Origin of the sequence: Dyella sp. LX-66 (assembly GCF_018599165.1) — a bacterium.
Taxonomy (GTDB): Bacteria; Pseudomonadota; Gammaproteobacteria; order Xanthomonadales; family Rhodanobacteraceae; genus Dyella_D; species Dyella_D marensis.
This window is the reverse complement of sequence record NZ_JAHFVJ010000002.1, coordinates 344,556-401,104: the sequence shown is the minus strand read 5'-3', so window position 1 is coordinate 401,104 and position 56,549 is coordinate 344,556. Positions and strand designations below refer to the sequence as shown.

Sequence of the window (56,549 nt, the reverse complement as noted above, 5' to 3'; positions counted from 1 at the left end):
ATCATGTCGCATTCGACGTCGCTGTAGAGAAAGTCGCCCGCACGCGGGCGCACCAGCACATACAGCGGAATATGCAGGCGCTCGCGCACCATCGCGATCAGGCCGGCGGACGGCGTGAGGCCGCCCAGTTCCAGGCCGGTGCACAGCTCCACGCGCCCCGCGCCGCCCTCCTGCGCGGCCTGCGCGGAGGCGACCGAATTGGCCGCCACTTCGAGCAGGCAGCGGCCGGCCATCAGTACACGCTCTTGGACGGGAACAGCGCGTCCTGCTTGCCGCCGTCGCATACGGCGTAGCTGAAACCGGACTGGATCGCGAACGCGCCGACTTCGCCCTCGCGGTTGATGGCGAGGAAGCCCACCTGCAGATCCTTCGAAGCCTGCGGGCGCTTCTTGACGATGCGCATCACCGCTTCCTCGCAGGCCTGCTGCGGCGAGCGGCCCTGGCGCATCAGTTCCACCACCAGGAAGCTGCCGGCGTTGCGGATCACTTCCTCGCCCACGCCGGTGGAGGTGGCGCCGCCGACGTCGCCGTCGACATACAGGCCGGCGCCGATGATCGGGCTGTCGCCGACGCGGCCGCGCAGTTTCCAGGCCATGCCGCTGGTGGTGCAGGCGCCGGCCAGGCGGCCCTGCGCGTCGATGGCGAGCATGCCGATGGTGTCGTGGTTGTCCTTGCCGCCGGCGCCCTTGCCGTAGTCGTGCACTTCGCTGTTGGCGCTGGGCTGGTAGTGGGCGGTCTTCAGCCACTCGTGCCAGGCTTTTTCCGATTCCGGCGTGAGCAGCTTTTCCTTCTTGAAGCCCTGCTCGATCGCAAACTGTTGCGCGCCCTCGCCCACCAGCAGCACGTGCGGGGTGCGCTCCATCACGCGGCGCGCGACCTGGATCGGGTGGGCGATGCCTTCCAGCGCGGCGACCGCGCCGCAGCTGCCGTTGCCGTCCATGATGCTGGCGTCGAGGCTGACGTGGCCGTCGCGGTCCGGATAGCCGGCGCGGCCCACGCTGTGATTCTTGAGATCCGCCTCCGGGATCATCACGCCGGCTTCCACCGCATCCAGCGCACGGCCGCCCTTGGCCAGCACGGCCCAGGCGGCGAGGTTGGCGGGCACGCCGAAGTCCCAGGTGGAGATCACCCGCGGCTTGCGGCCGCCGCTGACGCCGCCGGTCTTGCTCTTGGTCTTGGCCTCGGCCGAGGCCGGCGCGATGCGGGAAGCCAGCGCCGCGGCGGTGACGCCCAGTGCTGCGGTCTTGAGAAAGCGGCGGCGGTCGGCCATCGGGCGTCTCCAGGCAGAGGAAAAAAGGTCGCCCGAGAGTACAGGCGAACGCCTGCAGCCGGCATCAGCCGGCCGCAGGACTTTACCGATCAGAAGTCGTAGCTGACGCCGAAACGCACGTAGCGCGGCGACTCCATCACCTTGACCGTGTCGTACAGGTCGTTGAGCTTGTCCGGCGTATTGCTGCTGTTGTAGCGCGTGTACAGCACCACCGGACGCTGCTGGTTGAGCACATTGAAGACGCTCACGTTGAACGCCAGCTTGTGGTCCGCGAAGGCCGGGCGGTAGGTAACGTTGAGGTCGACGCGGTAAGTCCACGGCAGGTCGCCCATCGAACCGGGCACCGAGGGCTTGCCGTTGCACCAGTGGTAGTACGAGCCGTAGCCGTCGGGCTGGGACTGGTCGGTGCCGTAGAAGCCCAGGCAGTTGTGCGGGCCGCCAGAGGACAGGTTGGCTACGCCGGAGACCATCCATTCCGGCGAGATGCGGTACACGCCGTAGGCTTTGATCTGGTGCGTGCGGTTGTTGCCGAGCACGCCGTTGGCGCGGTCCATCACGTACGAGTTATCCCAATCCTGGGTCACGCCCACCGAGTCGTTGCCGCGCGACACCTGCAGCAGGCCTTCGGAGTTGCCGTAGCTGCGCGAGAACACGTAGCTGATGCGGCCGCCCCAGTTGTCCTTGCCCAGCGGATGCTCCAGGAAGGCCTCCAGCGCGTAGTACTTGCGCTTCGGCCCCTGCGCGAAGCCCCAGTCGCCATTGCTCATCGGCACGCGCACGTAGCCCTGCGTGGTGAGCACGTCGAAGTCATTGGTCTTGCCGGGATTGAAGATGTAGCAGGCGCCTCGGTTGGCGGTGATCTGGTCGTCGGTGAGGTTGTACATCGCCTTGGTCTTGGCGATGAGCTGGTTGGAGCTGTCGCAGACGTCGTCGGAGATCTGCCGCAGCACGCGGAAGGTGCCCTTCACGCCGGTGATCCACTCCGGCGTGATCGCCTTGGTGGCGCCCAGGATGAACTCGTCCTGGTATTCGGCGCCCAGGTTGGTGGAAGCCACCGTGCGCGGATCGGGCGCCTGGCCGGTGTGGCCGTTGACGTCGTAGTAGCCGAACGGCGTCAGGCCGGTGGGCATGCCGTTGGAGTCGATGCCGGTATAGGTGTAATAGCTGCGGTTCCACGCATAGCCGGTGGCGCCGTCGTACGCGGTGTTATTGTTGATCGCCAGGTAGTAGCGGCCGGCGTTGCCGTAGACCTTCAGGCTGGCGTCGCCGTACACGTCCCAGCTGAAGCCCAGGCGCGGCGACCAGTTGCGGTTCTGCGAGGTGAATTTCTGCCCGCTGTTGTTGTAGTTGGCGAAGGCGTCGTTGCGCAGGCCGACGTTGAGCAGGAAGCGGTCGGTCACCTGCCAGGTGTCTTCGATGTACTGCGCGTGCTCCACCGTTTTCACGCCGGCCGCGCCGGTGACCACTTCCTTCATCACGTAGTAGCCGTTGCCGCCCGGCGCGCCGATGCCGTTGGCCGGGTCGACCGGGGCGGTGGCGTCGTTGTTGTGCGCATAGGTCCAGGTCAGGCTGTTGCTGCCCTGGTCGATGGTGCGCGGGGTCTGGTCGTCGATGCCGACATTGAGCTTGTGGTCGCCCAGGCGCCATTCCAGGTCGATGCGCAGGTTGGTGTTCTGCGAACCCTGGGTGGGCGCCGGCACCGAGAACGTCGACTGCGTATTGCCGATCGGGCGGCCGCCGGTGAGCGCGAGGTTCTGGTCCTGGATGTTCTGCAGGTACGGCAGGTTCGGGTCGTAGCTGACCGGCGCCGAATAATCGTGCAGGCGCATCTTGCCGTACATCGCGCTCAGCGTGATGGTGTCGGTGAGATAGCCGGTGTACTTGATGATGTAGGCATCGCCGCCGGTCTTGGTGCGGTCGGAGTACGACTGGAAAGCGCCGGCGCGGTGGGTGCCGTAATCGAACGCGTAGTTGCTGCCGGAGCCGTGCTGCTCGCTCTGGATGCCGGTGAGTTCGAGCAGGTGGTTGTCGGTGATGTTCCAGTTGAGCTTGGCGTACCACTTCGGCGTGCGGTAGGTGTAGTTGCTGCGCGAGGGGCTGCTGGCGTCGCTGGTGGAGGTGTTGCTGCCCTGCTCCTTGTCGGCCTCGGCGGCGACGAAGAAGTACAGGCGGTCCTTGATCAGCGGGCCGCCGACGTAGGCGCTGTAGGTGGTGCGCCAGGATTTGTCGTCCTGGCGGTACTGGTACAGCTTGCCGGCGTAGCGGTTGCGCGCGTAGACGATGTCGTCCGGCGAGGACATCAGCGAGCGCGGCGTCCACTGCGCCTGCGCGCCGAAATGCCATTCGTTGGTGCCGCTCTTGCCCACCTGGCTCAGCACGCCGCCGTCGGAGCGGCCATACATCGAGCTGTAGCCGCCGGTCAGCACTTCCTGCTGGTCGATCGCACCGTAGGGCAGCTGCAGCGCACCCTGGCCCTTGTACGGGTCGGTCGTGTTGAAGCCGTTGATGTAGTACGCGTTCTCCGCGCCGGACGCGCCGCCGAAGGAGACCAGGTCGCCGCCGCCGCCGATGCGGCTGGTGAAGTTGGAGCCGGAAGTGACCGTGCCCGGCGCCAGCAGGGCGATGTCCTCGGCGGTGCGCGACAGCGGCAGCGCGTCCAGCTGCTGCGCGGTGATCACGGTGCGCGAATCCACGCTGCTCACGTCGATCGGCGGCAACGCGCTGGCGGTGACCTGCACGCCTTGCAGATTGGTGGCGCCCGCCGCGGCGCCGGCGAAATCGACCTGGGTGCCGCTGCTGACGCGCAGCGAGACCTGGTCGCGCGTGGCCACCACGGCGCCCTGCCGTTCCAGCATCACCTTGTAGTTGCCCACCGGCAGCGCGCCGGCCTGGTAGCGGCCGTCCGCGCCGACCGGGATGCGGCGCGACACGCCGTTGTCGCCCTGCACGATCACCGTGCTGCCGGCGGCATCGCCGCCGACGTTGCCGAAGATCGAACCGGTGGTCGCCTGCGCGAAAACCGTGCCGCTCAGGGCCAGGCCCAGCACGCACGCCAGGATATTGCGGGACAGCTCATGTCCCCGATGCTTGCTTGCCAACATGCCTTCACCTCCCAATGAATGTTGTTGTCAGGTCCCGTCCGCGCGATCGGCGGCGGGCTTGCTTCCCTGCGCGGGCGCCGGGCCCGCGCCTTTCAAACCTCGTCGCGCGCGGCCAGGCCGGCCGCGCCCAGCACGCCCAGGCGGCCGTGTTCGATCAGCCGCACGGGTACGCCGGCGAGGAACTCGCGCATCACACCCTTGTTGAAGAAGCGTTCGCGGAACGCGCTGCGCGGCAGGAACTCGCGCAGTTGCGGCAGGATGCCGCCGGCCAGGTAGACGCCGCCGGAGGCCTTGAACAGCACGGCCAGGTCGCCGACGAAACCGCCGAGCATGGCGCAGAAGATGTGCAGGGTGTCCAGCGCGAGCGCATCGCCGCCTTCGAGTGCGGCGGCGCTGATCTGTTCGGGCTGTGTGTGGATGGCGGGCAGCCCGTCCAGTTCGGCGACGGCGCGGTAGAGATTGACCAGGCCCGGGCCGGACAGCGCGTGGCCGGTGTGCACGTAGTCGCGGCCGCGGCCGAGCAGTTGCAGCAGCGCCATCTCGCGTTCGTTGCCCGGCGCCAGCGCCACGTGGCCGCCTTCGCTGGGCAGCACGGTGGCGCCGTTCCCATCCGGCAGCAGCAGTGCGCAGCCCAGGCCTGTGCCGGGGCCGACCACCGCGACGGGGCCGGCGGCGGCAGGCGCGTCGATCACCGCCAGGCTTTCGTCGGCGCCGAGGTATTGCGTGGCGTAGGCCAGCGCCTCGAAATCGTTGACCACGCGCAGGCTGCGCAGGCGCAGGCGTTCGCGCAGCTCGGCCAGGCGCACGGGCCAGCGCAGGTTCTCGGCCACCAGTTCGCCATCGCGCACGTAGCCGGCGACGGCGATGGCGGCTTCGTCCACGGCATGGCCGGGATGGCGGGCGAGGAAGTCGGCGAGGATCTCGGCCAGGCCCGGCCAGTCGGCGCCCGCGTAGCGTTCATAGGCCAGCACGCCGCCGGCGCCGGCCGGCGCCGCGGCATCGACCAGGCCGATGCGCGCATGCGTGCCACCCACGTCCGCCGCCAGCATGACCCGCGGCTCAGTCGCCACGGCTCCCCACGCACGATCCTGCATCGATGCTCCCCGTCATTGCCCCGACACGGCGGTGCCGTGTCGCTGTCATCGGATCGATGCTAAGGCGGAATGGTAACGTTATCAATGGTTGCTGGAGATACGGTCGGGGTTCGGCCGTGCGCTGGGTCACAAGCATCTGCGCTCGTCGCTTACTCCTTATATATATGGAGTAATGCGCCATCGCGGGCTGGCGATGGCGGCTTGGGGCGCAATCCTTGCCGCCCCGCCGCATGGCGCGAACATCGATTCGATTTGCTTCATTCGTGGTAACGCTACCTGCGATCCCTGCATAGAACGGAAGTCGCGTCGCCCGCACCCCGTTGCTTGGGCTAGGATGGAACGTCGCCGCCAGGGGGAGCGTTGCGTTGCGTAGGCCTACGATCAAAGACGTCGCCAGCCTTGCCGGCGTGTCGCCCATGACGGTGTCGCGCGTGATCAATCTCGAGCCGACCGTGCATGCCGACACCGTGCAGAAGGTGCGCCGCGCGATCGAGACCCTGCACTACCGCCCCGACGCCACCGCGCGCAGCCTGCGCGGCACCCGCTCGTTCACCATCGCCCTGGTCTACGACGACAACCCCAACGCCAACTACATCCTCAGCCTGCAGAACGGCGTGCTCGGCGCCTGCCGCGAGCGCGGCTACGAGCTGCTGATCTATCCCTGCGACCCGCGCTCGCCGCGATGGGTGGACGAGCTGTCGCTGCTGGCCAAGAACGCGCGGCTGGCCGGGCTGGTGCTGACCCCGCCGATGTCGGAGAACGCCCGCCTGCTGGCCAAGCTCAAGGCCAACGACGTGGCCTATGCGCGGATCATCGCCGCGCGCGGCGACCCGAAGGACGGCGCGCCCTGCGTCTACGTCGACGACCACAAGGCGGCGTACGCGATCACCGCCTACCTGATCCAGCTCGGCCACACCGCCATCGCCTTCCTGTGGGGCGACCCGCACTACCGTTCCAGCCCGGAGCGCTACGAGGGCTATGCGGACGCGATGAAGGAGCACGGCATTCCCGTGCGCAAGAAATACGTGCTCGAAGGCACCTACACCTTCGAGGACGGCTTCCGCCGCGCGCGCAAGCTGCTGGCCGGCAAGGACGCGCCCAGCGCGATCTTCGGCAGCAACGACGAGATCGCCGCCGGCGCGCTCGCCGCCGCGCGCTCGGCGGGACTGGACGTGCCGTGGGACCTCTCCATCGCCGGCTTCGAGGACAACCCGTTCTCGCGCCAGGCCTGGCCCGCGCTCACCACCGCCAGCCAGTCGACCAGCGAGATCGGCCGGCATGCGGCCTCGCGCCTGCTGGAGCAGCTGCAGAAGGGCTCCCTGCCCGGCAGCGAGCGCTTCGTGCCGGAGCTGGTGATCCGCGGCTCCACCGCGCCGCCGCGGGCGGAACGCCGCGCGCCAGCCGCGGCCGGCGCATAAAAAAATCCCGCATCTTGCGATGCGGGATTCTTTCTATCTAACCGGTGGCCGACGCAACGCCGGCGCGGCGGATCAGCCTGCGATCTCGACGCCCGAAGCCTGGGCACCCTTCGGGCCCTGAGTCACTTCGAACTTCACGCGCTGGCCTTCCTGCAGGCTGCGAAAGCCCTTGGAGTTGATCGCCGAAAAGTGGACGAACACGTCCTCCCCACCGTCCTCAGGCGCGATAAAACCAAAGCCCTTGGCGTCGTTGAACCACTTGACCGTACCGAAACGCATTGCGTGAACCTCTGAATCATGGATTGGATGCACCATGGCTTCCTGCAGAACCACCACAACCCCTTGGTTCGCCGCCCCTGGCACGGGCGGAAGTATCAACATGTTTCAGGTCAAAGCGCAATATGCGGGTGCGTATAGCGCGGACGGGGTAGGCCGGGTTGCTCAAGCTTTGAGCAAGGCTTCCAGAATTCGGGGCACTTCCGCGGTCGCTGCCTTAAGGTGCGCGAAAATTTCGTCAATGCTGATCTCGGCCTCGTCGCCGCAGCCGGCGGCGAAATTCGCCACCAGGGCCAGGCAGGCGTAAGCCAGTTCCAGCTCGCGCGCCAGGGCGGCTTCGGGCATGCCGGTCATGCCGACCAGGTCGCAGCCGTCGCGCTTCATGCGTGCGATCTCGGCCCGCGTTTCCAGGCGCGGACCCTGGGTGGCGCCGTAGCAGCCGCCGTCGATCACCGCGATGCCGGCCTGCCCCGCCGCGTCCACCAGCCGGCGGCGCAGCGCCCCGGTGTACGGCTCGCTGAAGTCGATGTGCTTTACCTCGGCGCCTTCGACGTCGCAGAAGCTGGTGTAGCGGCCGTGCGTGTAGTCGATGACCTGGTCCGGCACCACGATGGCGCGCGGGCCCATATCGTCGCGGATGCCGCCGACGGCATTGACGCCGATCACAGTTCGCGCACCGAGCGAATGCAGCGCCCACAAATTGGCACGGTAATTGACACGATGCGGCGGCACGCCGTGGCCCTCGCCGTGGCGCGCCAGGAAGGCCACGCGCTTGCCGGCGAAGTCGCCGATCACCACGTCGGCCGAGGTCTTGCCGTAGGGCGTGTCGACGCCGTGGCGCGTGGTGTTCTCCAGGCCCGGGAAGCTGTAGAGGCCGCTGCCGCCGATGACGGCCAGATCGATAGTCACGGTAGGTCTTCCTGTTCCGGAACGAAGTATCAGCCGCGCAGCGCGGCCAGCTGGTGGGCGAAAGCCTGCAGGTGGCGCGCCAGCGCCTCGCGCGTGCGCGCGTCGGCAAGCTGCCCGTCGATGATCTTGGTATGCGCCTGGAACACCAGCACGTCGCCCTGCGGCTCGGTGCGCGCGCCGGCGCGGCGCAGCACCAGGCGCAGCGAGTCCTGCGCGCGCACGGTGCCGGTGGCGCCCGGGCTGGCGCCGACGATGCAGACGATCTTGCCGGCCAGCACCGCGGCCTTGCGCTCGTGGCCGGGCCGCGAGATCCAGTCGATCGCGTTCTTCAGCACGCCGCTGATGCCGCCGTTGTATTCCGGGCAGGCCAGCAGCAGGCCGTCGGCCGCCTCGACCGCGTCCTTCAAGGCCTTGACCGGCGCGGGGTCACCCTGCTCTTCCACGTCCTGGTCGAACAGCGGGATGTCGTGCAGGCGGTGCACGCCGATGGCCATGCCGTCCGGCGCGAGATCCTGCGCGGCGTGCAGCAGCGCGGTGTTGAACGAAGCGGCGCGCAGGCTGCCGGAGATACCGAGAATGTTCACGCGTTTCCTTTGTGCGCCGCTCAACGCAGCGCGTAGATGCCCGGCAGGTTGCGGCCCTGCTCGTAGTAGTCCATGCCGAAGCCGAACACGTAGCGGTCCGGCAGCTCCACGCCGTTGAAGTCGGCGGCGATGCCTTCGACCAGGCGGTCGTGCTGTTTGCTGCACAGCGAGACCACCAGCACGCGGCGCGCGCCGCGGCGCAAGCAGTCGTCGCGCACGGCCTTGAGGGTGTGGCCTTCGTCGAGGATGTCGTCGACCAGCAGCACGGTGCGGTCCACCAGCGACACCAGCGGCTCGCGCAGCCAGTGCAGCTCGTTGCCGGTGGTGGCGCCGCGGTAGCGGGTGGCGTGCACGTAGTCGAACTCGACGTCGGTGCGGATCGCCAGCGCCAGGTGCCCGCCGAACACCAGCGCGCCGTTCATCACGGTGAGGAACACCGCGCGCTCGCCGTCGAGCGCGGCGTCAATGCGCCGGCCCATGTCGGCGATCACGCCTTCCAGCGTGGCGCGGTCGAACAGCAGGTCGGCGTTGGCCAGGGCGTCGGCCAACGGGGGAATGGTGCGGGTCGCGTCGGTGCTCATGCCTTGCCTTCCTCGGCGTCCAGCGCCGTGATGCGCGCGATGAAACGCTCGCGCTGCGGGTTGTCGGTCAGTCCTTCCCAGGTGGCGCCCAGCGCGCCGCGCAGCGCGGCCAGGCGCTCCGGCGCGGCGGCGGCGCGGCCCTGCACGGCGGCAATGGCCTCGTCCACCACGTCGGGGAAACAGGCCAGCACCAGGTCGCAGCCGGCGTCCAGGTGCGCGGCCACGCGCGCGGCGGCGCCACCAGCCGCGCCGGCGGCGGCCATGCTGATGTCGTCGCTGATCACCGCGCCGCGGAAGCCCAGCTCGCCGCGCAGCACCTGCTGGATCCACACCGTGGAGAAACCGGCCGGCTGCGCGTCAACGGCGGGATAGACCACGTGGGCCATCATCACCGCCTCGACCCGCGCCTCGATGCCTTCGGCGAACGGGTGCAGGTCTTCGCGGCGGATCTGCTCCAGCGGCCGCGGATCCACCGCCGCCGCCTTGTGCGTGTCCACCGCCACCGAGCCATGCCCGGGAAAGTGCTTGAGCACCGCCGCCATGCCGCCCAGGTGCATGCCGCGCACATAGGCCTGGCCCAGTTCGGCGGCCACCGCGGGGTTGGCGTGGAAGGCGCGCGTGCCGATGGCGGCATTGCCGCGGGCCAGGTCCACCACCGGCGCGAAGCTGAAATCCACGCCGATCGCGCGCATCTCGCTGGCCATCACCCAGGCGTGTTCCTCGGCCAGGCGGACCGCCTCGTCGGGGTTGCGCTCATACACCGCGCCGATGCGCGCCAGCGCCGGCAGGCGGGTGAAGCCGTCGCGGAAGCGCTGCACCGGGCCGCCTTCCTGGTCGACCGCGACGAGGAAGTCTTCGCCGGCCACCTCGCGGATCGCTTCGATCAGCGCGCTCACCTGCTCGCGCGAGGCGAAGTTGCGCGCGAACAGCAGCACGCCGGACACGCCCGGCGCCACCAGCTGGCGGCGCTCGCCTTCGCTCAGTTCCAGTCCGGCCAGGCCGATCATCAGCATCAGGCTTGCTCCTCCGCGTCGTCGGCAGCGCGTTCGGCCGCGGTCCACCGCGCGTACGGATGCTCGATCAGGTTGACGTTGTAGTAGCGCGCCAGCGCGCTCACCTCGCGTCCCAGCCAGGCGGGACGGGGGAACGGCGCATCCGGCGCGTCGAGTTCCACTTCGGCGACCACCAGGCCGGCGTTGTCGCCCAGGAATTCGTCGATCTCGAACGTTACGCCGTCCACGGTGACAAGGTGACGAAACTTCTCCAGCACGCCGCCGCACAGGCGCGCCAGCAGGGCTTCGGCGTCGGCCACCGGAATGGGGTATTCGAATTCGGCGCGCTGGATGCCCAGCTCCGCCGACTTGATGTTGAGCCAGGCCTGCTCGCCGGCGATGCGCGCGCGCACCGAGGCGCGCGCCAGCCCCGCGCGCAGCGCTTCGGCGCCGACCAGATAACCCTGGGCGATGCGTTCGCTGCTGCCCACCTGAGCGCGCCAGCCGTCGCCGCGCAGAAGAAACTTGCGTTCGATCTCCACGCCCATGGCGTCAGCCGCGCTCGAACAGGGCGATGGATTCCACGTGCGCGGTGTGCGGGAACATGTCCATCACGCCGGCGGCGCTGAGCTTGAAGCCGTGCTTCTGCACCAGGATGCCGGCGTCGCGCGCCAGCGAGCCGGGGTGGCAGGACACGTAGACGATGCGCTGGGTTTCGCGGTGCGGCAGGTACTCCAGCACCTTGTCCGCGCCGGCGCGCGGCGGATCGAGCAGCAGCTTGTCCCAGGCCTGGCGCGCCCACGGCGCATCGCGCTGGTCGTCGAACAGGTTGGCGACTTCGAAGCGCGCGTTGCCGAGGCCGTTGCGCATGGCGTTCTGCGCCGCGCGCTCGACCAGGCCGTGCTCGCCTTCCACGCCGACCACCTCGGCCACGCGGCGGGCGATCGGCAGGGTGAAGTTGCCCAGGCCGCAGAACAGGTCGAGCACGCGGTCGGTGGGCTGCGGGTCGAGCAGCTCCAGCGCGCGCGCCATCATGCGGCGGTTCATGCCGGCGTTGACCTGCACGAAGTCCAGCGGACGGAACTCCAGCTCCACGTCCGGCACGCCCTCGCCCGCCTCGATGCGGAAGGCCAGGCGCGGCTGCTCCGGCCACAGCGGATGCACGCTGCTGATGCCGCCGGGCTGCAGGTAGATGGCGAAATCGTGGGTCTGGGCGAAGGCCGTCAGCTTGGCCAGGTCGGACTCGCTCAGCGGCTTGAGATGGCGGAACACCAGGGCGACGGTGTCGTCGCCCGCGGCGAATTCGATCTGCGCGATGTCGCCGGCGGCTTCCAGCGAACCGACCAGTTCGCCGAGCAGGCCGATCTTCGGCCCCAGCGCCGGATGCACCACTTCGCACTGCTCGATGTCGGCGACGAAGCGCGGGTTGTCTTCTTCGCGGAAGCCGACCAGCACGCGGCCCTTCTTCACCACGTTGCGCACCGACAGGCGGCCCTTGCGGCGATACGCCCAGGGCTGGTCGGTGAGCGGCGGCAGCCACGCGGCCGGCGCCACCTTGCCGATGCGCTCGAAGTTCTCGGCCAGCACGCGTTGCTTGGCGGCGATCTGCGATTCGGCGTCCAGGTGCTGCAGCGCGCAGCCGCTGCACTGGCCATAGTGGCGGCAGCGCGGTTCGACGCGGTGCGGCGAGCGCGTGCGCAGCTCCACCACTTCGGCTTCGTCGAAGCTGCGGTGGCGGCGGCGGATGCGCAGCAGCACCTCTTCGCCCGGCAAGGCCCCGGAGACGAACACGGCCTTGCCGTCGATGCGGGCGACGCCGCGGCCGTCGTGGCTCAGATCGGTGATGGTGGCTTCGAACTCTTTCATCGTGACCCTAAAGCAGGCGCGCCCGGATCATGCAATCCGGGCGGCGCGGAAAAACCCAGGTTGAAGCGCGCGGGGAGTTACTTCTGCTTCCAGGCGCCGGAGGGGTCCTGATAATACCAGCCGGACCGGGCCCGCTCGATCCAGCCCTTGGCGAAGGTGGCGCGGATCTGCGCTTCCCACTCCGGATGGCCGTTGGCATTGGCCACTTCGCGATACAGCGCGCTGCGGTCGCGGTTCTCGTCGGCCACGCTGGCGTTGACTTCGGCGCGCTGGTTCAGCGGCACCTTGGAGGCGTCGCGCACGGCGACCAGGCCGTCCTTGGTGAAGCCCACCGCGCCGCTGTCGAACAGCGTGCCCAGGCTGCCCTGGAAGCGCTGCTGCATGCGGCCGCGGATCGCCTCGGTGGTGGCGGTCTGCACGCGCACGTCGGGAGTGTCAGCCGCATAGGCGGCCGGAATCAGCAGGTCCAGCAGCATCGCCGAGGGCTGCTTGCCGGGCTTCTCGGTGGGCTTGGGCTGATCCTTGTCGTCGTTGTTCTGGCTGGCCGGCTTGGCGTTGTCGAGCACGGTGCCGATGAACTGGTCGGCGGCCTTCTGCGCGGCGGCCTCGGGGAAGTAGACATTGATGGTGACGCAGCCGACCAGCGCGACGAACAGCGAGGTCAGCAGGACGTAGGCGAGCTTGCGCATGATCGACGCTCCATGGAGGGGATGGGAGAACTTCATGTTCGGGGCAAGTGGTTCGAGGCCAGGCTTCAGTGGACTTCGGGGCCGCCGCTCTCGGCGGCGGACTTGAGCCGGCGCACCAGGGTCGGCCAGTCCACCTGGGTCTGGTGGCCCACTACCTGCAGGCGCGGCAGCCCGCTGCCTTCGACGATAGTGTAGCCATCGCCGTCGCTGTCCAGCCCGCTCATGCGGCACACCGTGCCCTGCAGCGCGCAATTGAGGCCGATGCGCTTGTAGCTGAAATTCTTGAACAGCCGCAGCATCGCGCCCTGCAGACCGGCGGCGATGCCACCGCCGCCCACCGAGACCAGGCTGTTGACCGCGCGCTGGCTGATCCGGCCGCCGCCGCCGGCGAGCAGGCGCGCATCGAACGAGACCGGATTCCAGTTCACCAGGCGCAGGTTCTGCACGCTGCCGTCCATGCGGCCGGTGATGCTGCCGATGTCGAACACGCTGGTGATCGCGCCCAGATCCAGCTGGCGCAGGGCCAGGTCGCCGGCCAGCACCGGGCTGTTGCCGAACGGGTCCTGCAGCGACATGCGGGTGACGTCGACGAAGCCGTCGAACACGTTCATCGACAGGCCGCCTTCGAGCTCGATGCGGTCGTCCACCCAGCGCAGCGCGGGAATCGCGCCGCCCAGGGTGCCGGGGAATTCCGGCCAGCCCATGGCGCGGCTGAAGGCGGCCATGTCCACGCCGGTGAGCGCCAGCGAGGTGGACAGGCGCCGGCCCTTGGCCGCGGCCGGGCGCCAGTCGAGGTCGGCCACGTGCAGGCGCCCGCCGAGCAGCGGCACGTCCACCGCCTTCTGCAGGCCGAGGCTGCCGTCGCGGCTCTGCCAGCCCATCTGCACCGCGCCATGCGCCAGGCGGTAGACCTGCGCGCTGCGCCAGCTCAGCGTGGTGGCCGGGCGCGTGCCACGCAGCGCCCAGTCCATGCCGCCGCGCACGCCGCTGAGGGCGAGGCGGCCGTCGCCGTCGGCGATGTCGAGGCCGTCGGTATCGAAGGAGAATGCGCGCAATCCGTCGGCGGCCATGTCCAGGGTGGCGGCGAGCTGGCCGCTGATACGCGCGTTGCGCAGGCCCATGGTGGCGAGCCAGGCCTGGCCGTAGCGCTGGTAGGCGGCGGGGAAACTGGCCTGGAAGCGGTCGAGCTTGAGCTTCTGCAGTTCGCCCTTGGCGTCGAAGGCGAGCGAGCCGTCCAGTTGCAGCGCGTCGGCGTCGCCCACGCGCAGGCGGCTGAAGTCGAGCACGCCGTTGCGCGCGCTGGCGTCCAGGCCCAGCTGCACCGGGTGGTCCGGCAGGCGGGCGTAGATCGGGCCGAGCAGCAGTTCGCCGCCGCGCAGGCTGGCATCCAGGCCGATGCGCGCGGGGCCGCCGCTGGTGTCCACGTTGAGCCGGCCGCTTCCGTTGAGGCGCTGGCCGGCGAGCGTGCCGGACGGCGTGTCGAAACCCAGATCCGCCAGGCCGAACTGGCCGGAGGCCTGCACGCCGCCGTTCTGCACGTCCAGCGCCAGCTCCGCATCCAACCGTCCCGCGGTGGCGCGGCCGGACCACATGGTGGCGAGCAGCCCCTGCAGCCAGCCGGCCGGCAGGCCCTTGAGGCTGATCTGCGCATGGGTGGGCTGGTCCAGCGGCAGCGCGGCGCTGGCCAGCGACTTGCCCTGGTTCACGTCCACCTGCAGCGTGTTGGCCGCATCATCCAGCACCACATTGACCTTGGCGTCGTTCCAGGCCCCGCCCGGCGCGCCGGCCAGGCGCAGGTCGCCGTCGAACAGCCAGCGCAGGTGCGGGTCGCGCGACAGCGCGCCCTGCATGTCCAGCCCGACGCGGCGCCAGCCCAGCACCGGGAGTTCCGCCTTGGCCGCGCGCAGGGTGAGCTGCAGGCCGCCGTTGCCGTCCTCGGCGATGCGCATCTGCACGTCCTGCAGGCGCAGGCCCGGCACCGCCACCTGCCTGGCCTCGAGCACGATGTCCGCACGGGCCGGCAGCGCCACGGCGAAACCGAACACGATGCACAAATAGAACAAAAGGTGGCTTGATGTCGGGCGCATGTCGCGCCATTCTGCCAAAACCAGCTGAACGACATGGACTCGTCATGTTCAACACCCCCTCAAACGGCAGGTCGGCCGTTCCCGCGGGCAATCCTTCGGGTCATCCTGCAGGCCATCCTTCCGGCGCTCATGCCTTGCGTGTCCTGGTAGCCGACGACGATCCGGCCAGCCGCCTGTTCCTGGTCGAAGCGATGCGCACGCTGGGCCTGGAAGCCGAAGCCTGCGACGACGGCGCCGCCGCCATCGCCCGCGGACGCCGCGAAGCCTACGACCTACTCCTGCTCGACTGCCGCATGCCCGGCGCCGGCGCCCAGCAAGTCCTCACCGAACTACGCGGCGACCCCGCCGCCCCCTCCGCCGAAAGCACCGCCGTCGCCACCAGCGCCGAGATGGACGCCGCCGAACGCCAGCGCCTGCTCTCCGGCGGCTTCACCGAAGTCCTGCAAAAACCCTGCGACCTGGCCGACCTCCGCCGCATCGTCGCCCTCGTCCAACCCGACTGCCAGCCTCTCCTGGACGACGCCCAAGGCCTGGCCAGCACCGGCAGCGAACCGATCATGCGCGCCATGCGCGCCCTGCTCCGCGACGAACTCGTCGGCATCTACCAGGACCTCGCCACCGCCGTGCTCACCGAAGCCGGCTTCGGCGACCGCCTGCACAAACTCCGAGGCTCCTGCGGCTTCTGCGGCGCCACCGCTCTCGCCGCACGCGTGGTGCAGCTGCAGGAACAGTTCAAGCTTGGACGCGCGATTCCGCCAGCGATGCATGAGCGGTTCCGGGCGACGTTGCTGGAGACGATCGAGGCGCTGGGCGCGGGCGCTTGAATGGGTGATGGGTTTGCACCGCGCTTTCGAACAAGCGTCTGCGCGAGCCCCGGCCCCTCACCCTGCCCTCTCCCCGGAGGGGAGAGGGGTGATGTCGTGAGGTACTCAGGAACGAAGAGCAAAAGCTGGCCTCGGTTCTTGAACGTCCTCTCGGCCACGGCACGTTGAAGCGCGCGTCACGTAAACGCTCCCCGGCCCGTGTCGACTCTGGTTAATCCGTTTACCGCAGACGCTCACTGCTCGTTCTAGTCGCGTCGCGAGCAGTTGCTCTGAGGCTATTTCTCTTTGGTTACTTTCTCTTTGAGCCAGCAAAGAGAAAGTGACTCGGGCGCCGGCAGGCGCCCGAAATGCCCGCTGCATAAGCGGCCAAATCGCGCTATCGCGACAATCGAACGTGGTCGCCACTGGATCCCGGCCTACGCCGGGATGACGAGCAAAACGGGATGACGAGCGTCAGCGGCGCGACAACGCTGCCGAAAGTACGTGCCACGCACGCAACTCAGCACCACCGAGATGAAAGCGAATCACCTCCCGCATCATCGCGCGCAGCGCCGACAAACCAGCCGCATCCGGCATCGAATCCGCCGCCAGCGCCAACAAATCACTCCCCCGCAACGCATGCGGAAGATCCGCCCGACACGCCGTAGGCCCGACCTCCACCCGATACCGATAATGGAGCCCCGGATCGACCGGCTCGCCCGACTCGCCCTCGTAATCGAGCTGCAAGCCATACCCAATCGCATCCAGCAGATCGCGCTCAAAGCGCCGCAGCGTCCACGCCAACGGCTCCCCACCCGCCATCCGCGCCAACGTCGCCGCATACGCCTGAAACAACTCCGGATGCGGATCCTGACGCCCAGTCAGCCGCACCACCAACTCATTGAGATAGAGCCCGGCAAGACCGGCATCGCCACCAAGCCGCTGCGGCGCCCCCGCATGCTCAGCCCCCTGCAAAGTCGCCAACTCGCCGCGCAGCAACAGATCCATCGCCAACGGCTGAAACGGCTCCAACTGCGACCGCTGCACCTTCGCGCGCTCGCGCCGCACGCCGCGCGCCACCACGCCAATCCGGCCGTGCTCCAGCGTCAGGCATTCCAGCAGCAGCGAAGTCTCCCGATAGGGCCGCGCATGGAGCACATAGGCGGGCTGCTGGAGGATCTGCATGCGTCAGGGGGCGGGAGCCAGCCCTGCCCCGCTACCCGTCAGTCGGTATAGCCGAACTTCTTGAGCATGTTCTCGTCGTCGACCCAGCCCTCGCGCACCTTCACCCACAGACGCAGGTAGACCTTGCGCTCGAACAGCTGCTCCATCTTGCGGCGCGCGGCCGAGCCGATCGCCTTGAGCTGCTGGCCGCCGTTGCCGATCACGATGGCCTTCTGGCCGTCGCGCTCCACCCAGATCACGGCATGGATTTCGGCCACGCCGTCCTCGCGGTCGTTGAACTGCTCGATCTCCACGGTGGTGGCGTACGGCAGTTCCTGGTCCAGGCGCAGCATGAGCTGTTCGCGCACCATCTCGGCGGCGAGGAAGCGCTCGCTGCGGTCGGTGATCTCGTCCTCGCCATACATCGGCGCGCGCACCGGCAGGCGCTTCAGGATGCCCTGCTCCAGCTCTTTCAGGCCTTTTTCCTTCAGCGCGCTGACGTAGTACACCTCGTCGAAGCTGTGCTGCTCCATCAGGCCGGCCACGAAGGGCAGCATGGCGGATTTGTCCTTGGCCAGGTCGACCTTGTTGATCGCCAGCAGGCGCGGGATCTTCTGCTCGGCCAGCGCCTCGTACAGGGCCTGGTCCTCGTCGGTCCAGCGGCCGGACTCGATCACCTGCACGGCGAGGTCCACTTCGCCGATCGCCGAGCGCGCCGCGCGGTTCAGGCTGCGGTTCATCGCGCGCTTGGCGCCGCGGTGCAGGCCGGGCGTGTCGACGTAGAGAATCTGCCCCGCCTCGTTGGTGGCGATGCCCAGGATGCGGTGCCGCGTGGTCTGCGGGCGCGGGCTGACGATGGACAGGCGGAAGCCGATCATCGCGTTGAGCAGGGTGGACTTGCCCACGTTGGGCCGGCCCAGCAGCGCTACCGCGCCGCAGCGGAAATCCTCGTGCGGCAGCTCGGCCGGCGCGAGGGATTCGAAATCTTGATCGTGGTCGCTCATGGTCTGGTTTCCTGCAATTGGCGCAGCACGGCCTCGGCCGCGTCCTGCTCGGCGGCGCGGCGGCTGCCGCCGCGGCCCTCCGCGCTGAGCGGCATGGGTTCGGCGATGGCGCAGGAGACGTCGAACGTCTTCGCGTGGTCTTCGCCGTAGCTGTCGGTCAGTTCGTAGTGCGGCAGCGGCCAGCCGCGGGCCTGCAGCCATTCCTGCAGGCGGGTCTTGGCGTCCTTGGACGAGCGCGGGATGGCCGCGACGCGCTCGGCGAACAGGCCCCGCACCACTTCGCGGCACTGGGCGAAATCGCTGTCCAGGTAGACGGCGGCCACCAGGGCCTCGAAGGCGTCGGCGAGGATGGAGTCGCGGCGGTAGCCGCCGCTCTTCAACTCGCCCGAGCCCAGTTTCAGCGCGTCGCCCAGTTCCAGCTCGCGCGCGATCAGCGCCAGCGCCTGGCCGTTCACCAGCTGCGCGCGCAGGCGCGACAGCTCGCCTTCGCTGGCGTTGGGATGCGCTTCGTACAGCAGTTCGGCGACCACCACGCCAAGCAGGGCGTCGCCGAGGAACTCCAGCCGCTCGTTATTCGGCTTGCCGGCGCTGCGATGGGTCAGGGCCAGTTGCGCCAGCGCCGGGTCGCGGAAACGGTAAGTCAGCTTGGCCAAAAAAACCTCAGTAACCGATGTTGCCCTGCAAAGGCACTGTCTTTTCGAAGTGCAGCAGGAAATCGATGTTGTACATAAAGGGAATACGCTTGTCGTACTCGATCTTCAGCAGCGCGGCGTTGTTGGCGCGCGAGATGGTGATGTCCTTGGGCTTGATGGTGGCGTCGTCCACGTACTGGAAGCCCAGCTTGAACATCAGGTCGCGGCGGATGTCGTCCAGCGTGCGGCCTTCGGTGCCGGCGGTGGCCACCTGGTTCATGGCCTTGCTCACGCCCATGAACTCGGCGTAGGACGGCACCAGCTTCATCGCCATGAAGCCGAAGAAGGCCACGACGATCAACACCACAAGAAACCCGATCAGGGTGATACCCGACTGCTTTGCTTTCATAGTCCCCTCGCTATGCCGACCGGCGGCGGCCCCGCTTGTATGGAAATGGTGCCACGTTGCCGGCCTGCCGGCATCGCGCAGGCGGATTCTGGCGCCACGGCGGGCCGGCGTCACGCCGCGCGACCCGACCGCTGTCACGCTTTGCTTAGTGAATCACACGGCCCATGCGCGAGAAGTCGACCCAGCCGGCATCCGGCCCCTTCACGCTCAGCCAGATCAGGAAGGCCTTGCCCGCCAGGTTCTGCTCCGGCATGCAGCCCCACCAGCGGCTGTCGGTGCTGTTGTAACGGTTGTCGCCCATCACCAGGTAGCAGCCCTGCGGGATCACCGACGGCACCTTGTCGTTGGGGATCGGCGGCGGGCGGTTGTAGGCCGGCATGCGCGCGGTGAGGTGGTTCACCACCGTGCCTTCCTCGGTGCGCAGGTGCTCGTTCCACACCGTCGCGCCCATTTCCAGCATCAGGCGGTCTTCTTCGCGCTTGGGGTTGCCCATGTAGGGGCCGACTTCCTCGGCCTCGACCGCCTGGCCGTTGATCAGCAGCTGGTCGCCCTGCATCTCGATGCGGTCGCCCGGCAGGCCGATCACGCGCTTGATCCAGTTCTGGTTCGGCACCGGCGCCTGCGGGTTGGCGCAGGTCTGGTCGCCGCTGCGCACCAGCTTGCCATCCACGCCGCACAGATAGCCCGGGAAGCGGAACACCACCACGTCGCCGCGCTTGGGCTCGCCCAGGGCCAGGAACTTGTTGTTGAAGGCCGGCATGCGCAGGCCATAGGCGAACTTGTTCACCAGGATGAAGTCGCCCACGTCCAGGGTCGGCATCATCGAACCCGACGGAATGCGGAACGGCTCGGCCACGAACGAGCGCAGCAGCAGCACCACCAGCACCACCGGGAACAGCGAGCGCGCCCAGTCCACCGCGACCGGGTCCTGCGGCTCCTGCCCGGCCGTCTCGGCCCTGGCCTTGCGCGACTTGTAGAACAGCAGGCGGTCCAGGCCCCAGACCACGCCGAACAGCACGGTCAGGGCAAGCAGAATCGCCGAAAAATCGAAATCCATGAGGGCTCCTTCAGAGCGTCAATCGCGGAGGGGTTCTCGCGGCCGGTGCACTGCGCCGGCGGTGTTGCGGTGGCCCCCTGTTCGTTCCATGTCCTGCCCGCGCCTTATTTGTCGACCTTGAGCACGGCGAGGAAGGCCTCCTGCGGAATCTCCACGCGGCCCACCTGCTTCATGCGCTTCTTGCCTTCCTTCTGCTTCTCCAGCAGCTTCTTCTTGCGGCTGACGTCGCCGCCGTAGCACTTGGCCAGAACGTTCTTGCGCAAGGCTTTCACGGTGGAGCGCGCGATGACCTGCGCGCCGATCGCCGCCTGGATCGCCACGTCGAACTGCTGGCGCGGGATCAGGTCCTTCATGCGCTCGACCAGGTCGCGGCCGCGGCGGTCGGCGTGGCTGCGGTGCACGATCAGCGACAACGCATCGACGCGGTCGCCGTTGATCAGCACGTCGGTGCGCACGAAAGGACCGGCCTCGAAGCGCTCGAAGTGGTAGTCCATCGAGGCGTAGCCGCGCGAGACCGACTTCAGGCGGTCGAAGAAATCCAGCACCACCTCGGCCAGCGGCAGCTCGTAGCTGATCTGCACCTGGGTGGCCAGGTACTGGATGGAGCGCTGGATGCCGCGCTTCTCCTCGCACAGCGTGATGATGTTGCCGATGTAGTCGGCCGGCGTAAGGATGTTGGCGAGGATGATCGGCTCGCGGATCTCTTCCACCTGCGGCGAGGCCGGCAGCTTGGCCGGGTTGTCCAGCAGCATCACCGAGCCGTCGTTCTTGAGGATCTCGTAGACCACGGTGGGCGCGGTGGTGACCAAGTCCAGGTCGTATTCGCGCTCCAGGCGCTCCTGCACGATTTCCATGTGCAGCATGCCAAGGAAGCCGCAGCGGAAGCCGAAGCCCATCGCCTCGGAGCTTTCCGGCTCGAAGAACAGCGCGGCGTCGTTGAGGCGCAGTTTTTCCAGCGCCTCGCGCAGCGCGGGGTAGTCGTCCGCCGCCACCGGGAACAGGCCGGCGAACACGCGCGGCTGCATGGTCTGGAAACCCGGCAGCGGCTTGTCGGCAGGCTTGCCGGCGTGGGTGAGCGTGTCGCCTACCGGCGCGCCGTGCACATCTTTGATCGAGGCGGTGATCCAGCCCACTTCGCCGGCGCCCAGGCGGTCCAGCTTCTTGCGCTTGGGCGTAAACACACCCACTTCGCTCACTTCATGCGTGCGGCCGGTGGACATCACCAGCAGCTTCTCGCCGGGGCGGATCTCGCCCTGCATCACGCGCACCAGCGAGACCACGCCGAGGTAGTTGTCGAACCAGGAGTCGATGATCAGCGCCTGCAGGCGGTCGGTGTCGCGCGGCTTCGGCGGCGGGATGCGCGCGACGATGGCCTCGAGCACTTCGATCACGTTCTGGCCGGTCTTGGCGCTGACCGCGACGGCGTCGTCGGCATCGATGCCGATGACCGCTTCGATCTCGCCCTTGACCTTGTCCGGGTCGGCGGTGGGCAGGTCGATCTTGTTGAGCACCGGCACCACTTCCAGGCCCATCTCCACCGCGGTGTAGCAGTTGGCGACGGACTGCGCCTCCACGCCCTGGGCGGCGTCGACCACCAGCAGCGCGCCTTCGCAGGCGGCCAGCGAGCGGCTCACTTCATAGGAGAAGTCGACGTGGCCGGGGGTGTCGATGAAATTCAGCTGGTAGGTCTTGCCGTCGCGCGCCTTGTACGGCAGCGACACGGACTGGGCCTTGATGGTGATGCCGCGCTCGCGCTCGATCGGATTGCTGTCGAGCACCTGGGCTTCCATCTCGCGCTCGGCCAGGCCGCCACAGATCTGGATGATGCGGTCGGCAAGCGTCGACTTGCCGTGGTCGATGTGGGCGATGATGGAGAAATTGCGGATCAGTTCCATGGAACACGCTGGCTGCGGTCACCGCCTGCGCGGAGCACAGGCAGCGTATCACCGGGATGGCGATACGAACCCGGCATTATCGCATGGAAAGCGCTTCGGCCGGGCGGCGGGGCCGGAATGCGGCGGGGCGGCCCGGAGGCCGCCCCGCCGTGGGTATCACCGGTCAGGAGATCACTCCTCCTCGCCGGCCTTGGGGATGGTCAGGCCGACGAAGCCGCTCTGGTCGCCATGGCGCACCAGCAGCAGCGCGGTATCGCCGGGCTTGAGCTCCTTGATGGCTTCGCGGAACGCCGCCGCAGTGCCGACCCGGCGCTGGTTGACCATCAGGATCACGTCGCCCGGTTGCAGCCCGGCGCGGGCTGCAACCGGACCGGTGACGTCGCTGATCAGCACGCCCTCGCCCGCCTTGAGGCCGAGCTGCTGGCGGGTGTCGCTGTCCAGGTCCTGCACGGCCAGGCCCAGCGCGGTGGAGCCGCCACCGGTGGCCGGCGCTTCCTTCCCCGCGGCGGCAGCGATGGCCTTGCCGTCGCGCTTCATCTCGCCGACGGTGACCGGCACGTCCTGCTTCTTGCCGTCGCGCAGGATGCTGAGGGTGGCCTTGCTGCCCGGAGTGGTCATGCCGACCAGCGGCGGCAGGTCGGCGGCCTGGGTGATCGGCTGGCCGTTGTAGCCGACGATGATGTCGCCGGGCTTGATGCCGGCCTTGTCCGCACCGCTGCCCGGATTGACCTGGGTCACCGCCGCGCCGGAATTGCTGCCGAGCTTGAGCGCCTTGGCGATGTCGTCGGTGATCGGCTGCATCATCACGCCGAGCTGGCCGCGGGTGACGTAGCCCTTTTCCTTGATCTGCTTGACCACGTTCATGGCCACGTCGATCGGGATCGAGAACGCCACGCCCAGATAGCCGCCGGTGTTGGAATAGATTTGCGAATTCACGCCGACCACCCGGCCCTGCAGGTCGAACAGCGGGCCGCCGGAATTGCCGCGGTTGATCGGCACGTCGGTCTGGATGAACGAGGTGTAGGGCTGGTCCTGGCTGCCCAGGTTGCGGCCCACGGCGCTGACGATGCCCTGAGTCACGGTGTAATCGAAGCCGAACGGCGAGCCGATCGCCAGCACCCACTGGCCGGGCTTGAGGCTGCGCGAATCGCCGATGCTCACCGCGGGCAGGCTGCCGCCGGCGTCGACTTTCAACAGGGCGATGTCGTACTGCGGGTCGCTGCCGATCACCTTGGCGGTGAGGGTGCGGCGGTCCTGCAGGCGCACGGTGACCTGGTCGGCGTCGTCCACCACGTGGGTATTGGTCAGGATGTAGCCGTCGCTGGAAATGATGAAGCCCGAGCCGAGCGAGGTGCGCTGCTGTTCTTCCGGCGACGGCACCATCGGCATGCCGAAGAAGCGGCGGAAGATGTCCAGCTGCGGATCGTCCGGCGGCACCGCGCCGCGGCCGCGCGCCTGCGGCGCCGCCTTGCGCGCGCTCTTGCCGCTGTACTTGGCTTCGACGTGGACCACGGCCGGGGCGTTCTTCTGCACGATGCCGGTGAAGTCCGGCAGGCTGGCCGCGGGGGCCGGCGAGGGACTCGCGGCCTGGGCCTGCGCTCCGCTCGCCACGGCAAGCGACACCAGCGCGCAGCTCAGTGCGCGACGCAGGTTCGTTCGACTCATGTGTTCCTCCTTTCCAAGATGTGGGAATCGGGCCGGACGCGGAGCGCGCCCGTGCAACGTCCGGCCACTGGGGGCCGGACGGACATCACTGCATGGGGGACAACAAGGCGTGCAGGCCGGACGGGCATGCACGCAAACCGCGCTTACTGCGCCTGCGGTTCCTGCGCGGGCTGCGCCTGAGGTATCCGCTGCTGCACCTGCGGGGCGAGCAGCAGGTAGCTGCCGTCGCCGTTGTTGATCGCGCGGTAGCGATCCAGCTGGTACGGGTTCTGGCGGTTGCGCGAGTACAGGAAGGTGGCGCCGTCGTCGCCGCCGACCGTGGCCGAGGCCTGCTGGGTCAGCGCCGAAGGCAGGCCGGCGTAGTTGTTGAGCCATTCCGGCGCGGCGGCCGGCACGTCGGTGCGGGCGGTCGCCGTGGCGGCGGACTGCGTCACGGCGGCACGCCGACCACCGGCGGTGGCGACGCGCGGCGTGGCGTTGTCGCTGCCGGGGCCGACCGGCTGGGTGACCATGAGGGCGGCGACGGCGACCGTCGCGGCGATGGCGCCGCCGGCGGACCAGCGCAGCCAGTGGCGGCGCCTGCCGCTGCCGACCACGACCGTTTCCTGCTCGATCGCCACCAGCACGCGCGCCGAGAAACCGGCGGAAGCGAGCGGCGGCAACTGGTGGCGCAGGCCGTCGCGCGCCACGTGATAGCGCGACCAGGCTTGCTGCAGGGCAGCGTCGTGGTCGAGCCGGCGCAGCAGGAAGCGCAGTTCCTCCTGGGTCAGTTCGCCGTCGATGCCGGCAGACAAGTTTTCGCGATGGTTGTCAGTCATGTCAGGTCCTCACGGTCCGACAGCAGGGGCCGCAGTTTCTCGTCGATTGCTTCGCGTGCCCGGAAGATACGCGAACGCACCGTACCGATCGGGCAGCCCATCGCCTCGGCGATTTCTTCGTAGCTCAGGCCGTCCACCTCGCGTAGCGTGATAGCGGTCCGCAGCTCTTCGGGCAGCGCTTGGACAGTGGAAAAAACCGTTTGTTCAATTTCCTGGCGCAGGAGTTCGCGCTCGGGCGTGGCGGTTTCCTGCATCCGGTCGGAACCGGGCACGAAGACCGCATCGTCCACCGAGATGTCGTCGGCCGGCGGACGCCGCCCCAGGGCCACCAGGTGGTTCTTCGCCGTATTCACGGCGATCTTGTACATCCAGGTATAGAAAGCGCTCTCGCCGCGGAACGAGCCGATTGCGCGCCAGGCGCGCACGAACGCCTCCTGGGCCACGTCCTCGCACTCGGCGTAGTTGTTCACGTAGCGGGAAATCAACGCGATGACCTTGTGCTGGTACTTGCGCACCAGCAGGTCAAAGGCCCGCTTGTCCCCTTTTTGGACCCGCTCGACCAGGGCGCTGTCCAGTTCGTTTTCGCCCATCCGGGCCGTCTCCTTCTGACTACCGCTGCCACCGCTTGGAGGGATTCCGCCGGCTCGGGACGGTTCGCTAGGACAAGAAACATGCCGCCGAGTTCAGCGCCCCGTGCAGAAAGGCATCCGCCCCGGCCGGCTCCGGCGCCATCGTACCCAACGCGACTGGCATCCCGGCGGCCGACCGCCCTGCTGCAGATATAGGGACGCGCCACGGCCAGGCAAGCGGCAATCGCCTCACTCCTCGCCGGCATCCGCCGTGGCCAGCAGGCGCTGGCGTTCGTGCAGCAGCTTTTCGAAGGCCGGCGTCGGCAGCGGGCGGCAGAACAGATAGCCCTGCAGTTCGTCACAGCGGTTGGCGCGCAGGAAATGCAGGTGCTGCTCGATCTCCACGCCCTCGGCCACCACGCCGCGCTTCAGGCGATGGGCCATTTCGATGGTGGCGCGCACGATCGCCTCGTCGTCCGGGTCCACGCCGATATTGCGCACGAAGCTCTGGTCGATCTTGATGCGGTCGGCCGGCAGCTTGCGCAGGTAGTCCAGCGAGGCAGCGCCGGTGCCGAAGTCGTCGATGGCGATGCGGCAGCCCAGCTTGTGCAGGCCGTGCAGGTTCTCCACCAGGTTGGGGGCGGCCTTGATGCTGATGCTCTCGGTCACCTCCATTTCCAGCAGGCCCGGATCCAGCCCGCTCTCCTGCAGCGCCGAGGCCACGATGTCGAGCAGGTTCGGCTGCATCAGCTGCACCGCCGAGAGATTCACGCCCAGGCGCAGCCGCAGGCCGAACTTGCGCTCCCACTCCTGCGCCTGCTTGCAGGCGGTGCGCAGCACCCATTCGCCGATCGAGACGATCAGGCCGGTTTCCTCGGCCAGCGGGATGAAGAAGCCGGGGCCGATGAAGCCCAGCTCCGGATGCTCCCAGCGCACCAGCGCCTCCATGCCGACGATGTCCTCGCTGGCCGCGTCAACCTGCGGCTGGTAGAAGACGCGCAGCTCGCCATTGTGTTCGGCGTGGCGCAGGCCGGATTTCAGCGCCATGTTCTGCTGCTGCGCCTGCTCGGCGCTGATCTCGTAAATCTGGTAGTTGTTGCGGCCCAGGCTCTTGGCCGCGTACATCGCCTCGTCGGCGTGCTTGAGCAGGGTCTCGGCGTCGGGCGCGTCGTCCGGGAAGAAGCTGACGCCGATCGAGGCGGTGACCTGCAGCTCGGTGCCGTCGTCGATGCGGAACGGCGCTTCCATCACCTGCACGATCTTCTCGGCGACGCGCAGCACGTCCTCGCTCTTCACGATATGCCGCAGGATCACCACGAACTCGTCGCCCGCGTAGCGCGCCACCGTGTCCGACGCGCGCACGCTGGTGCGCAGGCGCTGGGTGGTGGTGATCAGCACCTGGTCGCCCACCGCGTGGCCGAGGGTGTCGTTGATGGTCTTGAAGCGGTCCAGGTCGACAAACAGCATGGCGAAGCATTCGCCGGTGCGGTTGGCCTCGCGGATGATGGTGTCGAGGCGGTCGTTGAACAGCAGGCGGTTGGGCAGGCCGGTGAGCGCGTCCAGCAGGCCTTCGGCGCGGCCCTGCTCGCGGGTGCGGCGCAGCTCCAGCGCATGGGCGAAGCGCGCCGCCGCGCAGCGCAGCACCGGCTCCACGATGGCCAGCTCGCCGAACGGCTGGCGCGTGCCGGCCAGCAGCGCGCCGAGCACGCTGTGGCGTTCGTCCAGCAAGGGCAGGCCGGCGAAGCCGCTCAAATCGAGCTGTTCCAGCAGCGGATCCATCGCTGCCAGGCGGCGCGCACCGCCGGGATGCAGCATCGGCTGCCCGGACAGCACCAGGCGCAGCGAACTCTGCAGCTGCGGGCTGGGCCAGAGCTGCTCCTCGCCGCTCCAGCACTGCGCCAGCTGCAGCGGCGCGCCGCCGTCTTCCGGGCGCGCCGACCAGATCGCCAGATAGTCCAGGCCCATGTCCTCGAACAGCATCTGCGCCGCGGTGGCGATGCTGTCGTCGGCACTGCTGCTGGCGAACAGGCGCGCCAGCATGGCCAGCGCCACTTCGGCACGCGCGCCGGCGCGGTCGCTGCGGAAGACGAAGGCCACGGCGTCGCGGCCGGCATGGCGGATCTGCCGCGCACTGGCCTCGCCGCTGTCCTCGCCCTGGCGCGAGCGGCGCCGGCAGGGATGCCAGCGGCGCGAATCGTCGGCCAGCGCCTGCTCCGGCGCCAGGCCCTGGAACTGCAGCAGCTCGGCCAGCGGCTGGCCGACCAGGCGCTCGCCGGACAGGCCGCTGCGGCGCAGCAGCGCGGGGCTGACTTCGAGCAGGCGGCCGCGCTCGGCATCGACGATCAGCCACTCGCTGTCCACTTCGTCGAAAGCGAAACGGTAGTCGCCGCCGCCGTGCGCCACCTCGCCCTGCGCGGAAGCCGGCAGGATCGCGCCGGTGCGCTGCAGGCGCAGCCAGCGCGCGATCAGCTCGCTGTCGATCTGCGCGGCATACAGCCAGTCGGACACCCCGGCCGGCAGCTGGGCCGGCTTGATCGCCGCGCCCTCGGTCAGCACCACGATCACCGGTGCCTCGGCGCAGGCCGGCAGGCGGCGCAGCTGTTCCACCGAGGCCAGCGCGTCGCGCGCATCGCCCTCCAGCACCATCACCACCAGGGCCAGCTTGGGGCGGCCTTCGAGCAGGATGCCGGCATGGGTGGTGTCGCGCGCGGAATGCACGGCGAGGTGGCCGTCGCGGTCCAGCGCGTCGAACACGGCGCGGCGCAGCTCGCGCTGTGCCGCCACCACCATGATGCCGCCGGGGGCGGACACGACCGCGTTCAAAGCAGCCACCGGCCGTCGCGCAGGCGCGGCCGGAGCGCAGGCTTGACCTGGCAGCTGAGCCGCACGATCACGTCGCTCAGTCCTTCCACCAGCGATTCGGGGGCATCGAGCAGCACCACCCGGCGCACGTGGCCGGTGGGCGTGCGCGCCAGCTGGCGCAGCAGGGCCACGTCCGGCGCGGCCAGCGGCAACGGCAGCCGGCGCAATAAGTAAATGCCGAAGTGATTGCTCTGCTGGATATAACGGAGCACCTGGCTGAGCCGCGCATGCGGCGCCTTGTCGGCGTGCTCCTCGCGCAGGTTGCCCAGGCCTTCCTCCGGACTCCACAGATAGATGGCCTGGCCGGTGCGGCGGACCAGGCTGCGGAACTGCCCGATCAGGGCGTCGCCATCGGCGTCTTCCAGCGAGACCAGGCAGCCGCGCGCGCCCAGGATGCGCTCGAGGATATCGGCACCTGGCTGGACGGCTGGGGCGGCAATGGAGGTGTTCATTGGGCAGGTAAGTTACGCGGTCCGCGGGGCTACGCCTAGCGCCCGAAACAGCCTCCGCGCATTCGCCGGCGGGTTTCTTGCGTCAGCGCACAGGCCGGTCTTTTACGCGACTTTCATGGACTTGCGTGCCTCCCCGGGCCATCTCGCAATCCACGCTACGGCAGGGTATGGTGCCTGCCTTTCCATGCTGGACCTGACTCATGTTCGAAGGACTGCGCTTCAACCACTGGAAGACGAGCCTGGACGACAGCGGCATCGTCACCCTGACGCTCGACCGCGCCAACAGCAGCGTCAACGCGCTCTCGCGCGAGGTGCTGGACGAGCTCGGCCAGATCGTGGAGCGCCTGTCCATCGAGAAGCCCGCCGGCGTGCTGATCCACTCGGCCAAGCCGGGCGGCTTCGCGGTGGGCGCGGACATCAAGGAATTCGTCGAGTACGCCAAAGCAGGCACGGTGCTGCAGAACATCGAGAACGGCCAGCGCGTGTTCGAGTCGCTGGCCCGCCTGCCCTGCCCCACGGTCGCCGCCATCCACGGCGCCTGCATGGGCGGCGGCACGGAGCTGGTGCTGGCCTGCCGCCAGCGCATCGCGGCGGATGACGAGAAAACCAAAATCGGCCTGCCCGAAGTGATGCTCGGCATCCACCCCGGCTGGGGCGGCACGGCGCGGCTGCCGCGCCTAATCGGCGCGCTCGACGCTCTGCCGGTGATGCTGACCGGCAGGGCGCTGTCGGCCAAGCGTGCCGCCGCGCTCGGCGTGGTCGACCGCCTGGCGCCCGCCGGCGAACTGCTGGCCGAAGCGCGCGCCCTGCTGCGCCGCCCGCACGTGCGCCCCGCCGCGCAGCGGCTGAAGGCCTGGGCCACCAATACGTGGCCGGCGCGGCAGATTCTGGCGCCGATGGTGCTGAAGCAGACCGCGGCCAAGGTGCGCAAGGAGCACTACCCCGCCCCGTTCGCGCTCATCAACGTATGGCAGCGCGGCGGCTCCAGCATCCAGCAGCGGCTGAAGCTGGAGGCGCGCTCGGTGGCCAAGCTGGCGCAGACCAGCACCGCGCGCAACCTGATCCGCATCTTCCTGCTGCAGGAACGCCTGAAGGGCCAGGGTGCCGGCGCCGAGCACGGCATCGAGCACGTGCACGTGGTGGGCGCCGGCGTGATGGGCGGCGATATCGCGGCCTGGGCGGCCTTCAAGGGTTTCCAGGTGACCTTGCAGGACCGCGAGATGAAGTTCATCCAGCCCGCGCTGGACCGCGCGCGCGCGCTGTACGAGAAGAAGCTGAAGACGCCGGAGAAGGTCGAAGAAGTGACGCGCCGCCTGCGCGCCGACGTCGAAGGCAAGGGCGTGGCCGCGGCGGATCTCGCGATCGAGGCGATCTTCGAGAACGCCGAGGCGAAGAAGGCGCTGTACGCCACCATCGAGCCGCAGTTCCAGGCGGACGAGATCCTTGCCACCAATACCTCGAGCATTCCGCTGGACGAACTGCGCCAGGGCCTGCGCGCGCCGCAGCGTTTCCTGGGCCTGCATTTCTTCAATCCGGTGGCGCAGATGCCGCTGGTGGAAGTGGTGCGCCACGACGGCCTCGACCCCGCGGTCGAGAAGCGCGCGCTGGCCTTCTGCAAGGCGATCGGCAAGCTGCCGGTGGCGGTGAAGGGTACGCCGGGCTTCCTGGTCAACCGCATCCTGATGCCTTACCTGCTCGAAGCGATCCGCCTGTACAACGAGGGAGTGCCCGGCCCCGTGCTGGACAAGGAAGCGAAGAAGTTCGGCATGCCGATGGGGCCGATCGAACTGGCCGACACCGTAGGCCTGGACGTGTGCGCCTCCGTCGGCAAGGAGCTGGCGCCCTTCCTCGGCCTGGAACTGCCGCCCGGCATCGAGGACAAGCTCGCCGCCGGCAAGCGCGGCAAGAAGGACGGCCAGGGTTTCTACGTGTGGCAGGAAGGCAAGCCGCAGAAGCCGGAAGTGGATCCCGACTACGCCGCGCCCGCCGACCTGCAGGAGCGCATGCTGCTGCCGATGGTCAACGAGGCCGTGGCCTGTCTCGCCGACGGCGTGGTGGACGATGCCGACCTGCTCGATGCCGGCGTGATCTTCGGCACCGGCTTCGCACCGTTCCGCGGCGGCCCGATCCAGTATGTGCGCAGCGAAGGCGCCAGCGTGGTCAAGGGCAAGCTGGAACGGCTGGCGCAGCGGCATGGCGAGCGCTTTGCACCGAAGCAGGGTTGGGACTTGCCGATCCTGGCGCAGCCGCCGGAAGCCTGAAACGAAAAAAGCGTGCGATAAAAAAGGCCGGCATCAGCGCCGGCCTTTTTTGTGGGTCACGCTTGCCTCGCGCTTACCAGACCAGGTCGTCCGGCACGCCGTCCTCACCCACCCCGTCCGTGCCCGGCTCCGGCAGCAGCGCCAGCAAATGCGCATCGATCTCGCGTACCTGTTCGGCGATGGCGCGGCTCACCACCAGGTAATGGCCGCCCTGCTGCACCACGCCCAGTTCGCCCGCATTGAGCGCGGCCAGCTGCGCCTGGTCGACGTAGACGCGGCGGATCTTGCCGCCATATTCGAAGTGGCGCGCATGCTCGGCGTCCTTCCTGTTCAGTGCCTGGCCTTGCAGCAGCAGCTGGACCTTCTGCTTGCGCTCGCGCTTGAGCCGCGCCTCCTCGGCCGCGGCCTGCTCGGCTTGCCGGCGCTCGGTGCTTTCGGCCTGCTTGCGGATCGCATAAGCCTTGGCCAGGTCGATCTCGCCGTCGCGCGGCGGACGCGCGGACGCTTGCTGGGGCTTGCCGCCCTGCTTCGCCGGTGAGTTGCCGGGCTTGCCGCCTTGCTTGTGGAACGGCTTGTGCGCCGGCTTGCCGGCGGGCGGCTGCGATGCGCGCTTCTCGTCGCGCACCTGTTTGACGATGCCGCTCTTGAGCAGCTGATCGCGCAGGGAATCGGCCATGATCGATAAACCTGTCTTGCGTGTGGATCGGAACGTGGGACTAGCGAAACATCAGTAATGCGGCGGCGGCGGCTCGCTGTGCGGGTCGTGCGACTGCGAGCTGCGCAGTGCCAGCAGCTCGTCGCGCAGGTCGCGCAGGATCTGCTCCAGCTTGAGGATGCGCTGCGCCTGCTCGGTCTCGGTGGCGACCAGGGCGTTCACCGTGTCGTCGAGAAAGGTCAGGCGCACTTCCAGTTCGGTGAGGCGTTGTTCGAGCGATACCGACACGTCACACCCTCAGGCTGCGGCCGCGGCCGATGCCGTAATAGGCCAGGCCGGCTTCCTCGACCGCGGACGGGTCGTACAGATTGCGGCCGTCGAAAATGGCCGGGCTCTTGAGCGCGGCGCGGATGCGCGCGAAATCCGGACTGCGGAACGCCTTCCACTCGGTGACGATGGCCAGCACGTCCGCGCCTTCCAGCGCCTGGTAGGCGCTGTCGCACAGCACCAGGTCCGCGCGGTCGCCGTAGATGCGATGGGTTTCCTCGCGCGCCTCCGGGTCGAACGCGCGCACGCTAGCGCCGGCTTCCCACAGCGCTTCCATTACGCGGCGGCTCGAGGCCTCGCGCATGTCGTCGGTGTTCGGCTTGAAGGCCAGGCCCCACAGCGCGATGGTGCGGCCCTTGAGGTCGCCGTCGAAATGGCGCGAGACCAGCTCGAACAGCTTGCCTTTCTGGTCGTGGTTCACCGACTCCACCGCGGCGAGCAGGCGCGCCGGGTAGCCGACGCTGCGCGCGGTGCGTTCCAGCGCCTGCACGTCCTTGGGGAAGCAGGAGCCGCCGTAGCCGGCGCCGGGATAGATGAAGTGATAGCCGATGCGCGGATCCGAGCCGATGCCCTGGCGCACCAGTTCCACGTCGGCGCCGACGCGCTCGGCGATGTTGGCGATCTCGTTCATGAAGCTGATCTTGGTCGCCAGCATGGCGTTCGCGGCGTACTTGGTCAGCTCGGCGGAGCGCTCGTCCATCACCACCGTGCGGTCGTGGTTGCGGTTGAACGGCGCGTACAGCTTGCGCAGCACGCCCACCGCGCGCTCGCTGGAGCTGCCGATGATGATGCGGTCCGGGCGCAGGCAGTCTTCGACCGCGTCGCCTTCTTTCAGGAATTCCGGGTTGGAAACCACGTCGACATCGACCTGGACGCCGCGCGCCGACAACTCGGCGGCCACCGCCTTGTGCACGCGGTCGGCGGTACCCACCGGCACGGTGGACTTGTTCACCACCACCGCGTAGCGGTCCAGGTGCTGGCCGATGGTGCGCGCCACGCCGAGCACGTAGGTGAGGTCGGCGCTGCCGTCCTCGTCCGGCGGCGTGCCGACGGCGATGAAGAGCACCTGGCCGTGCGCGATGGCGGGCGCGGCGTCGGTGGTGAAATCCAGCTGGCCGCTGGCGTGGTTGCGCTTGACGATGGGTTCCAGGCCCGGCTCGTAGATGGGGATCTCGCCGCGCTTCAGGCGCTCGACCTTGGCCGCGTCGATATCCACGCAGACCACGTGGTTGCCCATCTCGGCCAGGCAGGCGCCGGTGACCAGGCCCACGTAACCGGTGCCGAAAATGGTGACTTTCATCGTATGCAGGGTTCCGCGATGCGTTAGACCGCAGATTCTAGCAGGGGCTCCTGCCGCATCGGGCTTTCAGCTTTTCCGAAATCCATGCCGGAAAAAGCCACGGGGCGCGAATCGCTTCGCGCCCCGTGCCTGATCTGCTGCGAACAGCTGACGCTTACTTCGCGCCGCCCTGGTCGCCAGCGGCGCCGGCCGGCGTCGGGCCGGTCTTCACCAGGGTCACGTCGAAGATGATCGTCGAGTTCGGCGGGAAGCCGTTCTGCGGCTGCGCGCCATAGGCGATGTTCGACGGGATGAACAGCTTGTAGTGGCCGCCCACCTGCATCAGCTGCAGGCCTTCGCGGAAGCCCGGGATCACGCCGGAGAGCGGGATCGTGGCCGGACCGGTGGCGCCCTCGTGCTTGGACGAATCGTCGAACGCTTCGCCATTGACGAAGCTGCCGACGTAGTTGATCTGCACGGTGTCGTTCGGACCCGGGCGGGCGCCGGTGCCCTGGCTGATCACCTGGTACTGCAGGCCCGAGGCGGTGGTCTTCACGCCGGCAGCCGACTTGTTCTTGGCCAGGAAGGCGTCGCCGTCGGCCTTGTTCTTGGCGGCAACCTTCTCGTATTCGGCCTTGGCCTTGGTCTGCAGATTGGCGACGAACGCGTCGCGCACCTGCTTCGCTTCAGCCTCGCTCATGGTCGGCTTCTGGCCGGACAGGGCGGACTGCACAGCGCGGGCCACGGTGGCCGGATCCACTTCCTCGCGCACGAGCGGAGGCAGCTGGCTGGCCAGGTCCCAGCCGACCACATAGCTGGCCTTGGTCTTGTCGACCGCGCCGGCCGCCGGAGCGGCGGTCTTGGCGGCCTGGGCGTGCGCGCCGGCGGTGAGGCCCAGCGCAACCGCCAGGGCGGCGGCCGTCAGCGTGGGACGCAAGAATTGCTTCATTTGAAACTCCCTCGTTTTTGGATGTCCCGGTGCTCACCGGACGGGCCTCCCGGATGGAGGCAGCGCCACGCATTGTGAGGCGCCTTATCGGTCTTAGCAACGATGTCGAATGTCGACCATCAGGCCATATAAAGGTTCAAAGCACGTGACATCGTGGCATTTTGCGATTTTCTTCACGAATGCCCGTTCGGCCGGCCGTCGCGTTCCAGCGTGTCGCGCAACGCCGCCTGCAGGCGCGCGTGCACCTGGACCAATACACGCCATAGCAGCCAAGTCAGCGCCAGGCCTACCAGAACCAGCACCAGCGCCACTTCCCGCGGCGGCAGGATGGTCGAGGCCAGGGCCGCCACCAGCAGGCCCAGCACCCACATCGCGGCCAGCGGCACGATGCGTGCCAATACCGAGCGGATCTTGACGTTGAGCGCGCCGCCGAGGCGCTCCGGAATACTCAGTTCCGCCAGCAGCATGCCCAGCGCGGCAGCCTTGCGGTACGCCGCCACGATCATCGGCAGCGACAGCAGCGCGGCGACCGACCAGGCCAGCGTGCGCTCGGTGAGCGGACGCTGGTTCAACCATTCCCAATGGAAGAACTGCCGGCGATACAGATAGGCCATGATCAGGAACACGGCCACCACCAGCATCATGTTGATGATCACGTGCCACACCAGCCGGCGGATCATCTTCATCACCATCGCGCCCTGCCCGCTCAGGCTTACGTTGCCCATCCAGTCGGTGTAGGCATTGAACATGCCGCTCACACCGGCAGGCATGCGCCGCCCGAGGAAACCCGCCAGCGGATCGGCGCCGCGGATCAGGTACGGCGTAAGAAAGGTGGTGATGGCCGACACCGCCACCGCCACCGGATACAGAAAACTGCTGGTCACCTTCAAGGTCAGGCCGAGCGAGGCGATCACGAACGAGAACTCGCCGATCTGCGCCAGCCCCATGCCCACCCGCAGCGAGGTGCGCCCGCCATTGCCGGCGACGAAGGTGCCGAAGCTGCAGGTGATCACCTTGCCCAGCACCACCACGACGGTGACCACGGTGATCGGCAGCGCGTACTGCTTCAGCAGCGCCGGATCGATCAGCATGCCGATGGCGACGAAGAACACCGCGCTGAACATGTCGCGCACCGGGGTGATGATGCGCTCCACCCGCCCCACGCTGTCCGATTCGCCCACGATCGCACCGATCAGGAAGGCGCCCAGCGCAATGCTGTAGCCCATTTCCGTGACCAGCAGGCAGAAACCGAAACACAGGCCCAGCACCGCCACCAGCAGCACGTCGTCGCGGGCCACCCGCGCGATGTAGTCGACCACCCGCGGCACCAGCAGCAGGCCCACCACCAGCGACACCACCATGAACAGCATCAGGCGCCCGACCGCTTCCATCGCCTGGCCCGCTTCCAGGTCGCCGGTGCTGGCGATGCCGGTGAGCAGCGCCATCAGCACCACGGCGAGCACGTCCTCGATGATCAGAATGCCGAAGATCAGCTGTGCGAAGCGTTCGCGCTTGAGATCGAGATCGTCCAGCGCCTTCATGATGATGGTGGTGGAGGAGATCGACAGCATCGCGCCGAGGAACATCGAGTCCATCGGCGTCCAGCCGAAGAAGCGGCCGATCTCGTAGCCGATCCACACCATCAGCACGATCTCGCACAGCGCCGCCACCAGCGCCGCGCCGCCCACCGCCTTGAGCTTCTTGAGGCTGAATTCCAGGCCCAGCGCGAACAGCAGCAGGATCATGCCCAGCTCGGACAGCGTGCGGATGGTGTCTTCGTCGTGGATGAAGATCACCGGCGAGGTATACGGCCCCACCAGCACGCCCGCGATGATGTAGCCGAGCACCACCGGCTGGCGCAGGCGCTGGAAGATCACCGTGGTGAGGCCGGCGACCAGCATCACCGTGGCGAGATCCTGGATGAAGTGCAGATCGTGCATGGGCGCTTCCGTGTCGGGTCATCGCAAGACTACACGGAGGCACCGGAAGCGCAGCTTCACGCCCCCCACGCTCGCTTGCTCGACGCCCCCGACGCACGACTGACACGCGACGCGAACATTTGTGAAAAATTTTGTTCGCGAGCGCTTGACGAAACCCCGATCCCTATCTATTCTTTCGGGCTCCACAGCAGTGGGGCCATAGCTCAGCTGGGAGAGCGCCTGCATGGCATGCAGGAGGTCGGCGGTTCGATCCCGCCTGGCTCCACCAATAAATTTTAGATTACGTCCCCATCGTCTAGAGGCCTAGGACATCACCCTTTCACGGTGGCGACCGGGGTTCGAATCCCCGTGGGGACGCCAATTCAAACTGCTACTTTAAAAGGTAACGGCCAGGGTTGGGAATCAGGGGCCTCTTGGCTTTTGTAGTTGTTCGAAAAATGCGGAGCGGTAGTTCAGTCGGTTAGAATGCTGGCCTGTCACGCCGGAGGTCGCGGGTTCGAGTCCCGTCCGCTCCGCCACTTTTCCAAGGAACCCGCCTAGTGCGGGTTTTTTGTTACCCGCGATTCCGCGCCCTCTTCCGCCCGCGGCGAACTTACAGCTCGTGCCCCGGCGGCAAATCCACCGGCTTGTGCTGCGCCAGCGGTTCCAGCGTGCCGCGCGAATGCCCCTGCTCGGCCAGGTATTCCAGCCAGCGCGAGAGAAACCCGTTCATGCGCAGGCGATGCTGCAGCACCGTGTGCGCCGGCGGAAACGGCCCCAGCACCTGCCACAGATGGCGGCCGGGATGGCAATGCAGCGCCTCGGCCACGTGCGCGTCGGTGTACATGCGCAGCTGCGCCGACGGCGACGGCTGCCCGGTGTTGGCATCGAGGAAGTCGTAGGTCAGTTCCAGCTCCAGCGTATAGGGATGGCGTTCCTGCACCTGCAGGCGCACGTCCAGCCCGTCGTCCACGCTCGACACATAGAAACCCGGCGCCAGTTCGTGCGGTGCGAACAGGTGCGCCAGGCGATGGTAGTTCTCCGCATACAGTCCCATCAGGAAGCCGAAGCGATCCGGCAGCAGGGACTGGCGACTGTCCAGCACGGCACTCATAAGGACCTTGGGTACTCCTTCGAAGTCAGAACATGGTCCGCTCGATACCGAAGCGGTCAAGGATCTTGCTGGCGATTTCCTCGATCGACGTATGCGTGGTGTTGAGGCTGGGGATGCTTTCCCGCCGCATCAGCTTTTCGGCCTGTTCGAGCTCCCAGCGGCACTGCTGCAGGGTCGCATACCGGCTGCCGGCGCGCCGCTGCTCGCGGATCTGCGCCAGGCGCTGCGGGTCGATGGTCAGGCCGAACAGCCGGTCCCGGTAGGGGCGCAGCCGCACCGGAAGCTCCAGCTTGTCCAGGTCGTCGTCGGTGAGGGGGTAGTTGGCGGCGCTCACCCCGTAATGCAAGGCCATGTACAGGCAGGTCGGCGTCTTGCCCGAGCGGGATACGCCGACCAGGATCAGGTCGGCCTGGGCATAGTCCACGTCGATGCCGTCGTCGTGGGACAAGGCATAGTTGGTGGCATTGATGCGCGCCTCGTACTTGTCGAAGTCCACCAGGCCGTGCGAACGGTTCACCGCGCCCGAGCGCTTGGCGCCCAGTTCCTCTTCCAGCGGGCCGATGAACGGCGCAAACACGTCCAGCATCAGCGCCCCGCTGGCCGCCACGATCTCGCACAGGTCGCGCGAGGCCATGGTGTTGACCACGATCGGCCGCTCGCCACTTTGGGCGTAGCGCGTCTTGATGCGCAGCGCGGCGGCCTCGGCTTTTTGCGCGTCGTCCACGAACGGCAGGCGATGCTTGTCGAATTGCACGCCCTCGAACTGGGCCAGGATGCTGTTGCCGATCGTCTCCGCTGTAATACCAGTGGAATCGGAGATGTAAAAAACGGTACGCCGCATAGCTGTTCCGTTGGGCCGGAAAAAGTTGGGCGCCACCTTAGCGCAAGCACGAATCCCTGTCTTTGCTTGACCCTCGCCTGACTGGTATGCAGTTGGCGCGGCAGTGGGCGGCAATGGTCTTCTTGTGCCGTGCACCATCGGCGGCGGACAATACCAGTTCTTTGCGGCCGATTTTTGGCTGCTCCAGGCCTACCCCTACGAGCTCTTGAGGAGACTCCCTTGAACGATCTGGTGCTTTGGCTCGACTCGCTGCGCATGACTGACCTGGGCAAGGTCGGCGGCAAGAACGCGTCGCTCGGCGAGATGATCGGCAACCTGGCCAAGCTCGGGGTGTCCGTGCCCGGCGGCTTCGCCACCACCGCCGACGCGTTCCAGCAGTACCTGGACAAGAGCGGCGTGGCCAAGCGCATCCAGGCGCGCCTGACCGGCCTGGATGTCGACGACGTCGACGCGCTGATCGCCGCCGGCAAGGAAATCCGCGAGTGGGTCACCGAGACGCCGCTGCCGGCGGATCTGGACCAGGCCATCCGCGAGGCCTACGCCAAGCTGTGCAAGGACGCCGGCGCCGACGACATCGCCGTGGCCGTGCGCTCCTCCGCCACCGCCGAAGACCTGCCCGACGCTTCCTTCGCCGGCCAGCAGGAAACCTTCCTCAACGTGGTCGGCATCGACGACGTGCTGCACAAGGTGAAGGAAGTCTTCGCCTCGCTCTACAACGACCGCGCCATCGCCTACCGCGTGCACCAGGGCTTCAAGCACGAGGACGTGTTCCTCTCCGCCGGCGTGCAGCTGATGGTGCGTTCGGACGTCGGCGCCTCCGGCGTGCTGTTCACCCTGGACACCGAATCGGGCTTCCGCGACGTGGTCTTCGTCACCGGCTCCTACGGCCTGGGCGAGATGGTCGTGCAGGGCGCGGTCAATCCGGACGAGTTCTACGTGTTCAAGCCCACCCTCAAGCAGGGCAAGCCGGCCGTACTGCGCCGCCAGCTCGGCGCCAAGCAGCTGCGCATGGTGTATTCGTCCGCGCCGGGCGAGCGCGTCAAGACCGAGCCGACGCCGGACCAGCTGCGCAACCGCTTCTGCATCAACGACGCCGACGTGGAAGAGCTGTCCCGGCAGGCGCTGATCATCGAGCAGCACTACGGCCGCCCGATGGACATCGAATGGGCGAAGGACGGCAACACCGGCAAGCTCTACATCGTGCAGGCCCGCCCGGAGACGGTGAAGTCGCGCGCGCACGCCACCCAGCTGGAGCGCTTCCACCTCGGCGAGAAGGGCAAGGTGCTGGCCGAAGGCCGCGCCATCGGCCAGAAGATCGGCGCCGGCAAGGCACGCGTGGTGCGCAGCCTCGCCGACATGAACAAGGTGCAGCCCGGCGACGTGCTGGTGGCCGACATGACCGACCCCGACTGGGAGCCGGTGATGAAGCGCGCCTCCGCCATCGTCACCAACCGCGGCGGCCGCACCTGCCACGCGGCGATCATCGCGCGCGAGCTGGGCGTGCCCGCCGTGGTGGGCACCGGCAATGCGCTGGAAAAGATTCCCGACGGCGCCGACGTCACCGTGTCCTGCGCCGAAGGCGACACCGGCACCATCTACGAAGGCATCCTCAAGTTCGACCGCGTCACCGCCGATCTGGGCGCCATGCCCGAGGCCCCGCTGAAGATCATGATGAACGTGGCCAACCCCGAACGCGCCTTCGACTTCGGCCTGCTGCCGAACGCCGGCATCGGCCTGGCCCGCCTGGAAATGATCATCGCCAGCCATATCGGCGTGCATCCGAAGGCGCTGCTGGAATACGCCAGGCAGGATGCCGCCACCAAGGCCAAGATCGACGAGCGCATCGCCGGCTACGCCGACCCGGTGTCGTTCTACGTCGACCGCCTGGCCGAAGGCATCGCCACCATCGCCGCCTCGGTGTTCCCCAAGCCCGTCATCGTGCGCCTGTCCGACTTCAAGTCGAACGAATACGCCAACCTGCTCGGCGGCTCGCGCTACGAGCCGCACGAAGAGAACCCGATGATCGGCTACCGCGGCGCCAGCCGCTATGTCGACGCCGGCTTCGCCGAGTCGTTCGCGCTGGAGTGCAAGGCGGTCAAGCGCGTGCGCGAAGTGATGGGCCTGGACAACGTGTGGGTGATGATCCCGTTCGTGCGCACCCTGGGCGAAGGCCGCAAGGTGGTCGAGGTGCTGGCGAAGAATGGCCTCAAGCAGGGCGCCAGCGCGCACGGCGAAGAGGCGCTGAAGATCATCATGATGTGCGAGGTGCCGTCCAACGCGCTGCTCGCCGATGAGTTCCTGGACATCTTCGACGGCTTCTCGATCGGTTCCAACGACCTCACCCAGCTCACCCTGGGCCTGGACCGCGATTCCAGCATCGTCGCCAGCCTGTTCGACGAACGCGACCCGGCGGTGAAGAAGCTGCTGGCGATGGCGATCAAGACCGCGCGCGACAAGGGCAAGTACGTCGGCATCTGCGGCCAGGGTCCGTCGGACCATCCGGACCTGGCCGAGTGGCTGATGGATCAGGGTATCGAGTCGGTGTCGCTCAACCCGGACACCGTGGTGGACACCTGGCTGCGCCTGGCGAAGAAGAAAGCCGGCTAAGCACGGTTTGCGGCAGGACCTTGAAAGGGACGGTGGCGATCACCGTCCCTTTTTTTGTCCGGAACTTCGCCAGGCTTCGCCGGTCTTCCCGCTTGGGCGCCTACCGCCTCACGCCAGGGGAACGATGATGGATCGAGTGAAGCAATTCCTCGCCAGGAACCGCGGCTTTATCGCCTTCATGTTCTGCATGCTGGTGTTCCGCAGCGCGGTGGCGGATTGGAACGTGGTGCCGACCGGGTCGATGCAGCCGACCATTCGCATCGGCGATCGCATCGTGGTGGACAAGGCGGCATACGACATCCGCCTGCCGTTCACGCACGTGTCGCTGCTGCACCGGGGCGATCCGCTGCGCGGCGATATCGTGGTGCTGGAGTCGGACAAGGCCGGCGAGCGGCTGGTGAAGCGGGTGGTTGGCGTACCGGGCGATGTGGTTGCGCTGCGCGGGAACCGGCTTTACGTCAACGGGCGGTTTGCGGATTACCGGTCGATGCATGTCGATGGCATCGGCGACGATGCGTGGGATCCGGCGATCTATGTCGCGGAGAATGTCGAGGGGCGCAGCCATGCCGTGCGCTGGTCGGAATACAACGCGAGTGCGGATCGCAACTTCGGGCCGGTGACGGTACCGGCGAACCAGTATCTGATGATGGGCGATAACCGGGATAACAGTCGGGATTCGCGTTATTACGGGTTCTTTGCGCGCAATGAGATCACCGGGAGAGCGACGCGCGTGGCGATTTCGCTGGATCCGGATCGTCATTATTTGCCGCGCAGCGGGCGGTATTGGAGCAGGTTGGAATAACGAAAGCGGTGCGGCGTGACTGAGAGCGCGAACAGCGCTTCGATGTAAGCGGCGCTTTGACTTGGCGGGTGGGATTGTTGGGCCCATCCATGGGCCCAACCCCTTCGCGCTGCGCGCTGCGGGGCCAGCCTGCGGCTGTCCGAATTCGCTCCCGGCGAATTCGTCGAACCGGTGACTCGGCTTGCCGAGTCACCGGTTCTCTTACCCACCCTCTCCGCCAGATACGCAAAACGCCCCTTGCGGGGCGTTTTGCGTATCTGGCGGAGAGGGTGGGATTCGAACCCACGGTACGCTTACACGTACGCCTGATTTCGAGTCAGGTACATTCGACCACTCTGCCACCTCTCCAAAGGGGTCACACGGTGGTCCGCGCGAGCCGGCGATCATACGCCAGGCGGTTCATCGTGACAACTCCCTGGCCATGGGGCATGCTCCGCGCAGACTTTTCTTCCGGATGCCCATGATCGAGTTCGGACACGGCACCCACGTCGGCCTGCGGCGTGCGCGCAATGAAGACACCTACTACGCCGATGCCGGACTGGGCCTGTTCCTGGTCGCCGATGGCATGGGCGGCCACCAGCATGGCGAGGTGGCGTCGGCCCTGGTGCGCGATGCGGTGGCCGATCTGGTGACGCGAGGGCATAGCCTGGTCGAAGCGATCAAGGGCGCGGACGAGCGCCTGATGGCGCAGGCGCGCGGCTATCGCGATGCGCTGCCGATGGGCACCACCATCGCGGCGCTGCGGCTGAGCCCGGGCAACTACGAAGTGGCCTGGGTGGGCGACAGCCGCATCTATCTGTGGAAGAACGGGCTGAAGCAGATCAGCCACGACCATTCGCTGGTGCAGGAGCTGGTCGCCGCCGGCACGCTCGATCCGGCCCAGGCCGCACGTCATCCGCAGCGCAACGTCATCACCCAGGCGATTGGCATCACCGCGGTGGATCAGCTGCATATCGGCCTGGCGCGCGGCAAGCTGGAACCGGGCATGGCGTTCCTGCTGTGCAGCGACGGATTGACCGAGGAAGTGAGCGATGCGGCGATCGCCGGCATCGTGGAGCGCCGGGACCTGGCGGCGCAGGAATGCGTGGATCATCTCGTGCTTGCCGCGCTGGAAGGCGGCGGCAGCGACAATATCAGCGTGATACTCGCGCGGACCAACTGAGCCCGACCGCGGTGGCTCAGCCCGCCGCCGCCTCACCCACCGGCGCGTCTTCTTTGCGCCAGATGCTCACCCCACCCGCACTCTTGTCCAGCGCGTCCAGCCGCAGCTCATGCGCCGCGACTTCGTCGGCATTCGCGCGCAACACCTTCGGCCGCCGGCTAAGCACCGCCGGCAGGATCACCTGCGCGGCGCCCTGCTGCTCCGGCGCGCTCTCGAACGCCAGGTCCAGCGCGACCTGGCCCGAAGTCATGGCCAGGTAGACCTCGGCCAGCAGCTGGGAGTCGATCAGGCCACCGTGCAGGTCGCGGGCGGAGTTGTCCACGCCCAGGCGCTTGCACAGCGCGTCCAGGCTGTTGCGCTGGCCGGGGAAGCGCTCGCGCGCCATCACCAGGGTGTCGATCACCGGGCAGCGGTCGCGGATCCGGCCGTAGTTCGCGCCCAGGCGGGCGAGCTCAGCGTCGAGGAAGCCGACGTCGAAGGTCGCGTTGTGGATGATCAGTTCGGAGCCGTCGATAAAGGCCAGGAACTCAGTCACCACATCGGCAAATCGCGGCTTATCGAGCAGGAACTCATCCTCGATGCCGGTGACCTGCTTGGCGCCTTCGTCGATCAATCGGTCCGGATTGAGATAGGTCTGGTAATGGCGCCCGGTAGGACGGCGCTCGACCATCTCGATGCAGGCGATTTCGATCAGACGATGGCCCTGGCGGACTTCAAGGCCCGTGGTTTCGGTATCGAGGACGATCTGCCTCATCGTGTGCTCCTGTACTGCTCGGCCTGTTCGCGGGCGGCGACGTCGACGCGCTCGTTCTCCACGTGGCCATTATGGCCGCGCACCCACTGCCAGCGCAGCTGATGCGTCGCGGTGGCGGCGGAAAGGCGCTGCCACAGATCCTGGTTCTTCACCGGCTTCTTGTCGGCGGTCTTCCAGCCATTGGCGCGCCACTTCGGCACCCATTCCTCGATGCCTTGCATGACGTAGCGCGAGTCGGTGGTCAGGATCACCTTGCACGGGCGCGTCAGCGCCTCCAGCGCGGCGATCGCGGCCATCAGCTCCATGCGATTGTTGGTGGTGTCCGGCTCACCGCCTGCGATCAGGCGTTCGGTCCCCTTCGCGCGCAGCAGGGCGGCCCAGCCGCCCGGCCCCGGATTGCCGAGGCATGCGCCGTCGGTAAAAGCTTCCACTTCGGTCATCGTTACCTAGCTTTGTTCGTCAGTCATGCGTCGGACGGGGTGCCGCGCCGCGCCCCGGGCGCCAGTTTCACGTTCACCGGCGCGTTGACCAGCGCCGGCTTGAGCTTGGGCAGGATCGCCACCCGGCGGTTCTTGCGCGCGATCAGCAGATACGCGCCGCCCAGCGGGTGCACGCCGCGGGCCTTGGCGCCGGCGTTGGGCCAGACATGCCCCACCCGCTCGACGCGTTCGATATCCAGCTCCCCTGCCCTGACCCAGCGCTCCAGCGTCAGCGGCGAGGTGATCGCCGGCATGGTGGTGTGGCGGCGCTGCCAGTACACCCACGGCAGCCAGGCGCTGAGCGGATGCAGGCCGGTCACCGCCAGCACGCCGCCCGGCGCCAGCACGCGGCAGGCTTCCTGCAGCAGGGACTGCGGCACCGGCGCCACTTCCATCGCATGGCGCAGCAGCACCAGGCCGAAGGCGTCGTCGGCGAACGGCAGCGGCTCGTCGGCCCTGGCCTTCACGTCGCCCTGGTAACGCTTGCCGACCAGGCGCATGCGCGTCCAGTAGCCCAGCAGGGGCAGCACCGGCGGGTGGTCGTGCGACAGCGCGGACAGCAGCAGCGCATGCGACCCCGCGCAGCGCTGCAGCAGCGGCGCCATGGCGGCGGCTTCCTCCGCCAGCAGGTGGCGGAGGTGCGCACTGGCGTAGATGTCGGGGTCGCGCTGCGGCATGAGATCGGGGCCAACGGTCAGGCGGAGAGTGTAAACGCTGCCCCTGCTCACATGGGTGCCGCCTACTCGGGCACAAGACTGAACACGCCGGCCCGGGTTAACACCCGGCTAACGAGCAGCCCTCCCGCCCGCTTTATAGTCCCGCACTTCGCGCAAGCCCGGATGCCTGCGCCAGTCGATACGAAAACGCAGTGGAGTCCCCCTTGCACGTCGTACCGCTACCGGCGCTAGCCGACAATTACATCTGGCTGCTGTACGACGATGCCGGCGACGCGATCGCGGTCGATCCCGGCGAAGCCGCTCCGCTGGAAGCCGCGCTCGCCGAGCGCGGACTGCACCTGCGCGCGCTGCTGCTCACGCATCACCACAACGACCATATCGGCGGCGTCGGCGAATTGCTGGCGCGCCATCCGGTGCCGGTGTACGCGCCGCACGACGAACGCATCCAGCACGTCACGCAGCGCGTGGCGGATGGCGACACCGTGCATATCGCGCAGCCGGCGGCGCAGTTCCGCGTGCTCGAAATTCCCGGCCATACCAGCAGTCATATCGCCTACGTGGGCAACGGCGTGCTGCTGTGCGGCGACACGCTGTTCAGCATGGGCTGCGGCCGCATGTTCGAAGGCACACCGCAGCAGATGCTGGCCTCGCTGGACCGCCTGGCCGACCTGCCCGGCGACCTGAAGGTCTGCTGCGCGCACGAGTACACCGCCGCGAACGGACGCTTCGCGCAGACGGTGGAGCCGTCCAACCCGGCGCTGGCGCAGCGCATCGAACAGGTGCGCGCCCTGCGCGAGCGCGCGCAGCCGACGCTACCGGTGGCGCTCGCCACCGAGCGCGCCACCAACCCTTTTCTGCGCGTCGACAGCGACGACGTGGCGCAATGGTGTACGCGCCACGGCGCCGGCAACGACCGCGTTTCGCGCTTCGCCGCTTTGCGCGCCGCCAAGGATGAGTTCCGCGCATGACACGTCCCAGCCTCCGTCTTCTTCCCGCTTCGCTCGCGCTCTGCCTCGCCGCCTGCGCCAGCGGGCCGCAGCAGCAGGCGCCCACAAGCACCGCCAGTGCGCCGCGCGTGGTCAAGCCGTCCGGCAAGCCCGCGGTGAACAACGTCGCCAGCCACGTCGACGCGCCCGCCGCGCCGCAGGACAACGGCAATGTGTGGGACCAGCTGCGCGGCAGCTTCCAGATGGCCGACTGCGATGCGGACCCGGCGATCATGGACTGGGCCCGGCGCTACACGCAGAACCCTTCCGCGTTCGAAGCGCAGATGCGCGACGTGATGCCGCGCCTGATGTACGTGCAGCAGATCGCCGCCAGGCATGGCGTGGCCGGCGAGTTCGCCCTGCTGCCGTGGGTGGAAAGCCATTACCGTCCGGTGCCCGGCGTGAAGGGCAACCCGGCCGGCATGTGGCAGATCATGCCGGTGACGGCGAATGCGCTGGGCATGCGCGTGGACAAGAATTTCGACGGCCGCCTGGACATGCCCGCCGCCACCGACGCCATCATGGCCCTGCTCAAGCGCTATCACGACGATCTCGGCGACTGGCGCATGGCCGACTACGCATTCAATGCCGGCGAGTTCGCCGTGCGCGGCATGGTCAGCCGCTACGGCATGCCCGGCGAGGAGCCGGCGATTCCCAAGATGCCGGTCAAGCGCGTGACGCGCGAACACCTGGCCAAGCTGCTGGCCATTTCCTGCGTGGTGCGCGAACCGCAGCGCTTCCATGTGGAGCTGCCGCTGATCGCGCCGGAGCAGCAGCTGGTGTCGGTGGACGTGGACCGCTCGATGCCGCTGGCGCAGGCAGCCAATCACGCCGGCATGTCGGTGGATGAACTGAAGAACCTCAACGCCGGTTTCCGCAACGGCTATGTCGACAAGCGCGCGGCTTCCTACCTGGTGATGCCGAGCGGCCGTGTCGAGCAATTCCGCAACTCGCTGCTGCAGAACGGCAACAACCTCGCCAGCGCGGACAGCAATGACAACCGCCTGGCCGCGGCGGCGAACGGCCCTTCCGCCGCGCAGGACGACAGCGCCGCCGCATCTTCACGCACGCATACGGTCAAGGCCGGCGAAACGCTGTGGAACATCGCGCGCCACTATTCGCTGGACGTCAACCAGATCAAGCGCTGGAACGGTCTGCAGAGCTCTACGCTGCGGCTGGGCCAGGTGCTGAAGCTCAGCGCGCAGGGCTGACCGTCCGCGCACCGCGCTAGACTGGCCGCGGCGCGCAGCGCGCGCCGCCGCATCGGGGATGGGCTATGGGACTCCTGCATGGCAAGCGTGCACTCATCGTGGGCATCGCCAGCCAGCGCTCGATCGCCTGGGGCATCGCCAATGCGATGTACCGCGAAGGCGCGCAGCTGGCTTTCACCTACCAGAACGAACGGCTGAAGGACCGCGTCGACGAAGCGGCCAACGCGTTCGGCTCCAATATCGTGCTGCCCTGCGATGTGGCGGACGACGCGCAGATCGAGCAGCTCTTCAGCGAACTGGGCAGGCACTGGGAAGGCTTCGACATCCTGGTGCATTCAGTGGGCTATGCGCCGCGCGAAGCGCTGCAGGGCGAGTTCCTCGACCAGCTGACGCGCGAGAACTTCGCCATCGCGCACGACATCTCCAGCTACAGCCTCGCCGCACTGGCGCGCGCGGCGCGTCCGCTGATGGGCGGCCGTGGCGGCGCCATCCTCACGCTCAGCTATCTCGGCGCCGAGCGCGCGATGTCCGGCTACAACGTGATGGGGCTGGCCAAGGCGAGCCTGGAAGCGAACGTGCGTTATCTCGCGCTCAATCTCGGGCCGGAGGGCACGCGGGTGAATGCGATCTCGGCGGGGCCGATCAAGACGCTGGCGGCTTCCGGCGTCTCCAACTTCCGCAAGATGCTGGATCACGTGGAAGAACACGCGCCGCTGCGCCGCAGCGTGACCATCGACGAGGTGGGCAACGTGGCGGCGTTTCTCTGTTCGGATTTCGCTTCGGGTATTACCGGCGAGATCACGTATGTGGATGCGGGCTACAACATCCTTGGTATGAGCGGTCTGGGTATGAGCGGCGCCTGAGCCCGGCGTGCATGCATAAAAAAAGGCGGCCTCGCGGCCGCCTTTTCCGTTGCGCTGCCGGATCGCTTACATGCGGTCCGTGGCGACCTTGATCTCGGTCTTCGCCTTCAGCGCGTCGATGAACTCCTGCGTGGCCGAGGCACCGTACACGCGCGCCATCTGCTGGCGCAGCATGTCGCGCTGCTGGGCCGGCAGCTTGGACAGGTCGGCATCCTGCACCTTGTCGATTCCCACCAGGTCGTACGAGCCGTCCTGCTGCTGCACGCTGGTGAACTGCGCCTTGCCCTGCGCCGGATGCGGCAGCTTGAACGCGGCGTCCAGCAGCTCCGGCGCCACGTCCGGCGAGCCGCGGGTGGCTTCGACGGAGATCTTCAGCGGCGCGCCTACCGAAGCGGCGACGGCGGCGATGTCCTCGCCCTTCTGCAGGCGGGCCAGCAGCTCGTCGGACTTGGCCTTGGCAGCGGCGGCGACGCGCTCGTCCAGGATCTTCTGGCGCACGGTGTCGCGCACCTCGGCCAGCGGCTTGACCGCGGCGGAGACGTGCTTGTCGACGTGGATCACCACGGCGTGGTCGTTGCCCAGGTCGATCAGGCCGGAGTTGTTGCCCTGCGCCAGCACGTCGTCGGCGAACGCGGCCTGCGCCACCTTCGGGTTGGCGGCAATGCCCGCGCCGCCCTGGCGCGCGAACAGCTCGGACGTCTTGATCGGCAGGCCCAGCGCCTGCGCGGCCGGCTCCAGCGAACCCGGGTTCTGGTAGGCGCTGTCGGTGAGCTTGCCGGCGATCTCGTTGTACTTGCGGTCGCGGTCGCCGGTGAGCGCTTCCTTCACCAGCTGCTCGCGCACTTCGGCGAACGGCTTGGGCTGGCCGTTGCGCACGTCGCGCAGCCACAGCACGTGGTAGCCCTCGTCGGACAGCACGGGCTTGGACACCTCGCCCTTCTGCAGCTTGAACAGCGCCTCGTCGAAGGCGGGGTTGGCCACGCCCTTCTCCAGCCAGCCGAGATCGCCGCCGGTGCGCTTGGAACCGAGGTCGTCCGAAGACTGCCCGGCCAGCTTGGCGAAGTTGTCCGGCTTGGCTTCGCCGGCGAGCTGCTCGGCCTTGGCCAGCGCGGCCTTCTGCTGCTCCGGCGTGGCGTTCTTCGGCACGTTCACCAGGATGTGCGAGACCAGGCGCTGCTCCGGCATCATGAAGCGCTGCTTGCCTTCCTCGTAGCGCTTCTTGAGGTCGTCCTCGCTGGGCTGGGTATCCAGCTTCAGGTCGTCGCTGCTGACTTCGATGTACTTCACCGAGACCTGCTCGGGATTCATGAAGTCGCCCTGGTGCGACTTGTAGTAGGCGTCGATCTGCGCGTCGTCGACCTTGACGTCGGTCAGCGCCGGGCGCGGCAGCGCGAAGTAGCGCAGGTCGCGGCGCTGCATGCTGAGATTGAGGTAGCGGTCGATGTCGGCGTCGGTGACCAGGGTGGACGCGGTGATCGCGTCGGGCAGCTGGGCGACGTCGAGCTCGTTGCGCAGCTCCGCCTCGAACTGGCCGGGCGTGCGGCCCATGCCGGCGAGGAAGGCGCGGTACAGGCCGGCGTCGAACTTGCCGTTCTGCTGCAGGCCCGGGAAAGCCATGATGGCGTCGCGCAGCTGCTGGTCGGAAATGCGCATGCCCATCTTCTCGGCGGCATCCACCAGCAGGCGCTGGTCGACCATCGCGTTGACCACGCGCAGCTTGTTTTCCGGCTTCTCGAACGCGGCGGGATCGAACTGCTCGCCCTGCTGCTGGACCATCTGCTGGCGCAGGTTGTTCATGCGCTGCTGGAAGTCCTGCTGGGAGATCTCATGCTTGCCCACCTTCGCCACGAAGGTCTCGGTGTGCGACATGAAGTAGGACTCGATGCCGAAGAACGAGATGGCGAAGACACAGATGCCGAGGATGATGATCGACGGCCAGCCGTGCATCTTGGTACGTAGTGCCTGCAACATGGGAATCTTCCCCGTCAGGGTTGATCAATGCGCCCGACCCGGCGCGGTCCATAAAAAGCAAGGGCGCCACGCGGGCGCCCTTGCGAACTGTGGCGGAGCGGACGGGACTCGAACCCGCGACCTCCGGCGTGACAGGCCAGCATTCTAACCGACTGAACTACCGCTCCGCAGTTTTCTGGTGGGTGCTGTAGGGATCGAACCTACGACCATCGCCTTGTAAGGGCGGTGCTCTACCGCTGAGCTAAGCACCCGAAACCAAGCGAGAAGCCGCTTAGTTTAGGGCATCCTTCAGGGTCTTGCCAGCCTTGAAAGCCGGAACCTTCGAGGCCTTGATCTTGATCGTCTCGTTGGTGCGCGGGTTGCGGCCGGTACGCGCGGCGCGCTTGCGCACGGTGAACGTGCCAAAGCCCACGACCGACACATCGTCACCCTTCTTCAGCGCCTTCTGCACGGTCTCGAAGAAAGCCTCGAGCGCGCGGCCGGCGTCGGCCTTGGTGAGTTCGGCCTTCTCGGCAATGGCATTGATCAGATCGGTTTTATTCATTGAGACACTCCCTTAAACGTTATGCGGCCCGCGTGGTCAGTCTGGGACGAGACGACGCCGACTAGGATGATGTGGCGACCGGTGGGCGCCGCCCCGCGACCCCGCATCGATGCGCCTGACGACGACGCGCCTGGATTGCGGTGCCGCTCTTTATACCAGTGGCCCCTAGGGTCCGCAATACAAGCAATACCAAGGCTTTCAGGCTTTTCGAAGGGTCTCGCCGGCACTTGCCGGAAGGGGTGCGAAACGTTACCCGACGCACATGCGCAGCCGCATTCGCGCAACAAAAAAGTGGCATGCCAGAGGCATGCCACTTTGGCTTGCATCAATGACCAGTGCGCCGCTCAGTGCGGACGCACGGGCGTCTCGGCAGAGTCCTCGTTGCCGTCGACTTTCTTCTCGACCTTTGCGGCAGCTTCCGCTTCGCCGGCCTGGCGCGGCTGCAGCGGACGCTCCAGCGCGATGTCGAGCACTTCGTCGATCCAGCGCACCGCGTGGAGCTCCAGCTGGCCGGTGATGTTCGACGGAATGTCGGCAAGGTCCTTCTTGTTCTCTTCCGGAATGATCACGGTGGTGATGCCGCCGCGATGCGCCGCCAGCAGCTTCTCCTTGAGGCCACCGATCGGCAGCACGCGGCCGCGCAAGGTGATCTCGCCGGTCATCGCCACTTCGGAGCGCACCGGCACCTTGGTCAAGGCCGACACCAGCGCCGTGCACATCGCGATGCCCGCGCTAGGACCGTCCTTCGGCGTGGCGCCTTCCGGCACGTGGATGTGGATGTCCAGGTTCTGGTGGAATTCCGGATCGATGCCGAAGCGGTCCGCACGTGCGCGCACCACGGAGAGCGCCGCCTGGATCGATTCCTTCATCACGTCGCCGAGCTGGCCGGTATGCACCAGGCGGCCCTTGCCCGGAACGATGGATGCTTCGATGCTGAGCAGATCGCCGCCCACCTGCGTCCACGCCAGGCCGGTGACCAGGCCCACTTCGTTCTGCAGCTCCTTGCGGCCGAAATCGAAACGGCGCACGCCGAGGTAATGCTCGAGATTTTCGGACGTGACCTTGATCCCTGACAGCTTCTTCGCCTTGGCGCTCTTCGCCGTTTCCGGCTTGGCGGCCTTGGCCTTCGAGGCCTTCTTCGCCTCGCCCAGGGTCAGCTCCTTCACCACCTTGCGGCAGATCTTGGACACCTCGCGCTCGAGGTTGCGCACGCCGGATTCGCGCGTGTAGTAGCGCACGATGTCGCGGATGGCTTCGCCGTCCACGCTGAGTTCTTCCGGCTTCAGGCCATTGGCCTTCAGCTGCTTCGGCAGCAGGTATTTCTGCGCGATCCCCAGCTTCTCATCCTCGGTGTAGCCGGGGATGCGGATGACTTCCATGCGGTCCAGCAAGGGACCTGGAATGTTGAGCGAGTTGGCGGTGGCGATCCACATCACCTCGGACAGGTCGAGATCGACCTCCAGGTAATGGTCGTTGAAGGTGTGGTTCTGTTCCGGATCCAGCACCTCGAGCAGGGCCGAGGAAGGATCGCCGCGGAAGTCCATCGACATCTTGTCGATTTCATCCAGCACGAACAGCGGATTCTTGGTGCCGACCTTGTTCAAATTCTGCACGATGCGGCCCGGCATCGAACCGATGTAAGTGCGGCGATGACCGCGGATCTCGGCCTCGTCGCGCACGCCGCCCAGGCTCATGCGGACGAACTTGCGGTTGGTCGCCTTGGCGATGGACTGGCCGAGCGAGGTCTTGCCCACGCCGGGCGGACCGACCAGGCACAGGATCGGGCCCTTCATGGTGTTCACGCGCTGCTGCACGGCGAGGTATTCGAGGATGCGTTCCTTGACCTTCTCCAGGCCGAAGTGGTCGGCATCGAGCACGTCCTGCGCCAGCTGCAGGTCCTTGCGCACCTTGCTGCGCTTCTTCCACGGCACGCCGACCAGCCAGTCGAGGTAGTTGCGCACCACGGTGGCTTCGGCCGACATCGGCGACATCTGGCGCAGCTTGCTGAATTCCTGGCGCGCCTTGGCCAGCACCGGCTTGGGCATGCCGGCGTTGTCGATCTTCTTCTGCAGTTCCTCGACTTCGTTCGGGCCTTCCTCGCTCTCGCCGAGCTCCTTCTGGATGGCCTTCATCTGTTCGTTGAGGTAGTACTCGCGCTGGCTCTTCTCCATCTGCGACTTCACACGGCCGCGGATGCGCTTTTCCACCTGCTGCAGATCCATCTCGCCGTCGACCAGGCCGATCAGCAATTCGAGGCGCTGGCCGACGTCGGCGGTTTCCAGCACCTTCTGCTTGTCGGCCATGCGCACGGACAAATGCGCGGCGATGGAGTCGGCAAGGCGCGAGGGATCGTCGATGCCGGACAAGGTGGCCAGCACTTCCGGCGGCAGCTTGCGGCTCTGCTTCACCAACTGCTCGAACAGCGAGACCAGCGTGCGCGACACCACGTCGAGCTCGCGCTCCTTGGCGCTGTACTGCGGCTCGATGATGCGGGAGGTCGCCATCAGCATGCCGCCGTCTTCCTGGTACTTCTCGACGGACACGCGCGCCTGCCCTTCGACCAGCACCTTCACGGTGCCGTCGGGCAGCTTCAGCAGCTGCAGCACGCCGGCGAGCGTGCCGATCTGGTGCAGGTCGGCGACCGCGGGGTCGTCGATGTCGGGGCTCTTCTGCGCCACCAGCAGGATCTGGCGCTCGCCTTCCATGGCGCGCTCGAGCGCGCGCATCGATTTGTCGCGGCCGACGAACAGCGGGATGACCATGTGCGGATAGACCACCACGTCGCGCAGCGGCAGGACCGGAAGCGCGTCCAGCGCGGCACCGGTGGCGACGGGAAGGGGGGCATTTTTTGCCATGTGAAATGGTTCCCTCTGGGGACTAAAACGACTACGCCCCGACACTGCGCCGGAGGCATCTGATCGTCAAGTGGAGGTCGGGGCGTTGTCATACAAGTGCATGCGCGACAACGAAAAGCAAAACGGCCTGTAGCAATAAAACAGCCACAAAAACAAGGCCGCAAAAAAAACGGCTCCGGATTGCGCCGGAGCCGTTCGTTCAGCCTGGAAAGACTGTTCAGGCCGCGTCGCCGCTCTCGCCCGCCACGCGCTGCTGCTGCAGGTTGCCGCGATAGATCAGGTAGGGCTCGGCCTGGCCGTTGATGACGGCGTCGTCCACGACCACCTTGCTGACGTGCTCCAGCGAAGGCAGCTCGTACATGGTGTCGAGCAGCACCTGCTCCAGGATGGTGCGCAGGCCGCGCGCGCCGGTCTTGCGCTTGAGCGCCTTGCGGGCGATCGCCTGCAGGGCCTCCGGGCGGAATTCCAGCTCCACGCCTTCCATCTCGAACAGCTTCTTGAACTGCTTGGTGACGGCGTTGCGCGGCTCGGTGAGGATCTTCACCAGGGCCGGCTCATCCAGCTCGTCCAGGGTAGCGACCACCGGCAGGCGGCCGACGAATTCCGGGATCAGGCCGAAGCGGACCAGGTCCGCCGGCTCCACGTCGGCCAGCACCTTGCCGAGATTCTCGGTGCGTTCCTTGCTGCGCACTTCGGCGGAGAAGCCGATGCCCGTCGTTTCGGAACGCTGCTGGATCACCTTCTCCAGCCCGGCGAACGCGCCGCCGCAGATGAAGAGGATGTTCTTGGTGTCGACCTGCAGGAATTCCTGCTGCGGATGCTTGCGGCCACCCTGCGGCGGCACCGAGGCGAGCGTGCCTTCGATCAGCTTCAGCAGCGCCTGCTGCACGCCTTCGCCGGACACGTCGCGGGTGATCGACGGGTTCTCGCTCTTGCGCGAGATCTTGTCGATTTCATCGATGTAGACGATGCCCGACTGCGCCTTGTCGACGTCGTAGTCGCACTTCTGCAGCAGCTTCTGGATGATGTTTTCCACGTCCTCGCCCACGTAGCCGGCTTCGGTCAGCGTGGTGGCGTCGGCGATGGTGAACGGCACGTTGAGCAGGCGCGCCAGCGTCTCGGCGAGCAGCGTCTTGCCGGAACCGGTCGGGCCGATCAGCAGGATGTTGGACTTGCCCAGCTCGACGTCGTCGCTCTTCTGGCGCGACTCCATGCGCTTGTAGTGGTTGTACACGGCCACCGCCAGCGCCTTCTTGGCGCGGGTCTGGCCGACCACGTACTGATCGAGCGTCTCCATGATCTCGCGCGGCTTGGGCAGCTGGCTGCGCCCGGAGGCGGCCTTCTCCTCCAGCTCTTCGCGGATGATGTCGTTGCAAAGCTCCACGCACTCGTCGCAGATGAACACGGAGGGACCCGCGATCAGCTTGCGCACTTCATGCTGGCTCTTGCCGCAGAAGGAGCAGTAGAGAATCTTGCCGCTGTCGTTGGAACGGCCCTGCCGCTCGTCAGTCATGCTGTAACCCTGCTGTAAATCGGTTGCGACGCGAGAATAGCACAGGGTTCCGCGTCCGATTCCAGACGCAGAACCCGGCCCTCAAGCACTGTAACGGCCGCGGATCAGGCCGACTTGACCGTTTCGCCGGCACGGCGGTCCAGCACCTGGTCGATCAGGCCGTAGTCGCGGGCGGCCTCGGCGCTCATGAAGCGGTCGCGCTCCATGTCACGCTCGATCTTGTCCAGCGGCTGGCCGGTGTGCTGCACGTAAATATCGTTAAGGCGGCGGCGCAGGTACAGGATTTCCTGGGCCTGGATCTCGATATCCGTGGCCTGGCCGCGGGCGCCGCCCGACGGCTGGTGGATCATCACGCGCGAATTGGGCAGCGAATAGCGCTTGCCCTTGGCGCCGGCCATCAGCAGCAGCGAGGCGGCGCTGCAGGCCTGGCCCACGCACATGGTGCTGACGTCGGGCTTGATGAACTGCATGGTGTCGTAGATCGCCAGGCCGGCGGTGACGGCACCGCCCGGGCTGTTGATGTACAGATGGATGTCCTTGTCCGGGTTCTCGGACTCCAGGAACAGCATCTGCGCGACCAGCAGGTTGGCAACCTGGTCGTTGACTTCGCCGACGAGGAAGATCACGCGCTCTTTCAGCAGGCGCGAATAGATGTCGTACGAACGCTCGCCGCGCGCCGTCTGCTCGACGACGATGGGGACCAGGTTGAGGTTCTGGATCGGGTCCATGGCCATGCTTGTCGCTCTCCGGGTTGATACGCCTGACATTGCTGATGGATCGTGCTGGAAACCGCGCCAAACCGCCATCCGGGCGGAAATCGCGCCTTCCTGCGGCACGTGGTTCGTCGCTGCCCGCTCCGCGGCCGGACCTGTCAGGCCGGCCGCGTCGACTCCTTGAACCTCAAGGAACGGCGGGCGTCAATCGATACCCGCCTCAGGCGCTGACCGGGCGCATCACCTCGTCGAAGCTCAGGTTCTCGTCGGTGGTCTTGGCGTGATCCGCCACCCACAGCGCGACCTGGTCTTCCATCACGCGGTTCTGCAGCCCGGACATCAGTTGGGGGTCGGAGTTGTACAGTTCAATGACCTTTTCCGGCTCCTCGTAGGTCGAGGCGATCGCGGCGAGCTGCTCGGCCAGGCGGATGCGGTCCAGCTTCAGCTCCTGCTTGCGGGCCAGCTCGCTCATCAGCAGGCCGGCGATCACGCGCTTGCGGGCCATCGGGGCAGCGGCCTCGACCAGCTGCGGCGGCGGCTGCTGGCCGCGCGGCACGCTGCCGGCGGCGAGCTGCTGGGCCTCGGACTGCACCATGATGTTCGGCACTTCGAGGCCGTCATGGGCGTCGGCCAGCTTCTCGGCCACCTGCGACTTCAGGCGCGCCATCAGGGTAGCCTTGAGCTCGCGCTCCAGGTTGTTGCGCACTTCCTTGCGGAACTGCTCCAGGTCGCCGTCGACGATGCCGAACAGCTTGGCGAACTCGCCGTCCACGGTCGGGAGCTTGGGCTCCTGCACCTTCACGATCTTGAACGAGACCTTGGCGGTCTGGCCGGCCAGGCTCTCGTTGCGGAAATCGGCGGGGAATTCCACGTCGGTCTCGAACTCGTCGCCGGCCGAGCGGCCGGTCAGGGCCTCGTCCAGCGCTTTGAACAGGGTGCCCGAGCCCAGCACGCTGCCGGCGCGCTCCAGGCCTTCGGCCGGGAAGCGGTAGTCGCCGGCGGTGGCGCTGTACTCGAACATCACGAAGTCGCCCTCGGCCGAGGCGCGGGCCACTTCGTCGAAGCTGCGGCGCTGGGCGCGCAGGGTCTCGATCATCTTCTCGATGTCGGCGTCGGTCACTTCGGCGACCGGGCGCTTGATCTCCAGCGCGGCCACGTCGACTTCCGGGAACTCCGGCATGATCTCGAAGGTGGCGGTATAGGTGATCTCGCCGTTTTCCGGCTGGCCGGTGGTGTCCACCGAGGGGTTGGCGACCGGACGCAGATTCTCCTGGTTCACCGCCTCGCGCAGGGTGGTGCCGATGAGGTCGGACAGCACCTCGCCGCGCACCTGCGCGCCGAAGCGCTGCTGGATCACCGTGGTCGGCACCTTGCCCGGACGGAAACCCTTCAGGCGCACCGTGCGGCCCATCTCGGCGATGCGAGCGCTGACCTGCGACTCGAAGCGCTCCGCGGGGAACTTCACCGTGAGCTTGCGCTCGAGCTTGCCAACGTTTTCAACCGAAACCTGCATGACGTCTCCTGAATACCCGAAAGTGCGCGCCGACCGCGCCCGGCGGTCGTGCCGCCCGCAAAGAAAACCACCAATTCGATAAGGGATGGTGCGAAAGGAGGGACTCGAACCCTCACGGGGTTAACCGCTGGAACCTAAATCCAGTGCGTCTACCAATTCCGCCACTTTCGCTCGGACCGACCTGGGGAAAGACGCCTAAGCTGCGGATACCGCGAGGAATTCACGCAGACACCTGGCCTGCCCCATCCCCCGTCCGTACCCGGGCCCCTCGCCCTAAGTCGATGATTCCCTTACACGAAAGCGGGCCATTTTACGGTTGCGCGCGGCGGCAAGACAAGCCGATGGCGGCTTGTCCAC

The 56,549-nt window shown here is 67.4% G+C and carries 49 protein-coding genes and 7 tRNA genes (1 of these 56 only partly in view); 12 read left to right on the top strand and 44 right to left on the bottom strand.

The genetic code is table 11. The features are described 5' to 3' along the window. The 4 genes from KK141_RS05410 to glk form a co-directional block, all read right to left on the bottom strand. A protein-coding gene (locus KK141_RS05410; RefSeq protein WP_214570331.1) for a copper homeostasis protein CutC crosses the window boundary here: on the bottom strand, window positions 1-233 show its beginning. It extends 499 nt beyond the left edge of the window; 233 of the gene's 732 nt are visible here — the first part of the coding sequence; it begins with the start codon at window positions 231-233; its stop codon lies off the left edge, out of view. Continuing rightward, window positions 233-1,270 carry a N(4)-(beta-N-acetylglucosaminyl)-L-asparaginase gene (locus KK141_RS05405; protein ID WP_214570332.1) on the bottom strand — a complete coding sequence of 346 codons (1,038 nt, stop codon included), beginning with the start codon at window positions 1,268-1,270 and terminating at the stop codon, window positions 233-235. Before KK141_RS05405 ends, KK141_RS05410 begins: the two co-directional genes overlap by 1 nt. Window positions 1,271-1,359: 89 nt before the next feature. Next, window positions 1,360-4,371 (bottom strand): TonB-dependent receptor, encoded by a 3,012-nt coding sequence (locus KK141_RS05400; RefSeq protein WP_214570333.1) that lies wholly within the window; start codon window positions 4,369-4,371, stop codon window positions 1,360-1,362. A gap of 92 nt (window positions 4,372-4,463) precedes the next feature. Continuing rightward, window positions 4,464-5,465 carry a glucokinase gene (glk, locus tag KK141_RS05395; protein ID WP_214570334.1) on the bottom strand — a complete coding sequence of 334 codons (1,002 nt, stop codon included), beginning with the start codon at window positions 5,463-5,465 and terminating at the stop codon, window positions 4,464-4,466. A gap of 365 nt (window positions 5,466-5,830) precedes the next feature. On the opposite strand from glk, the gene KK141_RS05390 reads away from it, so the two are divergent. Further along, window positions 5,831-6,883: a LacI family DNA-binding transcriptional regulator gene (locus KK141_RS05390; RefSeq protein WP_214570335.1), complete on the top strand. Its 1,053-nt coding sequence runs from the start codon at window positions 5,831-5,833 to the stop codon at window positions 6,881-6,883. Window positions 6,884-6,955: 72 nt separating this feature from the next. On the opposite strand, the gene KK141_RS05385 is transcribed toward KK141_RS05390, so the two are convergent. The 9 genes from KK141_RS05385 to KK141_RS05345 form a co-directional block, all read right to left on the bottom strand. After that, on the bottom strand, window positions 6,956-7,162 hold the full coding sequence (locus KK141_RS05385; RefSeq protein ID WP_049620931.1) for a cold-shock protein: 207 nt from the start codon (window positions 7,160-7,162) through the stop codon (window positions 6,956-6,958). A 162-nt stretch (window positions 7,163-7,324) separates the two neighbouring features. Then, window positions 7,325-8,068 carry an S-methyl-5'-thioinosine phosphorylase gene (locus KK141_RS05380; protein ID WP_214570336.1) on the bottom strand — a complete coding sequence of 248 codons (744 nt, stop codon included), beginning with the start codon at window positions 8,066-8,068 and terminating at the stop codon, window positions 7,325-7,327. A 29-nt stretch (window positions 8,069-8,097) separates the two neighbouring features. Then, window positions 8,098-8,652 (bottom strand): NADPH-dependent FMN reductase, encoded by a 555-nt coding sequence (locus KK141_RS05375; RefSeq protein ID WP_214570337.1) that lies wholly within the window; start codon window positions 8,650-8,652, stop codon window positions 8,098-8,100. 20 nt (window positions 8,653-8,672) lie between these two features. Next, window positions 8,673-9,233 (bottom strand): hypoxanthine-guanine phosphoribosyltransferase, encoded by a 561-nt coding sequence (locus KK141_RS05370; RefSeq protein ID WP_214570338.1) that lies wholly within the window; start codon window positions 9,231-9,233, stop codon window positions 8,673-8,675. Beyond that, complete coding sequence (nagZ, locus tag KK141_RS05365; RefSeq protein WP_214570339.1) at window positions 9,230-10,246, bottom strand: beta-N-acetylhexosaminidase; 1,017 nt, start codon at window positions 10,244-10,246, stop codon at window positions 9,230-9,232. The genes KK141_RS05370 and nagZ overlap by 4 nt, the downstream gene beginning before the upstream one ends. Beyond that, a complete protein-coding gene (locus KK141_RS05360; protein WP_214570340.1) occupies window positions 10,246-10,773 on the bottom strand; it encodes a CYTH domain-containing protein in 528 nt (175 codons plus the stop codon). Before KK141_RS05360 ends, nagZ begins: the two co-directional genes overlap by 1 nt. A 4-nt stretch (window positions 10,774-10,777) precedes the next feature. After that, complete coding sequence (gene rlmD, locus KK141_RS05355) at window positions 10,778-12,091, bottom strand: 23S rRNA (uracil(1939)-C(5))-methyltransferase RlmD (protein WP_214570341.1); 1,314 nt, start codon at window positions 12,089-12,091, stop codon at window positions 10,778-10,780. Window positions 12,092-12,168: 77 nt separating this feature from the next. Next, the gene (locus tag KK141_RS05350) at window positions 12,169-12,780 is read right to left on the bottom strand and encodes a YdbL family protein (protein ID WP_214570342.1); all 612 of its coding nucleotides are present in this window, start codon (window positions 12,778-12,780) and stop codon (window positions 12,169-12,171) included. A 65-nt stretch (window positions 12,781-12,845) separates the two neighbouring features. Beyond that, window positions 12,846-14,867, bottom strand: coding sequence for a hypothetical protein (locus KK141_RS05345; RefSeq protein ID WP_214570343.1), 2,022 nt, complete (start codon window positions 14,865-14,867; stop codon window positions 12,846-12,848). A gap of 134 nt (window positions 14,868-15,001) precedes the next feature. On the opposite strand from KK141_RS05345, the gene KK141_RS05340 reads away from it, so the two are divergent. Beyond that, the gene (locus KK141_RS05340; RefSeq protein WP_243868075.1) at window positions 15,002-15,691 is read left to right on the top strand and encodes a response regulator; all 690 of its coding nucleotides are present in this window, start codon (window positions 15,002-15,004) and stop codon (window positions 15,689-15,691) included. Between the two features lie 453 nt (window positions 15,692-16,144). Here KK141_RS05340 and recO read toward each other — a convergent pair whose 3' ends face one another. From recO to KK141_RS05285, 11 genes are all read right to left on the bottom strand, one after another. After that, window positions 16,145-16,855: a DNA repair protein RecO gene (recO, locus tag KK141_RS05335; protein ID WP_214570345.1), complete on the bottom strand. Its 711-nt coding sequence runs from the start codon at window positions 16,853-16,855 to the stop codon at window positions 16,145-16,147. Window positions 16,856-16,893: 38 nt separating this feature from the next. Further along, complete coding sequence (era, locus tag KK141_RS05330; RefSeq protein ID WP_214570346.1) at window positions 16,894-17,838, bottom strand: GTPase Era; 945 nt, start codon at window positions 17,836-17,838, stop codon at window positions 16,894-16,896. Continuing rightward, window positions 17,835-18,491 carry a ribonuclease III gene (gene rnc, locus KK141_RS05325; protein ID WP_214570347.1) on the bottom strand — a complete coding sequence of 219 codons (657 nt, stop codon included), beginning with the start codon at window positions 18,489-18,491 and terminating at the stop codon, window positions 17,835-17,837. Before rnc ends, era begins: the two co-directional genes overlap by 4 nt. Before the next feature lie 7 nt (window positions 18,492-18,498). Next, complete coding sequence (locus KK141_RS05320; protein ID WP_214570348.1) at window positions 18,499-18,879, bottom strand: DUF4845 domain-containing protein; 381 nt, start codon at window positions 18,877-18,879, stop codon at window positions 18,499-18,501. Window positions 18,880-19,024: 145 nt separating this feature from the next. Continuing rightward, on the bottom strand, window positions 19,025-19,936 hold the full coding sequence (lepB, locus tag KK141_RS05315) for a signal peptidase I (protein WP_214570349.1): 912 nt from the start codon (window positions 19,934-19,936) through the stop codon (window positions 19,025-19,027). Between the two features lie 104 nt (window positions 19,937-20,040). Beyond that, entirely contained in the window at window positions 20,041-21,831 is a 1,791-nt protein-coding gene (gene lepA, locus KK141_RS05310) for a translation elongation factor 4 (RefSeq protein ID WP_214570350.1), read from the bottom strand. A 171-nt stretch (window positions 21,832-22,002) separates the two neighbouring features. Continuing rightward, window positions 22,003-23,496 (bottom strand): DegQ family serine endoprotease, encoded by a 1,494-nt coding sequence (locus KK141_RS05305; protein ID WP_214570351.1) that lies wholly within the window; start codon window positions 23,494-23,496, stop codon window positions 22,003-22,005. Between the two features lie 143 nt (window positions 23,497-23,639). Next, window positions 23,640-24,314: a sigma-E factor negative regulatory protein gene (locus KK141_RS23060; protein ID WP_214570352.1), complete on the bottom strand. Its 675-nt coding sequence runs from the start codon at window positions 24,312-24,314 to the stop codon at window positions 23,640-23,642. Beyond that, entirely contained in the window at window positions 24,311-24,904 is a 594-nt protein-coding gene (gene rpoE / locus KK141_RS05295; RefSeq protein WP_214570353.1) for an RNA polymerase sigma factor RpoE, read from the bottom strand. The genes KK141_RS23060 and rpoE overlap by 4 nt, the downstream gene beginning before the upstream one ends. A 228-nt stretch (window positions 24,905-25,132) precedes the next feature. Continuing rightward, window positions 25,133-27,673: an EAL domain-containing protein gene (locus KK141_RS05290; protein ID WP_214570449.1), complete on the bottom strand. Its 2,541-nt coding sequence runs from the start codon at window positions 27,671-27,673 to the stop codon at window positions 25,133-25,135. Window positions 27,674-27,702: 29 nt separating this feature from the next. After that, the gene (locus KK141_RS05285; protein WP_167255500.1) at window positions 27,703-28,197 is read right to left on the bottom strand and encodes a hypothetical protein; all 495 of its coding nucleotides are present in this window, start codon (window positions 28,195-28,197) and stop codon (window positions 27,703-27,705) included. Window positions 28,198-28,397: 200 nt separating this feature from the next. Here KK141_RS05285 and KK141_RS05280 point away from each other — a divergent pair, with 200 nt between their 5' ends. Further along, window positions 28,398-30,458, top strand: a complete 2,061-nt coding sequence (locus KK141_RS05280; protein WP_214570354.1) for a 3-hydroxyacyl-CoA dehydrogenase NAD-binding domain-containing protein — start codon at window positions 28,398-28,400, stop codon at window positions 30,456-30,458. Between the two features lie 73 nt (window positions 30,459-30,531). Here KK141_RS05280 and KK141_RS05275 read toward each other — a convergent pair whose 3' ends face one another. From KK141_RS05275 to KK141_RS05255, 5 genes are all read right to left on the bottom strand, one after another. Beyond that, window positions 30,532-31,134 carry a DUF2058 family protein gene (locus KK141_RS05275; protein WP_214570355.1) on the bottom strand — a complete coding sequence of 201 codons (603 nt, stop codon included), beginning with the start codon at window positions 31,132-31,134 and terminating at the stop codon, window positions 30,532-30,534. 51 nt (window positions 31,135-31,185) lie between these two features. Further along, complete coding sequence (locus KK141_RS05270) at window positions 31,186-31,401, bottom strand: SlyX family protein (RefSeq protein WP_167255506.1); 216 nt, start codon at window positions 31,399-31,401, stop codon at window positions 31,186-31,188. Between the two features lies 1 nt (window position 31,402). Beyond that, window positions 31,403-32,740: a UDP-glucose/GDP-mannose dehydrogenase family protein gene (locus tag KK141_RS05265; RefSeq protein WP_214570356.1), complete on the bottom strand. Its 1,338-nt coding sequence runs from the start codon at window positions 32,738-32,740 to the stop codon at window positions 31,403-31,405. Between the two features lie 154 nt (window positions 32,741-32,894). Next, window positions 32,895-33,668, bottom strand: coding sequence for an FKBP-type peptidyl-prolyl cis-trans isomerase (locus tag KK141_RS05260; RefSeq protein ID WP_214570357.1), 774 nt, complete (start codon window positions 33,666-33,668; stop codon window positions 32,895-32,897). 173 nt (window positions 33,669-33,841) lie between these two features. Next, window positions 33,842-35,608 carry a cation:proton antiporter gene (locus KK141_RS05255; RefSeq protein WP_214570358.1) on the bottom strand — a complete coding sequence of 589 codons (1,767 nt, stop codon included), beginning with the start codon at window positions 35,606-35,608 and terminating at the stop codon, window positions 33,842-33,844. A 192-nt stretch (window positions 35,609-35,800) separates the two neighbouring features. Here KK141_RS05255 and KK141_RS05250 point away from each other — a divergent pair. The 3 genes from KK141_RS05250 (at window position 35,801) to KK141_RS05240 (ending at window position 36,126) form a co-directional block, all read left to right on the top strand. Further along, window positions 35,801-35,876: transfer RNA gene (locus KK141_RS05250), tRNA-Ala, on the top strand. 16 nt (window positions 35,877-35,892) lie between these two features. After that, window positions 35,893-35,968: transfer RNA gene (locus KK141_RS05245), tRNA-Glu, on the top strand. 81 nt (window positions 35,969-36,049) lie between these two features. Beyond that, window positions 36,050-36,126: transfer RNA gene (locus KK141_RS05240), tRNA-Asp, on the top strand. A 74-nt stretch (window positions 36,127-36,200) separates the two neighbouring features. On the opposite strand, the gene KK141_RS05235 is transcribed toward KK141_RS05240, so the two are convergent. Together KK141_RS05235 and KK141_RS05230 are read right to left on the bottom strand one after the other, a co-directional pair. After that, a complete protein-coding gene (locus tag KK141_RS05235; protein WP_167255514.1) occupies window positions 36,201-36,701 on the bottom strand; it encodes a DUF1249 domain-containing protein in 501 nt (166 codons plus the stop codon). Between the two features lie 25 nt (window positions 36,702-36,726). Then, window positions 36,727-37,542, bottom strand: a complete 816-nt coding sequence (locus KK141_RS05230) for a pyruvate, water dikinase regulatory protein (RefSeq protein WP_214570359.1) — start codon at window positions 37,540-37,542, stop codon at window positions 36,727-36,729. Window positions 37,543-37,761: 219 nt separating this feature from the next. Between KK141_RS05230 and ppsA the strand changes: the two genes are divergently transcribed. Beyond that, entirely contained in the window at window positions 37,762-40,149 is a 2,388-nt protein-coding gene (ppsA, locus tag KK141_RS05225; RefSeq protein WP_214570360.1) for a phosphoenolpyruvate synthase, read from the top strand. Window positions 40,150-40,276: 127 nt separating this feature from the next. Further along, window positions 40,277-40,951 (top strand): signal peptidase I, encoded by a 675-nt coding sequence (gene lepB, locus KK141_RS05220; RefSeq protein WP_214570361.1) that lies wholly within the window; start codon window positions 40,277-40,279, stop codon window positions 40,949-40,951. A 258-nt stretch (window positions 40,952-41,209) separates the two neighbouring features. Here the strand turns inward: lepB (KK141_RS05220) and KK141_RS05215 are convergent. Then, window positions 41,210-41,299, bottom strand: a tRNA-Ser gene (locus tag KK141_RS05215). 112 nt (window positions 41,300-41,411) lie between these two features. Between KK141_RS05215 and KK141_RS05210 the strand changes: the two genes are divergently transcribed. Then, window positions 41,412-42,113 carry a protein phosphatase 2C domain-containing protein gene (locus KK141_RS05210; protein WP_214570362.1) on the top strand — a complete coding sequence of 234 codons (702 nt, stop codon included), beginning with the start codon at window positions 41,412-41,414 and terminating at the stop codon, window positions 42,111-42,113. A gap of 16 nt (window positions 42,114-42,129) precedes the next feature. On the opposite strand, the gene dnaQ is transcribed toward KK141_RS05210, so the two are convergent. The 3 genes from dnaQ to KK141_RS05195 are packed head-to-tail and all read right to left on the bottom strand — an operon-like array spanning window position 42,130 to window position 44,023. Beyond that, the gene (gene dnaQ / locus KK141_RS05205; RefSeq protein WP_214570363.1) at window positions 42,130-42,867 is read right to left on the bottom strand and encodes a DNA polymerase III subunit epsilon; all 738 of its coding nucleotides are present in this window, start codon (window positions 42,865-42,867) and stop codon (window positions 42,130-42,132) included. After that, window positions 42,864-43,307: a ribonuclease HI gene (gene rnhA / locus KK141_RS05200; RefSeq protein ID WP_214570364.1), complete on the bottom strand. Its 444-nt coding sequence runs from the start codon at window positions 43,305-43,307 to the stop codon at window positions 42,864-42,866. The genes dnaQ and rnhA overlap by 4 nt, the downstream gene beginning before the upstream one ends. A gap of 23 nt (window positions 43,308-43,330) precedes the next feature. Next, on the bottom strand, window positions 43,331-44,023 hold the full coding sequence (locus KK141_RS05195) for a methyltransferase domain-containing protein (protein WP_214570365.1): 693 nt from the start codon (window positions 44,021-44,023) through the stop codon (window positions 43,331-43,333). A gap of 203 nt (window positions 44,024-44,226) precedes the next feature. On the opposite strand from KK141_RS05195, the gene gloB reads away from it, so the two are divergent. The 3 genes from gloB to KK141_RS05180 all read left to right on the top strand — a co-directional run bounded on the left by gloB (window position 44,227) and on the right by KK141_RS05180 (window position 47,083). Beyond that, window positions 44,227-44,991 carry a hydroxyacylglutathione hydrolase gene (gloB, locus tag KK141_RS05190; RefSeq protein WP_214570366.1) on the top strand — a complete coding sequence of 255 codons (765 nt, stop codon included), beginning with the start codon at window positions 44,227-44,229 and terminating at the stop codon, window positions 44,989-44,991. Beyond that, on the top strand, window positions 44,988-46,220 hold the full coding sequence (locus KK141_RS05185; protein WP_345777563.1) for a LysM peptidoglycan-binding domain-containing protein: 1,233 nt from the start codon (window positions 44,988-44,990) through the stop codon (window positions 46,218-46,220). Before gloB ends, KK141_RS05185 begins: the two co-directional genes overlap by 4 nt. A 65-nt stretch (window positions 46,221-46,285) precedes the next feature. Then, window positions 46,286-47,083 (top strand): enoyl-ACP reductase, encoded by a 798-nt coding sequence (locus KK141_RS05180; RefSeq protein ID WP_214570367.1) that lies wholly within the window; start codon window positions 46,286-46,288, stop codon window positions 47,081-47,083. 66 nt (window positions 47,084-47,149) lie between these two features. Here the strand turns inward: KK141_RS05180 and KK141_RS05175 are convergent, their stop codons facing one another. From KK141_RS05175 to KK141_RS05135, 9 genes are all read right to left on the bottom strand, one after another. Beyond that, window positions 47,150-49,054: a SurA N-terminal domain-containing protein gene (locus KK141_RS05175; RefSeq protein WP_214570368.1), complete on the bottom strand. Its 1,905-nt coding sequence runs from the start codon at window positions 49,052-49,054 to the stop codon at window positions 47,150-47,152. 90 nt (window positions 49,055-49,144) lie between these two features. Continuing rightward, window positions 49,145-49,221: transfer RNA gene (locus KK141_RS05170), tRNA-Asp, on the bottom strand. 9 nt (window positions 49,222-49,230) lie between these two features. After that, window positions 49,231-49,305, bottom strand: a tRNA-Val gene (locus KK141_RS05165). Window positions 49,306-49,325: 20 nt separating this feature from the next. Then, the gene (locus KK141_RS05160; RefSeq protein ID WP_019465590.1) at window positions 49,326-49,598 is read right to left on the bottom strand and encodes an HU family DNA-binding protein; all 273 of its coding nucleotides are present in this window, start codon (window positions 49,596-49,598) and stop codon (window positions 49,326-49,328) included. 344 nt (window positions 49,599-49,942) lie between these two features. Next, on the bottom strand, window positions 49,943-52,453 hold the full coding sequence (gene lon, locus KK141_RS05155; RefSeq protein WP_214570369.1) for an endopeptidase La: 2,511 nt from the start codon (window positions 52,451-52,453) through the stop codon (window positions 49,943-49,945). 217 nt (window positions 52,454-52,670) lie between these two features. Continuing rightward, on the bottom strand, window positions 52,671-53,966 hold the full coding sequence (gene clpX, locus KK141_RS05150; RefSeq protein WP_167255534.1) for an ATP-dependent Clp protease ATP-binding subunit ClpX: 1,296 nt from the start codon (window positions 53,964-53,966) through the stop codon (window positions 52,671-52,673). Window positions 53,967-54,070: 104 nt separating this feature from the next. Further along, window positions 54,071-54,700: an ATP-dependent Clp endopeptidase proteolytic subunit ClpP gene (clpP, locus tag KK141_RS05145; protein ID WP_167255536.1), complete on the bottom strand. Its 630-nt coding sequence runs from the start codon at window positions 54,698-54,700 to the stop codon at window positions 54,071-54,073. A 199-nt stretch (window positions 54,701-54,899) separates the two neighbouring features. Then, complete coding sequence (gene tig, locus KK141_RS05140) at window positions 54,900-56,192, bottom strand: trigger factor (protein ID WP_214570370.1); 1,293 nt, start codon at window positions 56,190-56,192, stop codon at window positions 54,900-54,902. Between the two features lie 86 nt (window positions 56,193-56,278). Next, window positions 56,279-56,363: transfer RNA gene (locus KK141_RS05135), tRNA-Leu, on the bottom strand. Window positions 56,364-56,549: the final 186 nt, after the last annotated feature.

Coding starts and splice junctions, on each gene's coding strand:
- KK141_RS05405 (WP_214570332.1), bottom strand. CDS start 1,270: ATGGCCGACCGCCGCCGCTTTCTCAAGACCGCAGCACTGGGCGTCACC.
- KK141_RS05400 (WP_214570333.1), bottom strand. CDS start 4,371: ATGTTGGCAAGCAAGCATCGGGGACATGAGCTGTCCCGCAATATCCTG.
- glk (WP_214570334.1), bottom strand. CDS start 5,465: ATGCAGGATCGTGCGTGGGGAGCCGTGGCGACTGAGCCGCGGGTCATG.
- KK141_RS05385 (WP_049620931.1), bottom strand. CDS start 7,162: ATGCGTTTCGGTACGGTCAAGTGGTTCAACGACGCCAAGGGCTTTGGT.
- KK141_RS05370 (WP_214570338.1), bottom strand. CDS start 9,233: ATGAGCACCGACGCGACCCGCACCATTCCCCCGTTGGCCGACGCCCTG.
- nagZ (WP_214570339.1), bottom strand. CDS start 10,246: ATGCTGATGATCGGCCTGGCCGGACTGGAACTGAGCGAAGGCGAGCGC.
- KK141_RS05360 (WP_214570340.1), bottom strand. CDS start 10,773: ATGGGCGTGGAGATCGAACGCAAGTTTCTTCTGCGCGGCGACGGCTGG.
- rlmD (WP_214570341.1), bottom strand. CDS start 12,091: ATGAAAGAGTTCGAAGCCACCATCACCGATCTGAGCCACGACGGCCGC.
- KK141_RS05350 (WP_214570342.1), bottom strand. CDS start 12,780: ATGCGCAAGCTCGCCTACGTCCTGCTGACCTCGCTGTTCGTCGCGCTG.
- KK141_RS05345 (WP_214570343.1), bottom strand. CDS start 14,867: ATGCGCCCGACATCAAGCCACCTTTTGTTCTATTTGTGCATCGTGTTC.
- recO (WP_214570345.1), bottom strand. CDS start 16,855: ATGCAGATCCTCCAGCAGCCCGCCTATGTGCTCCATGCGCGGCCCTAT.
- era (WP_214570346.1), bottom strand. CDS start 17,838: ATGAGCGACCACGATCAAGATTTCGAATCCCTCGCGCCGGCCGAGCTG.
- KK141_RS05320 (WP_214570348.1), bottom strand. CDS start 18,879: ATGAAAGCAAAGCAGTCGGGTATCACCCTGATCGGGTTTCTTGTGGTG.
- lepB (WP_214570349.1), bottom strand. CDS start 19,936: ATGGATTTCGATTTTTCGGCGATTCTGCTTGCCCTGACCGTGCTGTTC.
- lepA (WP_214570350.1), bottom strand. CDS start 21,831: ATGGAACTGATCCGCAATTTCTCCATCATCGCCCACATCGACCACGGC.
- KK141_RS05305 (WP_214570351.1), bottom strand. CDS start 23,496: ATGAGTCGAACGAACCTGCGTCGCGCACTGAGCTGCGCGCTGGTGTCG.
- KK141_RS23060 (WP_214570352.1), bottom strand. CDS start 24,314: ATGACTGACAACCATCGCGAAAACTTGTCTGCCGGCATCGACGGCGAA.
- rpoE (WP_214570353.1), bottom strand. CDS start 24,904: ATGGGCGAAAACGAACTGGACAGCGCCCTGGTCGAGCGGGTCCAAAAA.
- KK141_RS05290 (WP_214570449.1), bottom strand. CDS start 27,673: ATGGTGGTGGCGGCACAGCGCGAGCTGCGCCGCGCCGTGTTCGACGCG.
- KK141_RS05285 (WP_167255500.1), bottom strand. CDS start 28,197: ATGAACACCTCCATTGCCGCCCCAGCCGTCCAGCCAGGTGCCGATATC.
- KK141_RS05280 (WP_214570354.1), top strand. CDS start 28,398: ATGTTCGAAGGACTGCGCTTCAACCACTGGAAGACGAGCCTGGACGAC.
- KK141_RS05275 (WP_214570355.1), bottom strand. CDS start 31,134: ATGGCCGATTCCCTGCGCGATCAGCTGCTCAAGAGCGGCATCGTCAAA.
- KK141_RS05265 (WP_214570356.1), bottom strand. CDS start 32,740: ATGAAAGTCACCATTTTCGGCACCGGTTACGTGGGCCTGGTCACCGGC.
- KK141_RS05260 (WP_214570357.1), bottom strand. CDS start 33,668: ATGAAGCAATTCTTGCGTCCCACGCTGACGGCCGCCGCCCTGGCGGTT.
- KK141_RS05255 (WP_214570358.1), bottom strand. CDS start 35,608: ATGCACGATCTGCACTTCATCCAGGATCTCGCCACGGTGATGCTGGTC.
- KK141_RS05235 (WP_167255514.1), bottom strand. CDS start 36,701: ATGAGTGCCGTGCTGGACAGTCGCCAGTCCCTGCTGCCGGATCGCTTC.
- KK141_RS05230 (WP_214570359.1), bottom strand. CDS start 37,542: ATGCGGCGTACCGTTTTTTACATCTCCGATTCCACTGGTATTACAGCG.
- lepB (WP_214570361.1), top strand. CDS start 40,277: ATGGATCGAGTGAAGCAATTCCTCGCCAGGAACCGCGGCTTTATCGCC.
- KK141_RS05210 (WP_214570362.1), top strand. CDS start 41,412: ATGATCGAGTTCGGACACGGCACCCACGTCGGCCTGCGGCGTGCGCGC.
- dnaQ (WP_214570363.1), bottom strand. CDS start 42,867: ATGAGGCAGATCGTCCTCGATACCGAAACCACGGGCCTTGAAGTCCGC.
- rnhA (WP_214570364.1), bottom strand. CDS start 43,307: ATGACCGAAGTGGAAGCTTTTACCGACGGCGCATGCCTCGGCAATCCG.
- KK141_RS05195 (WP_214570365.1), bottom strand. CDS start 44,023: ATGCCGCAGCGCGACCCCGACATCTACGCCAGTGCGCACCTCCGCCAC.
- KK141_RS05185 (WP_345777563.1), top strand. CDS start 44,988: ATGACACGTCCCAGCCTCCGTCTTCTTCCCGCTTCGCTCGCGCTCTGC.
- KK141_RS05180 (WP_214570367.1), top strand. CDS start 46,286: ATGGGACTCCTGCATGGCAAGCGTGCACTCATCGTGGGCATCGCCAGC.
- KK141_RS05175 (WP_214570368.1), bottom strand. CDS start 49,054: ATGTTGCAGGCACTACGTACCAAGATGCACGGCTGGCCGTCGATCATC.
- KK141_RS05160 (WP_019465590.1), bottom strand. CDS start 49,598: ATGAATAAAACCGATCTGATCAATGCCATTGCCGAGAAGGCCGAACTC.
- lon (WP_214570369.1), bottom strand. CDS start 52,453: ATGGCAAAAAATGCCCCCCTTCCCGTCGCCACCGGTGCCGCGCTGGAC.
- clpX (WP_167255534.1), bottom strand. CDS start 53,966: ATGACTGACGAGCGGCAGGGCCGTTCCAACGACAGCGGCAAGATTCTC.
- clpP (WP_167255536.1), bottom strand. CDS start 54,700: ATGGCCATGGACCCGATCCAGAACCTCAACCTGGTCCCCATCGTCGTC.
- tig (WP_214570370.1), bottom strand. CDS start 56,192: ATGCAGGTTTCGGTTGAAAACGTTGGCAAGCTCGAGCGCAAGCTCACG.